24 protein-coding genes are annotated in these 46,357 nt (G+C 45.5%); 8 read left to right on the forward strand and 16 right to left on the reverse strand.

The annotated features are described in order from the left end of the window. The 3 genes from QUA42_RS21965 to ppsA form a co-directional block, all read right to left on the reverse strand. Positions 1-5,665: DUF4347 domain-containing protein (locus tag QUA42_RS21965; protein WP_333140047.1), on the reverse strand; the 5,665-nt coding region annotated here is incomplete at its 3' end. Between the two features lie 1,500 nt (positions 5,666-7,165). After that, the gene (locus QUA42_RS21970) at positions 7,166-7,486 is read right to left on the reverse strand and encodes a DUF6464 family protein (protein WP_333140049.1); all 321 of its coding nucleotides are present in this window, start codon (positions 7,484-7,486) and stop codon (positions 7,166-7,168) included. 425 nt (positions 7,487-7,911) lie between these two features. After that, positions 7,912-10,389 (reverse strand): phosphoenolpyruvate synthase, encoded by a 2,478-nt coding sequence (gene ppsA / locus QUA42_RS21975; RefSeq protein WP_333140051.1) that lies wholly within the window; start codon positions 10,387-10,389, stop codon positions 7,912-7,914. 262 nt (positions 10,390-10,651) lie between these two features. Between ppsA and QUA42_RS21980 the strand changes: the two genes are divergently transcribed. From QUA42_RS21980 to QUA42_RS21990, 3 genes are all read left to right on the forward strand, one after another. Further along, positions 10,652-10,783, forward strand: a complete 132-nt coding sequence (locus tag QUA42_RS21980) for a hypothetical protein (RefSeq protein WP_333140053.1) — start codon at positions 10,652-10,654, stop codon at positions 10,781-10,783. A gap of 498 nt (positions 10,784-11,281) precedes the next feature. Beyond that, positions 11,282-17,773: a PAS domain S-box protein gene (locus tag QUA42_RS21985; protein ID WP_333140055.1), complete on the forward strand. Its 6,492-nt coding sequence runs from the start codon at positions 11,282-11,284 to the stop codon at positions 17,771-17,773. Positions 17,774-18,024: 251 nt separating this feature from the next. Then, a complete protein-coding gene (locus QUA42_RS21990) occupies positions 18,025-19,245 on the forward strand; it encodes a hybrid sensor histidine kinase/response regulator (RefSeq protein ID WP_333140057.1) in 1,221 nt (406 codons plus the stop codon). A gap of 467 nt (positions 19,246-19,712) precedes the next feature. Here the strand turns inward: QUA42_RS21990 and QUA42_RS21995 are convergent, their stop codons facing one another. Further along, positions 19,713-19,865 carry a hypothetical protein gene (locus QUA42_RS21995; RefSeq protein ID WP_333140059.1) on the reverse strand — a complete coding sequence of 51 codons (153 nt, stop codon included), beginning with the start codon at positions 19,863-19,865 and terminating at the stop codon, positions 19,713-19,715. 197 nt (positions 19,866-20,062) lie between these two features. Here QUA42_RS21995 and QUA42_RS22000 point away from each other — a divergent pair, with 197 nt between their 5' ends. Continuing rightward, positions 20,063-25,084, forward strand: a complete 5,022-nt coding sequence (locus QUA42_RS22000) for a PAS domain S-box protein (protein WP_333140061.1) — start codon at positions 20,063-20,065, stop codon at positions 25,082-25,084. Between the two features lie 361 nt (positions 25,085-25,445). On the opposite strand, the gene QUA42_RS22005 is transcribed toward QUA42_RS22000, so the two are convergent. The 9 genes from QUA42_RS22005 to QUA42_RS22045 all read right to left on the reverse strand — a co-directional run bounded on the left by QUA42_RS22005 (position 25,446) and on the right by QUA42_RS22045 (position 38,958). Continuing rightward, positions 25,446-27,107 (reverse strand): diguanylate cyclase domain-containing protein, encoded by a 1,662-nt coding sequence (locus QUA42_RS22005; protein WP_333140063.1) that lies wholly within the window; start codon positions 27,105-27,107, stop codon positions 25,446-25,448. A gap of 128 nt (positions 27,108-27,235) precedes the next feature. Further along, positions 27,236-27,688: a response regulator gene (locus tag QUA42_RS22010; protein ID WP_333140065.1), complete on the reverse strand. Its 453-nt coding sequence runs from the start codon at positions 27,686-27,688 to the stop codon at positions 27,236-27,238. Then, positions 27,685-27,855 (reverse strand): hypothetical protein, encoded by a 171-nt coding sequence (locus tag QUA42_RS22015; protein ID WP_333140067.1) that lies wholly within the window; start codon positions 27,853-27,855, stop codon positions 27,685-27,687. The genes QUA42_RS22010 and QUA42_RS22015 overlap by 4 nt, the downstream gene beginning before the upstream one ends. Before the next feature lie 465 nt (positions 27,856-28,320). Continuing rightward, positions 28,321-30,228: a PAS domain S-box protein gene (locus QUA42_RS22020; protein WP_333140069.1), complete on the reverse strand. Its 1,908-nt coding sequence runs from the start codon at positions 30,226-30,228 to the stop codon at positions 28,321-28,323. Further along, the gene (locus QUA42_RS22025; RefSeq protein WP_333140071.1) at positions 30,229-32,169 is read right to left on the reverse strand and encodes a response regulator; all 1,941 of its coding nucleotides are present in this window, start codon (positions 32,167-32,169) and stop codon (positions 30,229-30,231) included. It lies immediately after the preceding gene. A gap of 289 nt (positions 32,170-32,458) precedes the next feature. Next, positions 32,459-35,614 (reverse strand): PAS domain S-box protein, encoded by a 3,156-nt coding sequence (locus QUA42_RS22030; protein WP_333140073.1) that lies wholly within the window; start codon positions 35,612-35,614, stop codon positions 32,459-32,461. After that, the gene (locus tag QUA42_RS22035) at positions 35,611-36,009 is read right to left on the reverse strand and encodes a response regulator (protein ID WP_333140075.1); all 399 of its coding nucleotides are present in this window, start codon (positions 36,007-36,009) and stop codon (positions 35,611-35,613) included. The genes QUA42_RS22030 and QUA42_RS22035 overlap by 4 nt, the downstream gene beginning before the upstream one ends. A 60-nt stretch (positions 36,010-36,069) precedes the next feature. Then, positions 36,070-38,613 carry a CBS domain-containing protein gene (locus QUA42_RS22040; protein ID WP_333140077.1) on the reverse strand — a complete coding sequence of 848 codons (2,544 nt, stop codon included), beginning with the start codon at positions 38,611-38,613 and terminating at the stop codon, positions 36,070-36,072. Between the two features lie 159 nt (positions 38,614-38,772). Continuing rightward, positions 38,773-38,958 (reverse strand): hypothetical protein, encoded by a 186-nt coding sequence (locus QUA42_RS22045; RefSeq protein ID WP_333140079.1) that lies wholly within the window; start codon positions 38,956-38,958, stop codon positions 38,773-38,775. A gap of 1,799 nt (positions 38,959-40,757) precedes the next feature. On the opposite strand from QUA42_RS22045, the gene sds reads away from it, so the two are divergent. Then, the gene (sds, locus tag QUA42_RS22050; protein WP_190658411.1) at positions 40,758-41,729 is read left to right on the forward strand and encodes a solanesyl diphosphate synthase; all 972 of its coding nucleotides are present in this window, start codon (positions 40,758-40,760) and stop codon (positions 41,727-41,729) included. 97 nt (positions 41,730-41,826) lie between these two features. Here the strand turns inward: sds and QUA42_RS22055 are convergent, their stop codons facing one another. Beyond that, positions 41,827-42,291, reverse strand: coding sequence for a hypothetical protein (locus QUA42_RS22055; RefSeq protein ID WP_333140081.1), 465 nt, complete (start codon positions 42,289-42,291; stop codon positions 41,827-41,829). Between the two features lie 673 nt (positions 42,292-42,964). Between QUA42_RS22055 and QUA42_RS22060 the strand changes: the two genes are divergently transcribed. The 3 genes from QUA42_RS22060 to QUA42_RS22070 all read left to right on the forward strand — a co-directional run bounded on the left by QUA42_RS22060 (position 42,965) and on the right by QUA42_RS22070 (position 45,427). Next, positions 42,965-43,315 (forward strand): hypothetical protein, encoded by a 351-nt coding sequence (locus QUA42_RS22060; RefSeq protein WP_333140083.1) that lies wholly within the window; start codon positions 42,965-42,967, stop codon positions 43,313-43,315. Positions 43,316-43,422: 107 nt separating this feature from the next. Further along, positions 43,423-44,943, forward strand: a complete 1,521-nt coding sequence (ycf46, locus tag QUA42_RS22065; protein WP_190658409.1) for a stress-responsive protein Ycf46 — start codon at positions 43,423-43,425, stop codon at positions 44,941-44,943. 130 nt (positions 44,944-45,073) lie between these two features. After that, positions 45,074-45,427: a DUF1257 domain-containing protein gene (locus QUA42_RS22070; protein ID WP_006635781.1), complete on the forward strand. Its 354-nt coding sequence runs from the start codon at positions 45,074-45,076 to the stop codon at positions 45,425-45,427. Between the two features lie 170 nt (positions 45,428-45,597). Here the strand turns inward: QUA42_RS22070 and QUA42_RS22075 are convergent, their stop codons facing one another. Together QUA42_RS22075 and QUA42_RS22080 are read right to left on the reverse strand one after the other, a co-directional pair. Beyond that, complete coding sequence (locus QUA42_RS22075) at positions 45,598-45,747, reverse strand: hypothetical protein (RefSeq protein ID WP_333140086.1); 150 nt, start codon at positions 45,745-45,747, stop codon at positions 45,598-45,600. Positions 45,748-45,816: 69 nt separating this feature from the next. Beyond that, positions 45,817-46,227: a hypothetical protein gene (locus QUA42_RS22080; RefSeq protein ID WP_333140088.1), complete on the reverse strand. Its 411-nt coding sequence runs from the start codon at positions 46,225-46,227 to the stop codon at positions 45,817-45,819. Between the last annotated feature and the right edge of the window lie 130 nt (positions 46,228-46,357).

Raw genomic sequence — 46,357 nt, forward strand, 5'->3', positions numbered from 1 at the left:
CTGCTGCGATCAAGTCTCGCTGTTGGTCGCCGAAAGCGATATCGCTGCCTGCTTCACCTAACACTGTGTCGTCGCCGTCTTGGGAAAGAAATAGTTGGTTGGTTTCGTTTCCTGTTAAGGAATCGTTTCCGCCAGTGCCGATGCTGGTGTTTTGGATGTCGATGAGTTGGGCGGCGTTTGAGTCGAAGTTAAGTATTTGCTCTGGCTGGGGTGGGATAAATGTGAGCGGGGGCAGCAAGGGCAAGGGGTCGCAACCGCAACTGGTATCGGGTTCGGGTACTGGGTTGAATATGGGGGTTGGTTCTGGCGCTGGTGTTGGTTCGGGGGCTGGTTTTGGCGCTGGTGTTGTTGGTGTTGGTGGTGTTGGAGTTGCAGTTGGTTCCGGTTCCGGCGTGGGTATGGGCGTCGGCGCGGGTATGGGCGTCGGGGCTGGTGCCGCTGCCGGTGTGGGTGTTGGTGCCGGTGCGGGTGTTGGTTCCGGCGCGAGTGTTGGAGTTGGTGTTAGCCCGGGTATGGGCACCGGGGCGGGTTCCGCTGCGGGTATGGGCGTCGGGGCGGGTGTTGGTGTGGGTGTTGGTTCCGGCGCAGGTGTTGGTTCCGCTGCGGGAGTTGGTGTTGGTGGTGTTGGTGTTGGTTCCGGCGCGGGAGTTGGTGTTGGCGTCGGCGCGGGTGTTGGTATCGGCGCGGGTGTCGGCGTCGGTATCGCTTCCTTAAGGGGAATGAGAGAAACAGTGGCGACTGCCGCACTGGTGGCGCCGAGGTTATCTGTAGCGCTGTAGGTGAAGTTTGCCCCTGTGAAATTACTGGACGCCTGGAAGAACAACTGGGTAATTTGCTCGGCTGTCAGGGTTTGACTTGCTGTGACCCGCACTCCCTGGCTGGGGTCGCCCAAGAACAGCGTGCCTTCATTGGCTGGTGGCAAGGTGTTTACGGTAAAGGAAACCACCGTGCCGTCGGGGTCGGTTCCTCCGAGTCCGGGGATGTTCACGGTTCTTCCCAGCAACACAGGGAGGCTGGAGTTGTTGGCGACGGGTGGCTGGTCGGTGGGAGGTAATAGTGCTAGCAGGGAGGCTGTAGCGGGGGCTGGACTAATGGCGCCGCGGCTGTCTGTGGCGCTGTAGGTAAAGTTGGTGGCTGCGAATTCGCTGGTTGCTTGGAAGAATAACTGGCTGATTTGAGTTGCGCTAAGTCTTTGGCCTGCCGTGATCCGGATTCCCTGGCTGGGGTCGCCCAAGAACAGGACGCCTTGAGTTGCCGCCGGCAGGGTGTTGATAGTGAAGAATTCGATCGAGTTGTCGGGGTCTTTTGCCGTGAGCCCTGTGAGGTTGACGGTGCTGTTTGACGCCAGTGTCTTGCTGATGTTTGTGGGTACCGGCGGGTAGTTGAATGCCAGGGACACCAGAGAAACGGTGGCGGCAGGACTGCTGTCACCGAGATTGTCCTTGCTGCTGTAGGTAAAATTAGCTCCTGTGAAATTGCCAGCCGACTCGAAGAATAACTGCGTCATTTGCTCGGCTGTCAGCGTTTGACCTGCCGTGACAGCGATTCCCCCTGTTGCGGGGTCGCCCAAGAACAGGACGCCTTGATTTGCCGGCGCCAGGGTGCTGATGGTGAATGTAACCACTGTGCCGTCTGAGTCTCTGCCTCCGAGCCCGCTAATTTGGACAACGCTGTTGGGCGCGATCGCCACATTGCTACTGTCGGCTGATGGAAGCTTGTTGGGTGTTGGCTGCGCGAGTAAAATGGCGGTGGTGACAGTGGCTCGGGACTCGGAACCGTTGTTATTGCTGGGTTCGGGGTCAAAAGTGGTCGCTCGACTCTGGGAAGTATTGCTAATGGTGCCCGTCGCTGGAACGACTACTGTTACCTCGCGGTTGATGTTGGTGCCCCTAGTCAAACTGGGAATTGTTGGGAAGGTGACAACCCCTGTCACTGGGTCGTAAGTGCCGTTATCGGAAGCGCTGACTCCCGTTAAACCGGGAATGATGCTGTCTGTAATCACTACGTTTTCAGCAGCATTCGGCCCATTGTTTGCGGTAGTTATAGTATAAGTCACGGAACTACCAGCAGGAGCAGATGTGAGACCGCTTTTGGACGTAACCAGGTCGGCTACAGCATCGATCGAGGTAATGACTCGCCCCCCCGCCTGACCGGGCAATGCGACTGTCGAGCCGTCGTTGTTGGTTAAGTCCGGGTCAAAAGTGGACGCTCGACTCAAGACAATGTTGGTGATGCTCGTCAGGGTAGGCGGCGGTACAAACATCAGGGTGCGGGTGACGCTGCTGCCGCTGGCTAAAGTCGCGATCGCTGGGAAATCGATCGCCCCTGTGTCAGGATTGTAGGTTCCGTCATCGGACACGCTGACATTAGTTAAGCCGGGAATCAGGCTGTCGATAATAACTACGTTGGTCGCGGGACTCGGGCCTAAGTTGGTAGTAGTAATTGTATAAAGTAGCGTGTCGCCCACCTGGATGCTGGCCGGAGCCGTTTTTTGGGTGACAACATCGGCCACAGCATCGATCGAGGTAATAACTTGCCCCCCCGCCTGACCGGGCAATGCGACTGTCGAGCCGTCGTTGTTGGTTAAGTCCGGGTCAAAAGTGGACGCTCGACTCAAGACAATGTTGGTGATGCTCGTCAGGGTAGGCGGCGGTACAAACATCAGGGTGCGGGTGACGCTGCTGCCGCTGGCTAAAGTCGCGATCGCTGGGAAATCGATCGCCCCTGTGTCAGGATTGTAGGTTCCGTCATCGGACACGCTGACATTAGTTAAGCCGGGAATCAGGCTGTCGATAATAACTACGTTGGTCGCGGGACTCGGGCCTAAGTTGGTAGTAGTAATTGTATAAAGTAGCGTGTCGCCCACCTGGATGCTGGCCGGAGCCGTTTTTTGGGTGGCAACATCGGCCACAGCATTGATCGAGGTGGTGACGGTGGCGTTGGGGTTTGTACCGTTGTTGTTGGCCGGAGTGGAGTCCGGAGTGATGGAGGTACTTCTGGCCGTGTTGCTAATGGAAGTTAGGGTGGGCGGTACTGTGAAGTCGATCGTCCGGGTGAGTGTCTCCGCGTTGGCGATTGCCACGGGCGCGAAGGTGACAATGCCTGTCACTGGATCGTAAACGCCACCGTTAGATGCCGTGACTCCGGTTAACCCCGGAACTATGCTGTCTGTGATGGTTACAGCTTCTGCAGGACTTGGACCTAAGTTGACTGTGGCGATCGTATAGCTGACCGAACTACCGGCCGTAGCACTCGTAGAGCCGGTTTTCGTGGTAACAAGATCCGCGTTGGGCGCAATACTTGTCGTAACCGTAGAGTTGGTGGGAGTGCCGTCTTTGTTGGTTGTCGAGCCGTTGTTGTTAGTGGCGATCGGATCGAAAGTCGCCGCGCTACTCCGGGCGGTGTTGCTGATGTCGGTACGGGTGGCTGGGGCAATGAAACTGATGGTGCGGGTCGCAGTAGCCGCATTTGCCAGCGCCGTCAGTGCTGGGAAGGTGACAATGCCCGAAACTGGGTCATAAGTGCCGCCGTCCGATACGCTGACTCCTGTTAAACCCGGAATAATGCTGTCAGTGATGGTCACATCGGCAGCGGGGTCTGGCCCGATGTTAGTCGTAGTCAATGTGTAGGCGACGCTTGACCCGGCGGAGGTAGTCACAGGGCCACTTTTGGTAGTAACTAAATCCGCGACTGTATCGACAACTGTGGTAAAAACTACACCAGGCCCCTCGATTTGCCCTGGCGCGACTATACCGCTGTTGTTGCTAAGGTCGGGGTCGAAAGTCGAGCTAGTGCTGAATGCAACGTTGGCAAAACTGCTACCGCTGGTTAAACCGGGCGGCAAATCAATAGTCAGGGTGTAAGTCAGAGTCTCACCCGCATTGAGAACGGGAATTAACGGCCAGGTGACTGCCTTCGTTTGGTTCACGTAAGTGCCGTTGTTGGACGCACTGAGAACCGGCGGCGATCCGCCCGGACGCAGCAGTTCTAAAGGTATTTCGTCTTGAATCAGAACATTTGTAGCAGGCGCTGGCCCCCGGTTTACAGTAGTAATCGTGTAGGTAATGCTGCTTCCGGGCTTGACGAACTGCGGGCCGGTCTTGATAGTGGCAACCTCAGCGGCGATACTGGGAGGATTGATAGTTTCAACTACCAGGTTTTGAAGTTCGTGAATGTTGTTGGCGCTTCCTGTGGAACTGCCAAAACCAAATTTGAAAATTGGCGGTACTCGGCCGTTTTCGGTTGCCAAGTTGGGGATATCGATCAATGTAGTTTCGTAGATGTCGTCGAAATTTTCATCGAAGGCAACGGTGAGGCGAGAGGGTTCCACCGGATCATTAGATGGATTCAGCGTAATTTGAACGGATCTTTTGGCTAAATTGCGATCGCTCGTGAACGTATTGCTGAAATTAAAACTGCCGCCGGCAATAGGGCCACTAAAGTCAATGCTCGTAGGAATGTTATCGATGCCGAAGGGAACGATCGCATTTGTTAAAAACTGATAACCGTCTGCTTGATTTCCTCTAACAGTTACTGAATCAGGTCTGAAAGAACCAATAGAGGAGCCGGGAATCCGAGGCGGCTCGGGGCCAGAGCGCCCTTCTGTGGATGTTGAAAAATTGCCAAACTCGTCAAGCCCAATGCCTAAATAACCTCCCTCAATACCGGGTATACCAGTTCGTGGAGCGTAAGCCACAGAACCGCCATAACCCCCAGTCCTTGTTGGACTAACAGTGCCGTCAATCAAGAAAAAACCCAGCCCGTCCCCTGGCTGAGGACTAATAAATTGTTGCGGAGCCTCAAATTGCCCGCTTGAACCGTAAGAATAAAAATCAAACTGGACTCTGAGACCGTCGGTTGAAGGAATGGGGTTGTTGTAGATGACGAAGGCTTCCCGAAGGTTTACTGCTGGAGTTAATAGCAGAGCGCCATCGCCGGGACTTGCACCGCCCAAAGCCGGAAGTACGCCGGATACTGTGCCTCCGGTAATGCCGGGGATAAGTTGATCGGCTGCTGGAAGGTTACTGCTGGGATCGAACAGTGCCCCGTCGTTTCCCCCGTAAATCCAAGGCCCCCTAACTGTGGAGTTTTTGAAGGTTTCGTTAACTAATGTGCCGAGGGGGTAAGGGTAAGCTTCGAGCACTTCTTTTTCAATGGCGATTCTCGCCTTTATTTCCCCGGTCGCAAATTTTAATTGCCAGTCGCCGCCGAGTGCCGCACTCCCCGTCAAGTTGTCGGAAGCTGCAATATCTGCACCGACAATCAAGCTCAGCCTCCGCACGAAGGCCTCGCCGTTTTCCCCCGCTGCGACGCTGCACCCGAATAACAAGATATCTCCTCTCTCGCTGAGGACTTTTCCCCACTGCTGTAACAAATGGCTGTAGGTTTGTAAGTTGTCGTTGCAGAGTTCGATCAACCCTAGCTGCACCCCCGCTTCTCGACCGTGAGAAACTATCTGAAGGCTGTCTAAATCGCTGTAATTAGCCAAAATTCTAGTAATTTGCTCGACTCCATCCCGCGTCGAGTCCAGTACAAATACCTCTGTATCGGCTGTTGCTCCTCTTGCCAAGCTGTCGCCGTTCTCTACTCTGGCATCTAGGAACAGTACATTTTTTATAGTCCGAGGCGGTAACCACAGGGGATTTTCCATTACGGTTGCTTGCAAAAATTCTCTGTGGGGATGCCCAATTCTCGTGTCCGCACGAAGTTTATGGGACAGGAAACACTCCTCTATTTTTACTTGTTTTATTGGTTTTTTATGATGATAAGTTGCTGTTGTTCGGGATTTGGCGCCCGCAATCCTTGCGGGGGATTCACATATTTTTGGGGTTAAAAAGATTGATTTGTTGCAGATGCTTTGCATGGTCAAATTGGCTCACGGATTGTAGATGATGTACCCATTTCCCGATGATAATTATCACCTATTGAAAAGGTTTAATTGCAGAGTAAGATGCTCTGCTGCTTGACTTGGATCAAGAGCAAAAAGCAAATTTTTCTCAGCACAAAGCAGTGCTATATAGATATTGGATAGCATTGCAAATATCGCCGGCAGAAGCGCTGAGGATTTGGGGTTGAAATCCCAATAATCTCTCTATCGGGTGATATTTTGCCTTCGGCTTTTTTCTTTTCTTTTAGGGAGTGTATCTGTTACACGCCTATCTCTTACATCGCGCAGTAGATAATAACACGAGTTCTCAAAAATTTAATTGATGAGGTTTTCTGTACATCGTCTAATGCACTTTATTTGCAGAGAAAATTCACTATTTCGGGACGTATAAACCTGGTTTGAGGGACTAAAAGACTTCTTGGTAGCCTTCGCTCCCGGTAAAAAACTCGGTTTCTTTGGTTTTGGCGCGCAAACCCTGTTCACAATAGCAACTAGACATTAATTAGGGAGTGATAGCCGTCACATAATTATGTCGGCTGTGCCCGAAGTGTCATTCAACTGAGATCTTTTACCATTCTCAATAACCCTTTTATGGGGGGGTTCTCCTGCCCAGCCGATAAGAAAATTCACTCTTTGTGGAACAGGCCAGAAAGCTTATTCTTGAAAATGGTGCAACATATGAGATTCAATTGAAATCGGCATACCCTGTATCGACGAAGCGTCTTAAAAATTCATGACTTGGAGTCTGGAGATAGCCATCTAGGTATGAGACTGTTTCGCGACGATCGCAAAAACAGATTCGTGCAGCCCACAACTAACTTCTCAAACTGTCAACTTAGAGTCTTCGAGCGAGTTTCTGTTTAAGATAAATGCTCGGGACAATGTTTCGTGCAGAATTTTTCATGATGTTTTGGAGAAACTGATTTGGAGATTTGCCCCTCAGCTACTTACGATTTTTATTGGCTAATTTTCTTAACTGCAGGAGTTACGACCAGGAGACTAGAAACCCAATTTATTCCTAGATTTCTCGCCGCCCAACCAAAATTTATCATCTAAACCTGGTTTCTGATCGTAAGTGGTCAACTAGAAAAACACCGATCGCAATCCGCCCGTTATGGCAACTGTAACCAAGCAATAATGCTCGATTAGGTTTTAATTGCTGAGTTGGGGCGTGGGTCGTCCAAAACAAGCTCCAACAATAATCCTTACACGTAAGTACATCTTAACTCATTGATTATTACATCCGCAAATAGGCGTAGATACAAGCACCAATATAAACTATATCTTTTCACCGCGAGCGTCAAGAGTTCTGGCTTGGTAGTACCGACAATCTTGACAGGGCCCAGAAGGATTGACAGCGCAGCGAAGGTAATTAGAGCGGGCGTTATACTCGCAAGTGATATCGCCGATCGAATAACCGAGGCTTTGTATGTAAGTGCGATCGGCAGTTGGTAGTTGAGTTCGCATAGGTCTATTCGCTACCGCAAGTCTGGCCGCTGCAATTCTGTCGCGGGCTTGGCTCTGGGCAGAGCGCATCACCCACAAAGACAGCAGCGACGGAGCTAAACCTATGAAAATAATCAGGAGAGCAGTTAGCACATTTTCAGAGCTTATGTGGAGAATATGTTTGTTGATTTAGGCGATGGCAACAGAAAATCCTCCCCTAAAAGACGGTTTTAAATAAGAAAAGTTCCCGCTCAATTCTCAAACTATGCCGCCCGTGTGTTAACCGTTAGCTGGCGGCTGAGGAGGGCGATCGCGCGCAGCGCCAGGGTTCAACCAAGCCAGAAGTGCTGATATGATGTGATATTATGTCAGGTCAATTATCAGCAATCAAATAGGTTTGTAGTGACGAATGCAAGTCCTGATAAAAATTAGAGGACTTGGATTCATCACTATAGACGGGAGAGCGATTATTTTACAGGAATACATCTGAGAAACCGAGTCGATTTCAAAAACAACCAAGCCAGAACATGGGGTAACTATTGTTTGAGAAACCCGGTTGATCTCCAAAACCAAAACGGTTAAACCTTAGCAATATCCCCCGCTAAATCCATCAACGAACCCGCGCCCTCCACCTTAGCCACATCTAACAAAGTCTTCAAAACCGAATCGGGATTCAAACTGATCGAATCAATTCCCAACTCAACCAAGAAACGAGCAAACTCCGGATAATCGCTGGGCGCTTGACCGCAAATCCCAATCTTGCGATCGTACTTCTTGGCAGCTTTAATCGCAATTGCTACCATTCGCTTGACAGCTTCATTCCGTTCGTCAAAAATGTGGGCGACTAAAGCAGAATCCCGGTCTAATCCTAATGTTAGCTGAGTTAAATCGTTAGAGCCGATGGAGAATCCGTCAAAAACTTGGGCAAATTCGTCAGCAAATATGACATTGCTCGGCAATTCGCACATCACATACACTTGCAAGCCGTTCTCGCCCTTAACTAAACCGTGTTTTGCCATCTCGGCTAACACTTTTCGCCCTTCATCTGGGGTGCGACAAAATGGAATCATCGGAATTACATTGGTCAAGCCCATTTCGTCGCGAACTCGCTTTAATGCTTTGCATTCCAAAGCGTAAGCTTCGCGGTAATTCGGGTCGTAATAACGAGAGGCGCCACGCCACCCGATCATTGGGTTTTCTTCCTTGGGTTCAAACTGCCGCCCTCCCAAAAGATTAGCATATTCATTGCTCTTGAAATCACTCATCCGCACGATAACTGGATTTGGATAAAATGCGGCGGCAATTGTGGCAATTCCGTAGGCTAGTTTGTCGGTGAAGAAATCGGGTTTGTGTTGGTAAAGTGCTGTGAGTTCTGCAATTTCTTCCTTGACTGATTCATCCACCAATTCGTCAAAGTGAATCAGTGCCAGCGGATGTGCTTTAATGTGATTGGCAATGATGAATTCTAGGCGCGCTAAGCCTACGCCGTCGCAAGGAATTGCTGATAAACCAAAGGCTTCTTCTGGGTTCCCGACATTCATTAAAATTTGAGTGCGGGTGCGGGGTAAATTCTCGATCGCAGTTTCCTGAATTTCAAAAGGAAGCAAACCGGAATAAACTTTGCCTTCGTCTCCTTCGGAACAAGAAACAGTGATTTCTTGATGATTTTTCAAGATTTGAGTGGCGTCGCCGGTGCCGACAATGGCGGGAATTCCCATTTCTCTGGCTATGATGGCGGCGTGACAAGTGCGGCCGCCGGAATTGGTGACGATCGCACTTGCTTTTTTCATAATCGGTTCCCAATCCGGGTCGGTTTTGTTGGTAACTAAAACTTCTCCTGATTGAAATTCAGCGATTCTGTGTACATCTAAAATTATGCGGGCTGGGCCTTGTCCGATTGATTCGCCAACGGCGCGTCCTTTTGCTAAAACTGCACTGCTACCTTGCAATTTGTAGTTTCGCAAAACTTTAGCAGACTTTTGAGATTGTACTGTTTCGGGTCGCGCTTGGACAATAAACAATTCGCCCGTATTGCCGTCTTTTGCCCACTCAATGTCCATCGGGGTATAAGTCCCGCGCACTTTAGAGTAGTGTTCTTCGATGACTACTGCCCATTTTGCTAGTTGCAGAATTTCATCATCTTGTATGGCAAATTTATTTTTTTCTGCTGCTATCACGGAGACGTTTTTGGTGTATTTAGAACCGCCGATGTCGTACACCATTTTGAGTGTTTTGCTGCCGAGGCGTTTGTCTAAAATCGGGCGAAAACCTTGTTTTAATGTTGGTTTAAAGACGAAGTATTCGTCGGGGTTGACGGTTCCTTGCACGACGTTTTCGCCTAATCCGTAGGCGGCGGTTACTAATACGGCGTTTTTGAATCCGGTTTCGGTGTCGATGCTGAACATGACGCCGGAGGATGCTAAGTCCGATCGCACCATTTTTTGGACGCCGACTGATAGGGCGACTTCAAAGTGGTCGAAACCCCGCTGTTGGCGGTAGGAAATCGCGCGATCGGTGAATATGGAAGCAAAGCATTTGTGACAGCATTCGAGGACGCCAGCGCAAGCTTGGACGTTGAGGTAGGTTTCTTGCTGTCCGGCGAAACTGGCGTCTGGTAAGTCTTCGGCGGTGGCGGAGGAACGCACTGCTACGTCTGTACTGTCGCCGTAGCGATCGCACAATTTTTCGTAAGCATCCGCGATCGCCGCTTGTAATTCTCGCGGAAATGGTGTGTCCAGAATCAGTGCCCGCGCTTGCTTGCCTTTTTGTCGCAGGTTCTGCAGATCTTCTACGTCTAAATCGGCAAAAATTTCGCGCAATTTAGCTTCTAAACCCGCTGACTGGATAAAGTACCGATAAGCGTGTGCTGTAGTTGCAAATCCGTTGGGAACTCTGACTCCTTGGGCGGTTAATTGTTGAATCATTTCGCCCAAAGAAGCATTTTTACCGCCTACTAATGGGATGTCGGCGATGCCGACTTCATCAAACAACAATACTAAGGCTTTTTCTTTGGGAATTAACCCGGCTTTTTGTTCAATTGCTAAATTGTCGAGCATTGCTTTTTACCTCTCAACTTCATCTCAGTTCTGTCCAGGAACAGAAAACAAAAAACAGCTTATTTTTAATTGTAATTTTGTTACCAAAATTCTCTGATTTTTTCCTAGGCTGTATCAACCGAGTTTTCGATTGCCTCTATTTCAAGATTATCACTTTTTGGCTAAATAGCAAGGCCTGTTGAGATATTTTATTTGATTGCAAAAAGTAAAGAAATCGCTGTAATGAGTTTATGTAAGGTATCATAAAAGAACTGGTAAAAAAATGAATAGCGAAGATAGTTCCCACCGCTTTTTTGGCGTTGAGCGCTCATTGGTGCGGGGATATCGCTCGGATTCTGTTGGTAGCGGAATCCAAGGGCAACAAAGGATGGGGTTCGATCGCGCGATCGGCTGAACCCGCCCAAAAACCGATACTTATTTTCCGACAGGAGTCGTGAGTCGCCCAAAATTTGAGATTCTAGTTCAACCTCCCCGATTCATCTGTGGAGTACATCTAAAATCTAAAATAGGGTCACAGAGGCGATCACCCAAAAAAAATACTAAGCAGCTTAGTTTCCTCCTGAAACCGAGCTTCTAAAAACCCTAAAAATTTTCCCTCTGATTGCGTTGACCTACTTAGAGGAAAAACACAGTGGCATAGATATCAGCAGATATTGCACGATTTTCAATAAGGCTTTTACGGGTAGATCAGAAGAAGCTCTCCCAAGAAAATTTATTCTTTGTGAAACGCGCTGGAAAGCCCATTTTTGAGAAGAGTCCAACTATGATATAGAGTGCATTGTAATTGTTGAACCAAAGAGTTTTTAACTGGGAACGGCGGGATTTGTGGCTATACAATTCTTTATATGCTATAATAGTTGGCTAAACTGCCTTATGACAAAAAACAAGGTATATGATATCAGTTTTGAGCCCACCCGCAAAGCGAAACGGCTTTAAAGTTCTTCTGGTCGAAGACAATCAAGCAGAAGCCGATCTGATTGAAGAATTATTATTACAAACAAACGTCAGTAGAGCCGAACCCCAGAGGCTATCAGTAAGTTGTACAGACCGTCTCAGCAAAGCACAGCAACTTTTGGTCAGCGAACATTTTGATGTGATTTTACTAGATCTTTCGCTGCCCGACAGCCAAGACTTAAATACAATTGTCAAAATACAAGAATATAGCCTAAATACTCCGATTGTCGTACTGACTGCCCGCAACGATGAAGAGCTTGCCGTGCAGTCAATCCAAGCCGGAGCTCAAGATTATCTAGTCAAGCGAAAAATTGACAGCGAAGTGTTAATTAGATCGCTTCGTTATGCAGTCGAGCGACAGCACAACCAAGAAGCTTTACGAAAAAGCGAAGAAAAATATCGCTCGGTAGTCGAGAATTCTCTCGTCGGCATTGCCATTCTGGCTCCTCCGAGTTGCCCCTCAGCACCAGAAAAATGCGAGTGGTTGGAAGTAAACGATGCTTTGTGCGATTTGCTGGGATACGATCGCCAGGATTTTTGGGATGAGAATTGGGAGAGGTGGATTTTTCCAGAAGACTTGCAGTCGAGTTTAGAGCAGTTAAATAAAATTTTGGCAGGGGACAGTGAAGGCTATGTTTTAGACCAAAGGTGGCGCCGAAAAGACGAAAAAACAGTTTATACTAGAGTTTCCCTGCGCTGTATTCGCGCCCAAGACGGCTCAATAGACCGCCTGATTAAAGTAGTCTTGGACGTGAGCGATCGCTACCGTTACGAAGCTCAATTAAAAGCATCAGAAGAGTTTTTAAATCACACGATTAATTCGACTCCTGACCCGATTTTTGTTAAAGATGAGCAGCACAGATGGATCGTATTAAACGATGCTTTTTGCAATTTGATAGGAAAAAGGCGATCGGAACTGATTGGCCAGTCAGGATACGATTTTTTACCCCCAGCACAAGCGGCTTTTTTTTGGCAACAAGACGAGCAAGTATTGCAAAGAAGTCTTTCTCAGGAAACAGAAGAAAATTTTACCGATAGCGGCGGGAAAGAACGCATTATATCTACCAAAAAAACAGTTTTTAACAAGGCCGATGGCCGTAAAATGTTGGTGGGTACAATGCGAGATGTGACCGAATACAAACGCCAGCAAATTGCGTTGCAGGAAAGCGAAGCTCGATTTCAAATAATGACCGACAACGTGCCGGGAATGATTTATCAATATCGGCTTTATGTAGATGGTAAAATATCTTTTACTTACGTTTCTTCCGGCAGTTGGCAGATATACAATTTAAAACCAGAACAAATAGAAGAAAATGCCACTTTGGCTTTTGCAACAGTTCACCCAGACGACATCTCAGGCTTGCAGCGCTCGATCGCAACTTCGGCGGCGACTCAGCAAGCTTGGCAACACCAGTGGCGGCAAGTTATGGGAGATCGAGTGAAATGGCTGCAAGGCGCGTCGAAGCCAGAAAGGCAAGCCAACGGTGATATAGTTTGGGACGGTTTGGTGATGGATGTTACCGAATTGAAACAAACCCAGCAAGACCGCGATCGATTTTTTAATCTCTCGCTGGATTTACTTTGCATTGCAGGTTTGGATGGGTATTTTAAACGCTTAAACCCCGCTTGGTCAAATGTATTAGGTTATAGCAGTGATGAAATCTTAGCCAAACCTTTGATAGAATTCGTCCACCCAGAAGACCTAGAAATTACTGTAGCGGAATTAGAAAAACTTAAAAAAAGCCACCCCGTTATTAGCTTAGAAAATCGCTATATTTGCCAAGATGGTACTTATAAATGGCTGTCGTGGACAGCATCGCCGTTTGCAGAAGAAGGTTTGATTTATGCAGTGGCCCGGGACGTTACATTTAGCAAGCAAGCTGAAGCTGAATTGCGTAAGAGCGAAGCCACTAACCGCGCTCTTTTAAATGCGATACCAGACATGATATTTCGCTGTCGGGCAGACGGCACTTTTGTAGACTTCAAGCCTGCAAAGGATTTCGAGAAAATCATCCCACAAAAAACACTAATTGGCAAAAAAGCACAAGACATATTGCCGGCGGCTTTTGCTGAAAAAATCTTGTCGGGCAATCAACAAGCGATCGCCACGGGCGAGATTCAAGTTGTAGAATATCAAATGCCCGTTAATGATGAACTCTACGATTTTGAAGCGAGAATTGTTTTCTGCACGGATGACGAAATTATCGCGATCGTCCGCGATATCACCAATCGCAAACGTTTTGAGTCAAAACTCAACAGGCAAGCAGCGGCAATGGCCCAAGCTTCCGAAGGTATCGCCATATTCAGTGCCGACAAAGAGGTGATTTATTGCAACGCAGCCCGAGTAAAAATCTACGGTTACGACTCTCTCGAAGAAATCTTAGGTAAAAGTTGGAAAACATTCTACCAAGGTGCAGAGCTGCAAAGGTTCGAGCAAGAAGTCCTGCCGACTTTAGTGCAGAAAGGTTCTTACAGCACCGAAGCAGTAGGATGCCGTCGCGACCGCTCGGAAGTCCCTATAGATGTCTCGCTGACAATGCTGCCCGACGGGGAAATCATTTGCATTGTTCGCGATATTTCCCAAAGGAAACAAGCAGAAGCAGCACTGCGAGAGAGCCAGCGATTCATTCAACAAATTGCTGGGGCAAGTCCTAATATTTTGTATGTTTGTGACTTAATTGAAAAAAAAAATATCTATGGAAACGCTTCTATATACCACATTCTTGGCTATACAGTAGAGGAGATTCAGGCAATGGAACCGTGGATGATGTCAACTTTAATCCACCCCCAAGATTCAATTAAAATGCCTGATTATTTACAGCAAGTTGAAACAGGCAGCGAAGGGGATATCTTTGAAATTGAATACCGAATTAGGCACAAGGATGGTTCTTGGCGCTGGATGGTCAGCCGAGATACTGTATTTGCGAAAACAGCAGACGGTAAGTTAAAACAAATTCTCGGCACGGCAACTGATATTACAGAAAGCAAGCAAGCAGAAGATGAAATAAAGCTGTTGCTGGCGGCAACTCAAGCTATTAGTCAGTCGGCAGATTTTCACAGCGCCCTCCCAGAGATTTTGCGGTTGCTGTGCAATGCGATCGGCTGGAATTTTGCGGAAGCTTGGATACCGACTGCTAACGGTACTTTTTTGGAACACAGCGAAACTTGGTACGCTAGCCATCGCGATTTAGATACGTTCGGCCGCGAAAGTAAAAAAATTAGATTCGCCGCCGGAGTGGCAGTACCTGGACGCATTTGGTCAACCAGAAAGGTAGAATGGATTGAAGATATTTCTCTAGCCAAAAATCATCTTTTTGCCCGATCGCAAATGGCGGCATCAGTCGGATTGAAAGCTTGTTTCGGAGTGCCAATTCACGCTAGCTCAGAGGTGCTGGCAGTTTTAGTATTCTGCAAGCGCGACCGCTCAATTATGGAACCGCGTATAGTAGAGTTGGTCAAGGCTGTAGCGACTCAATTGGGCGATCATATTCAGCGCAAACAAGCCGAAGAAGAATTGCGTAAAAGTGAAGAACGCTGGCAGTTAGTTCTCAAAGGCAATCAAGACGGAATTTGGGATCTGAATCTTCAAACAAATGAAGCTTTTCGATCGGCCCGCTGGCAAGAAATTATCGGTTACACAGACGGCGACATCGACAGCAACTACAGCGCATGGATGGATCGCATCCATCCAGACGATCGGTCACGAGTTCAAGCAGCGATCCAAGGTTATCTCGATCGCCAAACCCCCCATTACGCCGCCGAATACCGCTTGCTGTGTAAAGACGGTAGCTATAAGTGGGTGCTCGCCCGCGCTCAAGCCGTTTGGGATCAAGCCGGAAACCCTCTGCGGATGGTGGGTTCGATGACGGATATTAGCGATCGCAAAGCAGCAGAATTAGCTTTACTCAAGGTCACTCAAGCCGTCGAAAGTACCAGCGATGCGATCGTGATCGCCGACTTGAAAGGGCGGTCTATTTACCACAATCAAGCCTTCATTCAGCGCTACGGCTACACAGTGGAAGAACTCAATGATATTGGCGATATGACCGCGCTTTATGTCCGGCATAAAAATTACAAACAAATCTATAAAAGCCTTCGCCAAGGTCGCTCTTGGTCTGGCGAAGCTTCCCTGCACACTAAGAGCGGCGAAGCAGTAACTGCTCTGGTGCGAGCCGACAGTATTCAAGATATTAATGGAAATTACATCGGCTTAATTGCAGTGATTACCGATATCACAAAACGCAAAGAATCAGAGCTGATTTTGCGGCAAAAGTTAAAGCGCGAACAGTTGGCAGTAGCCATGCTGGAACGCATTAGATCTTCTCTCAATCTTGAAGAAATTCTTACCAAAAGTGTCGAAGAAGTGCGACATTTTTTGCAAGTAGACCGTACTATTATTTACCAATTTAATCCGGATTGGAGCGGCTTTATCGCTGTCGAGTCGGTTGCCGAAAATGTCCGACCAATTGTAGGAATGGAAATTTATGACCCCTGTTTCGGGTCAGCCTACGTTCCTCTTTACCAAGAGGGCAGAATTAGAGCCATAGAAGATGTTCAAAATGCCGGGCTGGCAGACTGCCACTTGGGTTTGTTGACTCGGCTCGATGTGAGAGCGAATCTGGTAGTGCCGATTTTGCAAGGCGAAAACTTGTGGGGGCTGTTAATTGCCCACCACTGCACGGCCCCGCGTCCCTGGCAGCAATTGGAGGGAGAGTGCCTAAAACAATTGGGGGTGCAGTTGGCGATCGCCATTCAGCAATCGATGCTCTTTGAACAAGCACAAACCGAAATTGCCGATCGCAAACTTGCAGAAGCCGCCCTGCAATTAGCTAAAGAAGCCGCCGAATCCGCCAACCGCGCTAAAAGCGACTTTCTCGCCAACATGAGCCACGAATTGCGGACGCCTTTGAACGGGATTTTGGGATACATTCAACTGCTCAAAGTCGATAAAAACTTTACCGCCGATCAACAGGAAAGTCTTAACAACATTCACCAGTGCGGTAACCACCTACTGATGCTGATTAATGATGTTTTAGACCTCTCAAAAATCGAAGCTAGTAAAATGGATCTGTCGCTGACAAAGGTGCATTTTTCCAGTTTTGTGAAAGGTATTATTGATTTGTTCCAGATGCGCTCTACTCAAAAAGGAATTGCTTTTAATTACGAGCAGGTTTCAGCGCTTCCAGACGGCATTTTGGCAGACGAAAAAAGGTTGCGTCAAGTTTTGATTAATTTGCTCAGCAATGCCGTTAAGTTTACGAACAGCGGCAGCGTTACATTCAAAGTCGGTTATGCAGAAAATTTCCCCGATAATTATCCTCAAACCAACGGCGAAAATTCTAGTTTGACAGCGGAAATTGCCCCTCAAATAATCAATTTAACCGCTAATTTAGACGCGCAGCAAATGTCGAGTCCGTCGCTAGGAACAACAAAAGCGCCCGAGGGGATAATAGCAGACAATATCGGCCGTACCCCTACCCCTAAAATTCGCTTTCAAATCGAAGATACGGGCATTGGCATCGGGCAGAATAAATTAGAAGAAATATTTTTGCCTTTTCATCAAGTGGGCGATCATAACAATTTCGTCGAAGGTACCGGACTGGGACTTTCCATCAGCCAAAAATTAGTCAAAATGATGGGCAGCCAAATTCGCGTCCAAAGTAGCTGCGGCAAAGGTAGCATATTTTGGTTGGATCTAGACTTGCCAGCAGTCGCCCAGTGTTCGGAACTCCCCTCCCGCCAAGAAAAAAGGCGGCTTGTAGGTTTTATCGGCTCCCAGCGGAAAGTGCTAATCGTGGACGATCACGAAGTAAATCGCGCCATGTTGCACAGGCTGCTTTTTCATTTAGGCTTTGAAATCGCAGAAGCTACAGACGGCGAAGACTGCTTGCACAAAGCACAGGAATTTCTACCGGATATAATTTTAATGGATTTGCTGATGCCGGTAATGAACGGTTGGGAAGCTACCAGGCGGCTGCGACAGTTGCCGGAATTAAAAGATACGGTTATCCTTGCTTTGTCCGCTAACGTTTACGAGACTACGAAGCAAGAGAGCATACTTGCAGGTTGCGATAATTTTCTCACCAAACCGATTCAAACTAATGAGCTTTTAGAATTATTGCGCCTGCATTTGAGACTAGAATGGGTTTACGAAGAAGGATCACAAACCAAAAAGCTGACAGATCAAACTGCAAAAGCATCTTCTGAGATTGCTGCTGCTGACTCAACGATGGTGTCTCCTGCCTCAGAGTCAGTCTTGGCGTTGTTAAGATTGGCTGCAATGGGCGATATTGAAGCTATTTTGGAAGAAACTGCTAAACTCGAACATTCTGAGCCGACATTAGGGCTTTTCGTTCATCACCTGCGCCAACTTGCTAAAGGATTTCAGCTCAAGCAAATTCGAGATTTTTTGAAGCAACATTTGTCCTAAAATTGACGGTAGCTAACAGACAACTCAAAATCAGTTAAATCTCGCGCCCAGAGTACCATTCTCCATTAGGTGTTCTGGCCTCCCGCGAAGCGACAACTTAATTTGCTTGGGCGACCCGGACTCGCAGCCGGCTCCTCAAAGGGTTATTGCAAATAGAAGCCTCTAGGAAGCAACCGGGTTTCTAGAGCCGCCAAAAATTCATTGAATCCCATTTAACCTCACAACCCACAACTCAAAAATCAAAAATTTGAATGTTTCCCTTGAATATGAACGATAAGAATTCCGAAAGAAGCATCATACTAATTGTCGATGACAACCAAACAAATCTTGACGTACTTTTCGAGTTGTTAAGGAATTACGGGTTTAAAGTATTAGTGGCTCTAGACGGCGAAAGTGCGATCGAGCAAATTGACTACATCCATCCAGACTTGATTCTTTTGGATATAATGATGCCAGGAATTGACGGTTTTGAAACTTGCCGACGTTTGAAAGCAGACTTGTCAACGCAAGATATTCCCATCATATTTATGAGCGCCCTTTCCGATACGCCGGATAAAGTAAAAGGCTTTCAGACAGGAGCCGTTGACTACATTACTAAGCCTTTCCAGCACGAAGAAGTTTTGAGCCGGATTCAAACCCACTTGACAATCCGCAGCTTGCAAAAAAAACTAGAAGAAAAAAACCTCGAACTTGCCCACCTCAACCAAAACCTGGAAAGACTTGTTGAACAAAAAACCAAGCAATTAATAAACCAGGAAAAAACAGCCATCATCGGACGTTTGACTCAGGGCATGGTTCACAATCTCAAAAGTCCGCTGCAAGTGATCCAGACTAGCGTCGATTTGATTGAAACAAAAGCCACACAAATTCAAGAAGACTCTCTGTTTAACTATACTAAATATATTTTTCAAGCAGTCACAAAAATCAATCAGATCATGGATACTCTGATGATGAAAAGCCGAAACGAGCAAAAGCAAGATTTGCACCCGGTGAATATCAACGATTTAGTGCAGCGAGAAATTCAGCTATTGGAAGGCAACCTGTATTTTAAAAATAAGATTAGAAAAAAATACTTTTATGACGAAGAAATTGTCAGTATTCCATTAATTTATTCCTATCTTTCTCAAGTATTTTATAATTTAATCAATAATGCAATGGATGCTATGTGGGAAAAGAAAAGCAGAGAAATAACTATCGTGACTCGGCAAGATGACTCGAACATATACATGGATATTGCAGATACGGGATGCGGCATATCATCTGACGATTTGCCAAAAGTTTTTGACCCTTTTTACACCTCCAAGCCGCCTAAAGGCGAGGAAAAAACCGAAAGCGAACCGACAGGAACAGGTCTAGGACTTTATACTTGTATAGAACTTTTAAAACCTTTTAACGGTGAGATTGCTATTAGCAGCAAGGTCGGTCAAGGCAGCGTGTTTACAGTTGTGCTGCCCAAACCGCAGAAAAATTGAGAGGAGCATCTCAGTTTTGCAGCTTGGCCCAAAATTGGAGTTAGGAGCCAGGAGCCAGGAGGAAAGAGTCACAAGGAAAAAAGAAGGAGCCAGAAGAAGTGTTTTTACAAATATGAGATGCTCGCAAATTGAGCGACTCAACTGAGTTAAATTGTGTCTGGTTAGACAACCGTAATTAAGTTGGTAATTAGGTTGGTAGCAAGGCATACAAGTCTTGCTTCCTCAATCAAGAGAGGACTTGCATTGCTCAATACAAATAGGCGCTAATTGCGGGTCATTAACCGAACACAATGTCAGAGCGTATTTTGTAAGTCAGCGGTAATTCTCGTAGCTTAGTAGTAATACCATTTAAATAAAAAATAATGCAACTTTAGACAAGCTTTAAACGGCTATTTAAAATCTAAAGTTTCAAAGGCTATCAGCAATGCAAATCTTGATTACCCCGCGCTCTTTTGACTTGCCTCTTGCTATTCCCCTGCCAAAGGTTGTAAATTAAAACAGAGTTGAGTTGCAATATTGGTAAGAGTATGATAGTTTTGGGCCACTAGGTTTGGGGCGAGGCGGAAAACTTGCACCGAACAACTCAATTCTACAAATAAATCTGCGGGGTCTGCAAGCACACAGCGCACTCTCAAGCGTGCGGTTCAATTTCCCCAATCATGAGCTAGGTAGCAGCATCGGCTGCTGAGATTTTATAATTACTAAAAAATAGCAAAAGGATAGCAGTTAAAAAAAATGCCACTCCACGCAAGAACCAAACTGCGATAGTCATCAGTCATTTCAAATCTCCAATCAAAAATATAAAATATAAAAGGGTATGACATCTGTTTTTGAGTCAACTTTAACGCCTGCTTGTTTAAAAATTCTTTTAGTAGAAGATTGTGCCGAAGATGCAGAGCTTATTCAAGAGCTGCTGTCTGAACCCCAACTAGGACAATCAATTGATCTGACCAATGTAGTTCGTCTCCGGGAAGCTATAGAAATTTTAAGCGACAAAATTTTTGATGTAATTTTATTAGATCTTTCGCTTCCTGACAGCCTAAAATTTAATACTTTTTTCCGACTTCAAGATTGCGGTATAAATACTCCGATCGTCATTCTGACAGCGGCCGATGACGAAGAACTGGCTGTCGAGTTAATTGCCGCCGGCGCCCAAGATTATCTGGTGAAAAGACAGGTAGACAGCCGGCTGCTGGTACGGACGCTCAGGTGCGCGATCGCCCGCCAGAAACGGCAAGCAGAATGGCAAAAAAGTCAAGAAAAATACCAGCAGGTTGTTGGCAATATCAAAGAAGTCATTTTTGAAACAAATACTGCTGGCAATTGGACTTTTCTCAATCCGGCTTGGACGGAAATTACCGGATTTACCGTTGATGAAAGCTTAGGAACGTCCTGTTTGAGTTACATTCATTCTGAGGATCAATACCAATATTTAAATTCGTTTAGAGGTCGAATGCCCAATCAAAAAATATCCTGTTGTTACCAAAGTCGATATGTTACCAAAAATGGGGAAATTCGGTGGGTAGAAGTGCAAGAATTTTTTATTTTTGGCGGGAATGGCGAGGCGCAGGGGACGACAGGAACTATCAATGATATTACCGATAAAATTTTAGCACTTTCCGAACTAGAAGCTAGTAAAAAATTTTTGAATTATACAATCGATGCAGTTGCAGACCCACTTTTTGTCAAGGATGAACAGCACCGTTGGATACTGTTAAATGATGCTTTTTGCAAGCTGGTTGGGAAGCAGCGCGAGGAACTGCTGGGCAAATCGGATTATGACTTTTTTCCAAAACAAGAAGCTGAGATTTTTTGGCATACTGACCAACAAGTGTTTAGGACGGGGAAACAAAACGAAAGCGAGGAAATATTTACGGACGCCAACGGTGCAAAGCACATTCTGTCTACTAAAAAAACTGTCTTTGAAAATACCGATGGCAGTAAAATTCTCGTGGGAATAATTAGAGATATCACTCAGGATAGGCGCAAACAATTAGCGCAGCAAGAAAGCGAAGCTAGACTGCGGCAACTTGCTGCCAACTTGCCGGGAATAATTTATCAATTTCGTCTCTCAACAGACGGCCAAAAAAGTTTTCCTTATATTTCTTCGGGCAGCCGCTATTTATTTGAATTGGAACCAGAAAATATTCAGCAGAATCCTCAACTACTTTTTAATTTAATTCATCAAGATGATCGTCAAAAATTTGAAGAATCTATTGCTGTGTCTGCGGCAAATATGCAGCCCTGGCAGCAGGAATGGCGCGCGATTGTACCGTCGGGAAAACTTAAGTGGATGCAAGCGGTTTCGAGGCCGGAACGAGTTAATTGTCCGACGGAAATAGGGCAGGAAGGGGATATAGTTTGGGAAGGCATGGTGCTGGATATTACTGATTTAAAACAGGCCGAGGCAGCTTTGCGGGAGAGTGAAGCCAGATTTCGATCGCTTGTTGAGAATATCCCAGGCGCTATCTGCCGCAGCTTGTATGATGCTGAGTGGACGATGGTATTTATTAGTGATGAAATTGAGGTCATTAGTGGGTATCCTGCTGGGGATTTTATTGGCAACACCGGCTTGAATTTTGCCAGCATTGTCCACGAGGCAGACCACGAAATGGTCGAGCGAAAAATCAGCGCAGCAGTAGAGTCAAAACAGCCGTACAATCTAGAATACCGGATTGTTCGCGCTGACGGGGCGGTGCGGTGGATGTCGGAAAGGGGTAGGCCAACTTACAATCTAGAAGGGTTTGTTTTGTGGCTCGACAGAGCGATTTTTGATATTACCGATCGCAAACAAGCCGAAATGACTCTGTGCCTGGTAACTCAAGCTGTAGACAGCGCTAGTGATGCGATCGCGATCGCAGATTTGGATGGTTATTCCGTTTATCATAATCAAGCATTTATTCAGCGCTACGGCTATACAGTTGAGGAACTAAATAATGCTGGTGGCCCAGCAGTAATGTATCCCAGATCTCAAGACTTGAGAAAGTTATTTAGGGTGCTGCGGAAAGGTTTTTCCTGGGAAAGTGAAATTGAAATTAAGAGTAAAAATGGCGCTATTATAGAAACTTTCTTGCGAGCTAACTGCATTAAAGATAGCGCTAGGCAACCGATAGGAATGATAGCTATTATTGCCGATCTCACAGAAATAAAACGCACCGAATCGGCATTAAAACTCAGTCAAGAGCGATTGCAGTTGGCAGTTTCAGGCAGCTCTTTGGGGCTGTGGGATTGGAATATAGCTACTGGCGAAACTTATTTCGATTTTTATTGGAAATCAATGCTAGGCTATGCAGAAACCGAAATTGAAAATAACCTCAAAGGTTGGGAAAGTTTGGTACATCCAGAAGACCGACTAAAGGTAATGGAATGTTTAAATTCCTATTTGGAAGGTGAGACTGATATCTATGAATTTGAATTTCGGATGCTCAACAAAGGGGGCAATTGGCAGTGGATTCTGGCGATGGGCAAGGTAGTCGAGTACGACGAATGGGGTGCGCCGTTGCGCATAACAGGCACTCACAAAGATATCAGTGCCCGCGTTGCAGCAGAAGCAGAAAAAACTCAGTTGATCGCATCTTTGCAACAACTTGCCGAACAGTTGCAAGCAGCGCAAAAAATAGCCCGCATCGGCAATTGGGAATTCGATAGGGAGGCAGGAGTTATTACTTGGTCGGAGGAACTGTTTCGAGTTTACGGTCGAGAATTGAATCTGCCACCGACAATGGAAGAACTTTTCGAGCAAATTCATTCCGATGACAAAGAAAGGTTTGCAGAAGTTGTAGAAAAAGCAGTGACTGAAGGGACAGCTTACGATATCGACCACCGCATCTATTTTCCATCAGGAGAAATCAGGCACGTCAACTGTAAAGGACAAGCTATTAAAAATGAGTTGGGTCAGGTGGTGCGGCTGTTTGGCACGGCAATGGACATTAGCCATCGCAAAAAAGCAGAAATTGCTTTACAAGAAAGCGAACAGCGATTTCGCGCTGTATTTGAACAAGCGGCAATTGGCATTGTTAAAGTGTGGCCAGACGGTCAGTTTTTGAATGCAAATCAAGGGTTTTGCAATATTGTCGGATACTCGGAATTGGAGCTGAAATCACGAAATGTTGGGGATATTTCTCACCCCGAAGATGTAGCAGCCGATGTCGAGTCGCGCGACAGACTGTTAGCTGGGAAAATTTTTAATTATTCCCTTGAAAAACGCTTTATTCGCAAAGACAGTTCATTTGTTTGGACTAATATGACTGTATCTTTAGTGCGGGATGGCTTTGGGGAACCTAGCTATGTAATTGGTGTGATTGAAGATATTAGCACTCGCAAACTTGCCGAGGCTATCTTGCGTCAGCAATTAAAGCGAGAACGCCTGGTAGTAGGAATGCTGGAACGCATTCGCTCTTCTCTCAATTTAGAAGAAATTTTGACAAAAACTGTTGCTGAAGTACGGCAATTTTTACAAACAGACCGGACAGTAATTTATCAGTTTAATCCCGATTGGAGCGGTTTTGTAAATGTCGAGTCAGTGGGCCAAAATTGGCTAGCTATTCAGGGGATAACTATTGACGATTCCTGCTTTGAAGACAGCTATGCTTCTGCTTACGAACACGGTCGTACTGTAGCTGTCGATGATATTTACCAAGCTGATCTTTCCGAGTGCTACATTAATTTATTAAGTCAATTTCAGGTGCGAGCTAATTTGGTAGTGCCAGTTTTGCAAGGCGAGAAGTTGTGGGGGCTATTGATTGCTCACGAGTGCGCGGGCCGCCGCCACTGGCAGGAAATTGAGGTCGAGTGTCTCAAACAAATTAGCGTGCAGTTGGCGATCGCGATCCAGCAATCAATGCTGTTTGAGCAAGCACAAAGTGAAATTGCCGATCGCAAACAAGCCGAGTCAGCTTTGCAGGAATCGGAAGTGCGAGAACGTTCAAAAGCGCTAGAGTTAGAAACCGCTATTAACAAACTGCGAACGACTCAAGCTCAGCTCGTTCAAAATGAAAAAATGGTGAGCTTGGGTCAGTTAGTTGCTGGTGTTGCTCACGAAATTAATAACCCTGTTAGCTTTATTCACGGCAATCTCAATCCGGCTCGCAATTACACTTTAGATTTGCTGGAATTGATTAAAGTTTACCAGCATTACTGTCCTCATCCTCCAGCCCAAGTCTTGGAGAAAATTGATGAAATAGACTTGGATTATATTGCTGAGGATTTCCCGAAATTGTTTAATTCAATGCAAGTAGGAACCGAGCGAATTGTCGAGATTGTGAAATCGTTGCGTAATTTTTCCCGATTGGACGAGTCCGCAGGGAAGTCCGTTAACATTCATGAGGGCATTGATAGCACTTTGATGATTTTGCAAAATCGGTTAAAATCTCACAGCAGCCATAGAGAAATTCAGATACTTAAAGATTACAAACTATTGCCACAAATTGAATGTTTTCCGGGAGAGTTGAATCAGGTATTTATGAATATTTTAATTAATGCGATCGATGCTTTGGAAGAACGGGACAAGCAGCGTTCGATCGAGGAGTGCGATCGACACCCAAGCACGATCGCTATTCGCAGTTATCAGGCGGCTGCCGACTTCGTAGCGGTATCTATTGCGGATAACGGGCGGGGGATGCCGGAGTCAGTGCGCTCCAGGCTGTTTGACCCGTTTTTCACGACTAAACCTGTGGGCAAGGGTACGGGTTTGGGATTGTCGATTTCTCACTCGATTGTCGTCGATCGCCACGGCGGCAGATTGAGCTGTATTTCGACACCGGGAGAGGGAGCGGAGTTTTTGATTGAAATTCCAGTCCGACCGAATTTAACAACTACAAATTCAAATTTGGGGCAATAAATTAGCAATTAGTAATTGAAATTGGGAAGCGGAAATGGGGAATATCTCACATTGGGCACCCTTCTCAAAAACAGGCAATATGCCTGTTACACATCGAGTAAATTTTCTTGTATAACAGGCATATTGCCTGTTCCTAAACAAGTAATTGAGAAGGCGACAACATCTCAGTAATATCAAATATCGTAATATCTGAATTATACCCTGCAAGTGAGCATTCTCCTTACTCCATGTCACTCGATTGCATCCCACGGGCAGTGCACTCAGAAAATAATTATTCTGATACAAAGGTCAACAATATGAGTTAGGAGTTGTGAATTAAAAATTAAACACGATATTACAAATTACAAATTACCTTCAACTTTTACATAAAAATCGGGGAAGATTCCGAGTTACTGCTGGCGTGACAAATGCGATTTTTGCCTTCGGTTTTGGCTTGAAAAAGGGCGCTGTCAGCGCTGCGAATTAGGATGTTGGGAGATTCCTGGGCAGAAGGAATCGCTGTCGCAATGCCGCAACTGAGGGTAACGTAGGGGCCGATCGACGATCGCGCGTGGGGCAGTTTCAAGCTGGCGATGCCGTCGCAAATTTTCCGGGCGACAGCGTTTGCCCCTTCGGCGCTAGTGTTGGGCAGCACTAGGGCAAATTCTTCGCCACCGTAGCGGGCAGTCAAATCCCCAGCCCGGTTGGTGGCGCTAGCGATCGCCCCGGCAACTTGGCGCAAACAATCGTCCCCGCCGAGGTGGCCATAAAACTCGTTGTAAAGTTTAAAAAAGTCGATGTCCAACATAATTAAAGACAGCGACAGTTTCTCTCTTGCCAATCTGCGCCACTCTAAGTTCAAAACCCGATCGAACTGGCGACGATTGGCAATGCCAGTCAGTCCGTCAGTAGTTGCCAGTTGCTGCAATTTTTGATTTGCTATTGCTAGCTTGCGGTAAAGTTGAGATTGTTCGATCGCGATCGCCACTTGATTTGCCAAGTGCTGTAAAAAATCTATTTCCCACTGCTGCCATTCCCTCACACCGCAGCAATTGTATGCTGTCAACATTCCCCACAAACTATTGCCATTTTCTGCGATCGAATCCGGCAAATTTTTACTGTGCGCCTGCGGTTTTCCACTCGCGTGGTGCCAGATATAATTTTCCGCTGCATCTTGATTGTTCTCGACTTCCCAAACAGTGGCTTCTGGTGTTTCTTTTGCCGTTTCCCAGTCGCCTGATTGCCAAATTGGTACGCTTATAACTGCTGCAATTTCACAATCTGTCAACAATTCTTTGCAACTGCCAGCCAAGGGGGCACTGCTGACATCTGCTATTGCTTGTACCGACTGGGATTCGACTAAAATAAAGCATGACACCGCCAAAGCAGCACTAATATTTTTGTTTTCAATATAACCTTCTGGCAAACCGTCACCTGCGACGATCGCACCTTTTTGCTCTTCCCCGTCCAATTGAGACACCCAATCCTGACAGCGATAAATTAAAACGCGGTCTGTTTGGAGAAATTGGCGCACTTCTGCAACGGTACTTTGGAGAATACTTGCCGGATCTATTGACGATCGAATATGTTCGATCATTTTGCCCAACAGCCGCTGTCGCAGAGCCTGCTGCCGCAATTGTTCTTCGATTTGCTGGCGTTCGATCGCGTAATGGATTGCCCGCACCAGCAGAGTTCTGTGAAATCTTCCCTTTACCAAACAATCTTGAGCGCCCCAGCGCAATACCGACCGGGCAATATTTTCATCGCTGATATCTGTCAGCACCACAATTGGCAATGTGGGCCATCGCCCTTTCAAAACTGCGATCGCCTCGCTTCCCCTCAAGCTGTCTGACACTGACAAATCTAATAGTACGGCGTCAAACTTTTCTACCTCCAGACACCCGACTCCTCTCTCCAGAGACGTAACAGTTTGGAGGAGAAATAGAGACTCGCTGAATGACCCTAGAAGGTCTTCGATCATTGTCGGAGCTCCGAGGTCATCCTCAACCAACAAAATTTTCAGACATTGGTGACGTGTTAACACAACTATAGCGTTCGGAGCGGGTCGAAGGCAACTTTTTTGTTTTGAGAGCGATACTTCCGATCGGCCAATATTTCGGCTTCTCAAATTCACTATACACTCAAACTAGGCATTTAGCGCTCCATTAATGCTTACATATCCGGCGGGAGTGAAACGATTTCAAACCAATACTCACATAAAGTCTTCATTACTTCAAGCAAGCCTTCAAAAGTGACTGGTTTGGATATGAAAGAATTGGCTCCCAAGCGGTAGCAGAGCAAGATATCTCCTCTGCGGTGGGAAGTTGTGAGCATTACAACTGGAATTTGTTGCAAATGTGGGTCAGATCTGATCGAAGTTAGTGTTTCTCGCCCGTCCAGCCTCGGCATATTCAGATCCAAAAGTATCAAGTCTGGCTGATGCCAATTGCTGATACCAAGATATTGACCGCGACGGTACAAGTAGTCTAGCACTTGTTCTCCATTTTCCACAAATTCGCTCGTAATTGCTAATCCAACTTCTCTCAGTGCTTCCTTCACCAAAAAGCGCGTGTCCTCGTCATCGTTTGCTATTAAAAGAGTAAATTTTTTCTTTTGATAATTCACGGCTTTGCCTCACTACCAAATTCTTTTGTGAGGTTGCGGGACTTTGAGCCGTGTCTGACTACCTGCAAAGAATCTCTTGCCATCATCCGGTAAATCTGGCTGATAACACTGAAATTGTGTTGCTGTAATTTACCGTTTTTCTCCATTTGCAAAGGTTTGCGAATCATGCTTGTTTCACTTGGCAGTCTGTCCGAGAACCGGCCAACTGCAAACACATCACAAATCCTTCTCCGCGAACTACTAGGGAAAGTATTGCATCCCAAAGCAAGATGCTCTGGATACAGTTGAAAAAAATTAACAAGTCTTGCGCGCACCGCTGATTTATAAGTTGTATAAGGATAGAGCTACTAGATTTATATTGATAGATTTATCCCTCGATGTCATCAGTGAATATGCTACACTTTATAAGCATTTTTGTAAAGAAAAGATAAAGCTATTTAAAGCTTAAGTAAAGGACGGGTGACAATCAAGCAATTTGGTGACAAGCGCCCGGATTCATCCGTGGATCGAGAAAAAAGCTCCCAATCCTCATCACAAGCCCCCGGATTTATCAGTAAGGTCGCTTTCTTCAATTCTAAAATCTAAATTCTAAAATCTAAAATTGATTTACTGCTTCAAGCGGACTGCTGACTTCACTTTGGTATAGGAATAGAAAAATAAAAAGTCGAGCCTCGATTGGGTTCTGATTCTACCCACAGGCTGCCACCGTGCCGATCGACAATTCTTTGACAAATCGCTAAACCGATACCAGTTCCCGAATACTGTTTTTGGGTGTGCAAGCGCTGAAAAATCTGAAAAATTCGCGGATGGTACTGTGAGGCAATCCCAATACCATTATCCTGCACTGAAAACACCCAGCTCTCCCCCTGATGCGAAGCGTCCACCTGCACCACCGGCGCCTCACTGCTGCGGTACTTAATGGCGTTACCAATTAAATTTTGAAACAGTTGCAGCAGTTGAAAAGAGTCACCTTTTATCCTTGGCAAATTCCCCCTAGTCACTGAAGCTTGATTCTCGCGGATGGCCAAATGCAAATTAGCACAAGCATCCTCAAAAACCCGATTGCAATCTATCATCTCAAAAGGTTTCTGACTGCGACCGACCCGCGAATACTCCAGCAAGTCATCAATCAGCGCCTGCATCCGCTCGCAAGAATGAACAATATTGCGGATAAATTTATTCCCTTGGGCATCAAGTTGGTTGGGAAAGCGTTTTTCTAATAGTTGAGCGTAGCCAGCAATCGTGCTCAAAGGCGCTTGCAAATCGTGAGAAGCCACGTAAGCAAACTGTTCTAGTTCGGCATTAGAACGAGTTAATTCTTGAGCGTAGCGGGTTTGAGTGTCTAAACTCTCTTGCAGTAATTCTTGTACCAGCTTGCGTTCGGAAATATCCTCGATCGCACAAATCAAATACTGCAGCGTCCCCTTGACATCGCGCATTGCCGAAACCGTAACATTTGCCCAGCGCACTGCCTCATCTTTGCATAGCAAACGCTTTTCCACAGAAAAAGTTTGAATCTTCCCGGATAACAGCGAGCGCAGGTATTCTCTGTCCGCTTCTCTGTCATCTGGGTGAGTAATTGCCTCCCAATTTTGCTGTAACAATTCGGATTGTCCATAACGGACAATTTGACAAAAGCCGGGATTTACCCGCATAAATTTACCACAAAGCGCGGTTTTAGCTATGCCGACCGCAGCTTGCTCAAATATCGCGCGGAAGCGTTCTTCGCTGTCTCGTAGGGCAATTTCTGCTCGTTTGCGCTCGGTAATGTTACGAAATGTTACTGCCAGACCATCATTTAATTTGACCGCCACAATGTGCAGCCAAACAATTGTATCACCCTCGTGTTCGTAATAAAATTCTTGGTCTACAGTTTCTCCTGTTTCTACTACAGAAACATACAAATCAAATAACCTTTTATTGCTAACCTGTGAAACTTTGGCTAACAAATTCTTGCCAACTATCTCATGTAATAGCAGACCATAAAATTTTTCAGCGGCAGGGTTGATTAAGAGCCACTGGAAATCTACAATATTTTCCTCACTGTTGCGGACAGCAGAATAAGCCACCACACAGTCTAAGGAACTATTTAATATGCTAGCCAGCAGCGACTGTGACTGTTGCAGTTGATAATTTTGTTCTTTTAACTGCTGTTGCAGTTTTTGCAATCGGACTTGCTTGTCGATGCGCGCTAAAACTTCTTCTACTTGAAATGGTTTAGTAATATAATCGGCGCCTCCTACTCGAAAAGCTTGTAGCTTATCGTTCATTTCATCTAATACGCTTAAAAAAATTACCGGAATTTGTTCAGTTTCTGGTGTCGCTTTCAGTCTCCGACAAACTTCATAACCGTTCATTTCCGGCATTCTAATGTCGAGCAAAATTAAATCTGGGCAATGGGTGAGCGCAACATTCAACGCCAGTTGACCGCAAATAGCTCGATAAACTTGATACCCCTGGGAGGTTAGCAGTTTGGATAAGAACCGCAGATTGCTTGGTTGGTCATCAACCACCAATACTTTAATTTCGCTATTATCCATTTATTTTAAACTCGATTGAGTTAAATCCATTATCTTGTCGAGTCGGTAATCGGCAAGCAAATCTTTTAAAGCCTCAGCTAAAGTTGGATGACTTTCCCAGATGCGATCGACAAGTTGAATCGCCAGCTCTTCATTAACATCATTAGCTGCGTCATAGAGTTCCTTCACCCAGCTTTGAGGCATCTGATCCAGCAGCCCTCCGAAAAATGAATCGGGTTTTTCGTTCACACAATAACGCCGTAAAGCCCCGATCGGGAGTCGGGGCAACTCTTGATAAAGATAGCGCACTCCCAAGTAGCAAGCCATCTTATCAAAAAGGATTTGTTCTTGAAAAGGTTTCCGCACAAAATCGTCGCAACCTGCGGCGATAATTTCGCCTTTTTTTTCCTCAAAAGTGCTAGCAGTCAGAGCAATAATTATAGTTCGCCACTGAGTTTGTTTCTCTTTCGCTCTAATTTTTCGGACAGCTTCAAAACCGTCCATTACTGGCATTCGCGTATCCAGCCAAATTAAATGAGGCTGCCAAGTTTCCCAAAGTTCAACCGCTTGGTAGCCATTTTCCGCTTCTCGGACTTCAAAACCAATTGGTTGCAACATTTTAACCAGCAGCAGCCGATTTTCTTGATTGTCGTCAACTGCTAAAATCCGGTAAACCGGTTGATCTGCTTCTAGTCCGATCACCCGCTGCAATGTCGCCATTGTTATTTCAGACGAAATAGCGGCAAATACTCGGATATTAAATTTAAAACTGGTTCCCTCACCTAAAACACTTTTCACCCAAATATCCCCACCCATTATCTGCACATATTTTTTAGTAATTGTCAAACCCAATCCCGTACCATCAGCAGCTTTTCTCCCGACTTGTGTTTGCACGAAAGCATCAAATAAAGTATCAATTTCTGCTGTTGCTATGCCAACACCCGTATCTTCAACTTCAAACAAAATTAACAACGGCTCGACTGAGGTAGAGTTAGGATGAATTTCCGATTCTGCAGGCTGTGGCTGGTTGCTTTCCACGCTCACGCGCAGCCAAATACGGCCCCCGTCGTGAGTGAATTTCATGGCATTTGCCAGCAGGTTAATTAAGCAAACGCGCAGCTTTTTTTCGTCAGTTTTTATATATTGGGGAACATTTGCCTGGACCGAAAATCTCAGTTGCATTTTTTTTGTTTCAGCTTTGATTTGAAACATTTCTTCGAGAGTGTCGAGGAGTTGATAGAGGTCAAAGCTGCGTTGATCTAAGCCAATTATCCCTGCTTCTATTTTCGACAAGTCTAAAACATCGTTAATTAGTTCCAGCAAATGTTGACCGCTGCGATTAATAATTCGGAGATTTTCGAGATTTTCGTGGCTGAGCAAAGAGTCGCGGCTCATGACTTGGGTAAAACCCAAGATGGCGTTCAGGGGAGTCCGCAATTCGTGGCTCATGTTGGCAACGAATTGACTTTTTGCTAGCGAAGCAGCGGCCGCTTCTTCTTCGGCTTTTTTGCGTTCAATTATTTCTTCTTGCAGTTCTTTATTGCGATCGAGCAATTGTTTTTTCAGTCTCTGGATAGTCAGTTGGTGTTCGATTCGCGCTAAAACTTCTGCTACATGAAACGGTTTTGTGACATAATCAACCCCTCCCACTTGAAAGGCGGTTAGTTTGTCCCATACTTCATCTAAAGCGCTGATAAAAATAACGGGAATGTCGGATGTCTTCGGATCTTCCTTGAGCTGTGTGCACACTTCGTAGCCGTCCATTTCGGGCATTTTGATGTCGAGCAAAATCAAATCGGGAGAACCAGATCGCGCGGCCCTGATTGCCATTTTGCCGTTAATTACGCCGCGGACTTTGTAGCCTCGATCAGACAGCGTTGCTGATAAAACTTGCAAATTTTCTGGAGTATCGTCAACAATTAATATGTTGCCTTTATTTTCTTCTATTTGATTGTTGGTCATCGAGCGCTATTTTTTGTTAATTTAAGAAGTGGTGAAATTATGAAAACTGGTTAAATAATCATTATAGCACTCTCTCCTCAATCAACTCCTTTTATATTTACAGAACTTATCCTAGTTAAAATTGGAGATTTGACCTTAAAGAATGGGGAATGACTGATGATTACCAGGGTGTGGATCTGGCCTACAAGTAAATTAGTCTATCGGCCGCAGGCTAGTTTACAAATAGGCGATCGACCTACATCATCAATAATCCGGAACCTGCCCCTATTATCCCTTGTTATTTCATCCTTCAACAATTTCTAAACTCGTCAATCAAATCGAGAATCCGATCGCACCGGAAGTTATTCGCCAAATCGGCGATCGCGCTGCGGAAACTCGCATTAATAGGAGGAATCGACAACAGCCGAAAAATCTCCTCGTTATCAACCGCATCCGCTGCAGAATACAATTCATCAACCCATTCAGCAGGCATAGCTTCCAAAAATGAAGTATTGAGCGTAAAAGCCAAATCAGCCGTTTCAGTTGCCGTGGAAACCTCGGCGGACACCGCAGCATCAGAACTTAGCCAAGCTTCTCGATCATAAACATAGCGGACTCCCAGATACTTAGCTATCTTTTCCAGAATCACTTGCTCCCGAAAAGGCTTCGCTACAAAATCATCGCAACCAGCAGACAAAATCAGCGATCTCTCCTCATCAAAAGCACTTGCAGTCAGAGCAATAATCACCGTTGCTTGACCTTTCAAATGCGCTTTAATCTGTTTAGTAGCTTCGTAACCGTCCATCACCGGCATCCGCATATCCATCCAAATCAAATGAGGTTCCCAACTCGACCACATTTCCACAGCTTGAACGCCATTTTCAGCTTCCTGCACCGCAAAGCCTAGCGATGTCAGCATTCTGACCAACAGCAAGCGGCTTTCGAGGCGATCGTCAACAGCTAAAATCCGGTATTCTGGCTGTCCGGGTTCCAGACCCACCACTCGGCGAGCTGTTTGAGCCACCTGAATTTCCACTGCATTAGGGAGCCAAACTTTAACATCAAACCTAAAAATGCTGCCGCGACCGAGGGTGCTTGTTACCGTCATCTTCCCTCCCATTAACTTAACGAACTGCTTGCTGATTGGCAAGCCCAAACCTGTTCCTTCTTGAGCTTTTTTACCGCTTTCTGTTTGCGCGAAAGGTTTAAACAAATTCTCCATTTCTTCCGCAGAAATTCCTGAACCAGTGTCTTCCACTTCAAATAGCAAACAGCAACTTTCATTTGGCGAAAACTCTGAGGAATTTTTGTTACTGAGAAGCTCATGTTTGAGTCTCAAATTAACACCCCCTTCCGCAGTAAATTTAATAGCATTTCCTACAACATTGATCAAGACTTGTCGCAATTTGCTTTCGTCAGTTTCTATATATTGAGGTAGATCTGGGGGGCAATCAAAAATTAACTGCAACCCTTTTTTCTCGGCTTGCAGCTTCAGCATATTTTCAGTATTTTTTAGCATTTTGTGCAAGTCGAAGGTGCTGTTATTAAGTGTCACCAGCCCGACTTCAATTTTTGACATTTGCAGAATATTGTTGATCAAAACGAGCAAATGTTCCCCGCTCTGGGTAATAATTCCTAAGTATTGCTGTTGGTCGGCATCGAGGTCTGGGTCGCGGGCTAGCAGTTGGCTAAAACCGAGAATTGCGTTGAGGGGAGTTCGCAATTCGTGGCTCATATTCGAGAGAAATTCGCTTTTTGCCCTGTTCGCTCTGTCGGCTTCTTCTTTGGCTTTTTGCAGGACTATTTCAGCTTGTTTGCGTTCGGTAATATCGCTAGCAGTGCCTGTGGTGCCGATGATGTTTCCTTCAGCGTCCATGCGCGCGATCGCCTTGGTATTTACATCAATCTTTCTGCCGTCTTTTCCTAATACTATATTTTCGTACTGAAACACAGTTTTTCCCGTCAGCAAGCGCTGCTGAAGTTCCCATTTCCAGTCTATTTCTCCTGGGGCTAAGAAATCGCTAAAAGAACACCCGAGCATTTCTTCAGGCTCGTAACCGTATATTTGTTTAACTGCTTGGTTGACAAAAGTAATGTGTCCTTGAGCATTGCAAGACCAGATAATATCTTGGGAAGTTTCAACTAAATGACGGTATTTTTCTTCGCTCTCTGCAAGGGCTATTTCTGCCAGCTTGCGTGGGGTAATGTCCATCAAAGTTGTGAAGAGTTTTGTCACTTGACCTTGTTGGTTGATAACTACTTCTCCTCTGGCTTCAATGTAGCGGATGAAGCCGGCTTCACTTATTTGTGACGGGCAATTATCTGCAGCAATTTTCGGTTCCGGGCGCAGAATTCGATATTCCAAACTGTAAGATTGCCCGCTAGCAATAGCAGTGTCGATCGTTGTTTGCCACTTTTGTCGATCCTCGGGATGCACGTATTGCGAAAACTCAGTTAGTGTTGGCGCAGGCTGGGTTGGATCGAGCCCAAAAATCCGAGATAATTCTTCCGACCAAGTAGTTGTGTTGGCCGATAAATCGCATTCCCAATTACCGACACGGGCGATTCTTTGCGCTGCTGCTAAAGAAGCCGCTACAGCTCGGAGTTTTTCTTCGGCTAATTTGCGATCGCTAATATCTTGAATCACAGAAATCACGCAGGTTTCGCCATGAATGTCAATGATTTCTGCTGACAGCAGCCCGGTTCGGATTTCCCCTGTTTTAGTGCGAAAATCAAATTCGTAGTTGAGAATAATTTGTTTTTCATCTAACATTTTAAACAACTCGGCGCGGGCTTGTATATTTTCCCAAAGATTCAAATCAAGCGCCGTGCGATTGATAATTTCTGCCGCCGAATAACCTATTTTCTGGCAAAAAGCCTCATTAATTTCTAAATAACGACCGTCATTAAATCTGGTAATAGTAATCGGGTTGGGAGAAGAACGAAAAGCTTTAGCAAACTTTTCCTCAGACAATCGCAGTTGTGCAGTCCGCTCCTCGACTAAAGTTTCCAGTTCTTGATTTAGCTTTTGGAGTTGAGCATTTTGTTGCGCTAATTGCTTCTCCCTAAAATAGCTGTTAATCGCTTCTTTTACCGTCAACTTCAAATCTTCTGACTGCCAAGGCTTCGATATATATCGGTACAATTTAGCATATTTAATAGTATTCGCCACTGCTTCTAGGTCTGCTTGCCCCGTCAACATAATTTTGATAGTTTTTGGCGAAATTATGTGAATCTGCTTGAGCAATTCGTCCCCTTTGATATTCGGCATCAGATAGTCGGAAATCACTGCTACGATTTCGCAGCCCTCTGCCAGTAATTCCTCGATTAACTCTAAAGCATCTTCGCCGCCTTCAGCGGTTTCTAATAAGTGTTCTTCCCCCAGGGTTTTTTTTAACTCAATTTTCAAACTTTCAAGAATTATTGGTTCGTCATCCACACAAATAATCACAGGTTTATGGTTCATATTTTTGTCAAACCAGATTTTATAGTTTCTACTAATTCTTTGCGTTCCCATGGCTTGTACAAACAACGGTGCAAGTTTGCTTGCTCTTTCACCCGTGCTATTGCTACTTCGTCTGCTTGCCCAGTCAGCATAACTTTCACAATTTTAGGATATTTTTGGTGAACCATAATCAAAAAATCATCTCCTTTAATCCCTGGCATTAACCAGTCAGACACTATGACTAAAATATCACTTTCATCTTCTTTTTGAATTTCCTCGATAATTTCCAGAGCTTCCTCTGCATTTTCTGCTACTTCATAAAGGTAAGCATCCCCAAATTCTTTTTTAAGTTGAATTTTTAAACTATTTAAGACCACAACTTCATCGTCAACGCACAAAATTACTGGTTTAGCCATAAACCTTTACTGCTATTAAATTTTAAAATTTGGGGCATTTCCCTCTTTTTTTTATTGCTATCAAGGGATTCCGACGGGCAAGGATATAGTAAATTTTGTTTGGCCAGGCACGCTTTCTACTTGCACTTCACCTTGGTGTTTTTCCAGAATTTTTTGAACTATATCTAATCCCAAACCGCTGCCTTCCCCTGGAGGTTTAGTTGTGAAAAACGGCTCAAAAATTCTCGGCATAATCTCTGGAGGAATGCCGGGACCACTGTCGGTAATACTGACTGATATTGCGTTCGCTTGGTGTTTGACATCAATTTTTAACACGCCTTTGTTGCCCATCGCTTGTAAAGCATTGTGAACCAAATTTGTCCAAACTTGATTGAGTTCATCAGGATAGCATAGCATAGAGGGCAAATTAGTACCATAGTTTCTGACTACTTCCACACCGTGTTTGATTTGGTAGTGGTAAAGCGTTAAAACAGTATCAATACCGTCGGTAATATTAGCGATTACTTTGGAACCCGACTGGTCGTAACGAGAGTAGCTTTTTAAAGCAAAAACGATTTTGGCTGCCCTATCTGTAGCAGTTGCAATATTTTTAGTGCTTTTTTGTACCGTAGCAAATTGGTAAGCGGTTTGTACAATGTTTCGACTTTGGTTGTCTTTCAATAAAGGTAAAAAAGGTTCTATATTATTACCGATGCCGATATCTAATAAAGTACAGGCAAGACTGGCGGCGTCGTCAATTTTTTCGGATTCTAATTGCCCCTGCAAAAGTTTTTTTAACTGACGTTTTTCTTTACTAGATAATGTATCTGTTTCTTGGCTGGACTTGTGTAGCAAAGCAAAGAAATCCTGCCGCCGTTCCGGGGATAGTTGTTGAAAAAATATCGGCAACTGCTGCAACTGTTCCGTCCAGAAATCGGCGATGTTCTGCACAGAAGAGCGAATCGCCCCTAAAGGAGAATTGATTTCATGAGCAACTCCGGCAATTAACTGTCCGAGGGCTGCCATTTTTTCTGATTGAATAAGTTCTTTTTGAGTCCGCTTCAGTTCTTCTAATGTATGAGATAACTCTGCATTTTTTTGGCAGAGGGCTGACTCGGCTATTTTGCGGGCGTTGATGTTGCGGGCAACCCAAATGACTGCATCTTTTGAGAATAGAGAAATGCAGGCAGAAAACCAAATTTCGCGATCACAAACTGTTAAGCTGTAGTCAAAATTTATAGTTTGTTGGGTTTCTAAAACTTGCTGAACTAACACCCACCAATCATCCGGGTTGTTATCGTCAAGAAAATGTTCTATAGTCAAGCTGACTATATCGCAATCAGGCTCAGACACCGCTGCCACATTCGTTGGCAAAATTTCTATGTTCCGCTGAATGTCTAGCACGAGAACTATGTCGGTCATTGCTTCAAAAACGGCGCGGACTTTCCTTTCAGAAAAGTGCAATTTTTCTTCGAGGAGTTTTCGACCGCTAATTTGTTGCTGCAATTCTTCGTTACTGGCTGCTAGTTGAACTGTGCGGTCTAGAACTCGCTGTTCGAGTTCAGTGTTGAGGCGGCGAACTTCAGCTTCAGCCGTGGTGCGGTCTTGTATTTCCTTTTTTAACTGACTGTTGGCATTAATTAATTCTAAAGTTCGCTGTTTTATTTGTTCTTCCAAATTGTCATTTAAAATTCGCAATTTTTCTTCGACTTCTGTTCTCCGCAACGCTTCTTTTTGCAATTCTTCGTTCATTTTGTTCAACTCCTGAATTTTGTCGGCAACTGTTTCCTGCAAAAGCTCGACATTTGCGTGCATTTCTACCGGATCTAAAGCCTGCAGCAGGCTAATTTCAGTCACAATTCCGGCTAAATATCCTTCCTCGTCCACCACCACTAAGCGCCGGATGCTGTGCTGCTGCATTAACTGGTGAGCCTGCCACAAGGTGGCTTTTACCTGCAACGGTATCAGCGGAAAACTCATCCTGGCGGTGATGGGAGTACGTGCGAAATCTAGTCCAGAAGCTTGGAATTTAACAATGTCGCGTTCTGTAATTATGCCCACAGGTTTCTGATTTTTGTTGTCGCTGTCAGTGCAAATGACTATGCAGCTTTTCCGCTGGCTTCTCATCTGTTTTGCGACTTCTAAAACTGAGGCGCTGCTTGAGGTAACTATTACTTGTGTGGTCATAATTTCTTCGGCCCGCCACATTTTCAGCAAGTCGGCCGGTTTGAGGATTTGACGGATGCTTTCGCAGGTGATAGCGCCTAGCAACTTGCCACCTTCGTCTAGGAGGGGTAAATGTCGGATTCTTTTCGATCGCAATATGCTCAATACCTTGAAGATATTTCCCGCTTGATCGAGGGAAATAGCGATCGGATTTTCAGTCATCACCTCAGAAATTGCCACCCCTGCTAGCGGTATTTCGCTAGCAGTTATTTTCACAACATCGCGTTCTGTAAAAATTCCCAGCAATTGCTGCTCAAACGCGATTAAAATGCAACTGGCACTCGCCTGAGTCATGGCAGCAATTGCGACTTTCAAGGGTGTGTCTGGAGGTAGCACCGGTGGTTTGGGGTCGATCGCCTGTTCTAGCAATCTTTGGGTATCAGAAACTGTTGTTGACATTGGCAAATCAAGGGGGATAGATGCAGGCGGAACCGGCACTTAATACCATTTTAGATTTCAGATTGTACACTCGCAGTACGCTAACCGCAATCGAGATTTGACATCGGTCTAAAGTTGCATTTTTAGTCGCACCTTGGTATGATTTTTAGTGCGATCCTGCTAAACGGCGATCGGAATTAACACCATACACGTCCTTTGACCGATAACTGATGTTACTTCTATTTTACCCGAATGTTTTTCCACACTTTTTTTAACAATCTCCCGTCCCCAGCCGCTGCCTTCGTCGGCGGGTTTTGTGATAAAGAACGTAGCACATATTTGTGGCCAAATTCCCGGGTAATTCACTTGCCACTGACGAGCAGGCGCTGATTTTCTGCTCTAACCTCTACTTTTAAAAGTCGGCAATTCTCTATCGCTTATAAACCAATACTCCGGACAGTTTTTGGAACGATACTACAAGCCTTACAGGGCAAGCATCATAAAAAAGTCGAATTAAATGCAAGTCACTGGTATAGGTGACATTGATTTAATTATCCACGCTCGCCTCAAAGTCAAGCGAGAATAAGCCATTGGGCCATAGAAAAAGTGTCCGGACTATTGATAAACCATTCTGCATCATATTTAAGGAAACTTGTTTGAGTTCGTCGGGATTACACAACAATTTAGGCAGTGTAGCTTGAGAATTTCTGACAACTTATACTCGGGTTTTTAGTTTTTTTAATCAAAAGTTAATAGATTTTTAATGGGGGTCATTAATAGTGGCACTTACTTTTATACCATACAGTTATATCGGAAAAAAATTGAAATTCAAAATTACTTGTGGGTCTCTCCCTAGCAAATTATTTTATTGATAACCTGTGAATAAATGACAGAGACTATCTGCCTGAATCAGCCATTTAAGCACCCTTTGATGAAATGGCTGATGGTCGTGCAATTTTCTGTATTCCTTCTGTTGAGAAAGCAGGTTGATCACTTCAGAAAATTCGCGTTTTATTTCTGTAAGTTCTTGCCCTACAAAATAGGAATATTGAGATTTTTGGCACAATAACCGACAACTTCAAACTCAGCATTTTTGAGAGCACTTTAATAGCTTTCTCGGAACATGGGCCTGCTTTCCCTGAGATGAAACTTGCTGTGAGCGATACAAGCTGCTACTAAATATAATATCCTGCCTCAGAGACTGTTGGCATTGAACATCGATAACTGTAGCTATGTGTTGCAGTAACTAGCAGCCCAGAAAATCACAGTGCCCGCAATTGTAAATAATAACCCTGCCTTTGCGCGCAAGCATTCAAGGCAGGGTTATTATTGAGTATTCCGAGTTCTCAAGGGTGAAGCGAGAGCGCTGCTGCCTACTTCGGCTGCCCAGCAATGCACTACTCGCCCAATCGAGTGATTTTAGCGCTGCGTTCGGCCAACATCAGCACTACATAAATAGTCATTACATAGCCGGCGGCCAGAATGGGAATAATTAGAGGAATATCACGATAAATCATAGTTAGAACCAAAAGTCAAGGACGAGGAGGAGCAGGACAAGTTCAAGACCTACTACATTAAGTCAGCACGCAAGACCATGCCTTGGTTCTGAAGGCTGTTTTTTCATATCAAGCCTACGGGAACATTTAGGCGTTCCCGGTCATCAATAATGATTTACTGCTTTACAGATGCTTAAACAGCCTAAAACCATCCACTTTAGCTGCTTTGAGCTACCGTGCACATAAGATGCGCTACTCTTAACTTCTGAAAACTTTTAGCCGCGAGGAACTAAAAATCTGTCCCAGAAATTTTGGCTGCGATCGACTAGCAAGGCTGGCTCTACGAAACTTTTACAGGCACCTAAAAGCTACCTGCCAGTCTGGCTGTACTTAATGTATAGAATTGTTTAAATCCTTAATACCCATAATAACACAGGGTTTCTGGGATTTAGAGATTTTTTGGCAGTGTCCTTAACAATTCGATACAATAGGGGCAACCCCTCTGACAGCAGGCGACTCGCCCCTGGCAGGCGGGTGACTCCCATCGGCTGGCAGATGACAAATAACTGCCGATCGCATAGATTTTTCTTTTCTATTGCAGAGAATTACCTTAAAATAAAGATATGATATGTAAAATTTTGTTAATTTACGGCTTGAGTCGGCGTATCCATGATCTCTAGCACTCTCCTATTTTCCTCGGTTGAAGAAGACCTGCGACTGTTGACAGAAAACTTAAAACAGTTAGTGGGTGCCCGTCATCCCATCTTGTACGCGGCTGCAGAATACTTATTCGGCACAAAGGGAAAACGAGTGAGACCCGCAATTGTTCTGTTGATGGCCAAGGCGACTATGCCCGATCGGGAAATCACGGAAAAACACCGCCGGCTCGCTGAAATCACGGAAATGATCCATACAGCTAGTCTCGTACACGACGACGTGGTGGACGAGTCGGATCTGCGGCGGGGAGTGCCGACGGTTCACAGTCGGTTTAACAACCGAGTGGCAGTATTGGCGGGAGATTTTCTGTTTGCTCAATCTTCCTGGCATTTGGCAAATCTAGACAACCTGCCAGTAGTCAAACTGCTTTCAGAAGTGATTATGGATTTAGCTGAGGGGGAAATTCAACAGGGACTCAATGGATTTGACACCAGCTTGTCGATCGAAGCGTACCTCGAAAAAAGTTATTACAAAACAGCGTCTTTAATTGCCAACAGTTCCAAAGCAGCGGGCTGTTTGAGCGAAGTTTCAGCGGAAATAGCAGACGATTTGTACAACTACGGTCGCAACATTGGTTTGGCATTCCAAATAGTAGATGATATATTAGATTTCACCGCTTCAACGGAAACTTTGGGGAAACCTGCAGGCTCGGATCTCAGAAGCGGTAATCTGACAGCACCAGCACTATTTGCCCTAGAAGAAAAACCTTACTTGGAAGTTCTCATAGAACGCGAATTTGCCCAAGAAGGAGATATAGAGCAGGCCCTGGCACTGGTAGAAGATTCTAAAGGCATAGAGCGATCGCGAGAACTAGCCACAAATCACGCACAGAAAGCCGTCGAATACTTAGCTGCGCTGCCTCATTCAGAGTCCCGTCAAGCTTTGATTGATTTGGCTGAATACGTTTTGAGTAGACTTTATTAGAGGTTAAAAAGTTACATTTTATTGGTAATAGGGAATTGGTAATGGGTAATTCCCCATTCCTAATGCCCTGTTACCAATTAATAGAAAATTGAGTTGTTTAGGCAATATCCGGCGGTGGAGCCGATCGATACTGTTGCAAGTAAACGTTAATTAAACTCTGTACTTGCTCGCGAGGAATTTCCGTCCCGACTTCCTGATTCCCGGGACTTTCAAAAAAAACAATGCTGTCAAGACCTTCAAGAGCTATCATCTGAAATAAAATGTGAGTGACAGGCAAAAGCACCGGTCTGAGGCGATCGCCCCCAGCAGCCGCAGCCTGCGACGCATCTTTAATACTATTCCAAGCATAAATCACCCTCTTCTCCCGTCCCGGTTGCTTGAGATTGCTCAAAACCACGATCGCCCAACTTTGGTCTACCGCTTGCAGGATCGAGTATTCGAGGTGCTGTAGCTGTTGGGCAATTAACACCAGTGCCGGGGCGATCGCCTTTAAGATTTGTGGCGTAGAACCGTCGGGCGGAGCTTTTTCGATCAATGCTTGAATCTGTTGGTCTAAATCCATCAGTCAGTTCTTTGATATCTAAAATTAAAAATTTCAGGTTAGCAGGTCCGCATCCAAGTATATATTACCCAGCACTGCCCTATTAAAGATAAGCTGACACCCATCTAATTTTAATATTTAGCAGCCTAGAGTCCTTGTTGCGAGCATGGGGGCAAAAAAATTAATTGCGTAACAGCTTACACAATGTCATCCAAAAAGTCTAACCATAGGGTGCTGAGCGCTAGCGCTGTCAAGGTGTGTTAAATCTGAGCCCGATAAAAACCCGAAAACGGTTATTTCACGTTCGGATTTTGCACACTTAAAGCTATAAAAACTGTTTGGGGGAGTTTGGTTTCAAAATCAAAACGCCCAAAGTTAGTAACCTCATGAGCGGGCTGAGTGCTGATGGCGCACCTTACCCCAGATGGTGGCTCAAAGGATTTGTTGGCCCTACTCCTATATATCTATTGTTCATATCTATAGTTGGTCGATCGTCCTTGACGCTACCCCTGCCTGCCGCTGCACATCGGCCTCATCAGCTACACACCCAGCTTTTTCGTTGTTAACAGCCCCAGAGTTACCTCTAATGTAACGAAATATTACAAGATGACGCTAAAGCAGCATAGAGGCTTGACAGCAAAGAATTAAGCGGCTAATCTGATATACATACCCGGGTAAGTCAATTCACTGTCATATGCAAGAAAAGCAAAAAGTTACATTGTATCTTCCACCAGAACTGCATCGCCAGCTCAAAATCCGAGCCGCAGTCGAAACTGAACCGATGTCATCAATTGCAGAAAGGGCAATTGTCTTCTACCTAGGAAATCCCGAACTGGTTGACGAAGTAGAAGCCTCCTACGGACAAACCCATCGGGTATACAACTGTCCAGAATGCACGAGTTCAGTAGTAATGCGAGATGGAGAACTGGCATCCGTAACAAGTCAGCCGAGCGTATTGGCTGAACAGGATCTTCCAGTAAAGCAGGTGTCGGGCGTCGGCGCGAGCACGGCCAAACCGGGAGAGGAAGAATTGGTTCCCTGCTAAGAATGCCTTGCTTCCCCAAAAAGCTAAAACTGAAATTTTCAGTAATAGGGCGAAGGGCAGCATTGAGATTCAGCAAAGATAGCACCGTCTCTAGTGGGTCGAGGACTATGCAAGAAGAGATCAGTATTCTAATCCAAGCTCAATATCCTCTGATCTACCTCGTGACATCCGAGGAAGAGCGGTGTGAGCAAGCAATTTCGACAATAGCTCAAGCAAAACCACAGCGACGAGTATTTATCTGGACTGTAACTCACGGCATTGTGGAGTATGGTCAACCCCGCACCACCACCCAGCACAACACCGTCTCGCCAGAGGCAGCAATTGAATGGGTGATCAGGCAGCGAGAACCCAACACTAACGCTAGCATCTACATTTTCAAAGATTTGCATCCTTTTATAGATTCTCCTCCGGTAACGAGGTGGTTGCGCGATGCGATCGCCAACTTCAAAGGAACGCAAAAGACAATTATACTGATGTCTCCTTTGCAGCAAATTCCGATCGAGCTAGAAAAGGAAGTAGTGGTATTAGACTTCGCGTTGCCAGACATGAAGGAACTAAACCAAGTATTGTCTGGTCAGTTGGAGCAAACGAAATCGCGACGCATTACCACAGAAGCGCGAGAAAAACTTTTAAAAGCAGCCTTGGGATTGACCAAGGACGAAGCTGAAAAAGTTTATCGCAAAGCCCAAGTTTCGACGGGGCGCCTCACAGAAGAAGAAGTAGACATAGTTCTTTCGGAGAAAAAGCAATTAATTCGGCGCAACGGCATTCTAGAGTTCATTGAAGAAGACGAAACCCTGGATGCAGTCGGCGGTTTAGAAGAGCTGAAGCGGTGGCTGAGACAGCGTTCCAACGCCTTTACAGAAAGGGCGAGAGAATACGGTCTGCCCCAACCAAAAGGGATGTTAATTCTCGGGGTACCGGGATGCGGAAAATCGCTGATTGCCAAGACCACCTCCCGCCTCTGGGGACTGCCCCTGCTGAGGCTAGATATGGGTAGAGTCTACGACGGCTCGATGGTGGGTCGATCGGAAGCCAACCTCCGCAATGCGCTCAAAACCGCAGAATCCATCTCTCCAGCCCTCCTGTTCATCGACGAGCTAGACAAAGCCTTTGCAGGGGGCACTGGTTCCGCCGACTCAGACGGAGGCACCTCCAGCCGGATTTTCGGTTCCTTCCTCACTTGGATGCAAGAAAAGACTTCCCCAGTCTTCGTAATGGCAACAGCCAACCGAATCGAGCGGTTGCCGGGAGAATTCTTGAGGAAAGGCCGATTCGACGAACTCTTCTTTGTTGATCTGCCTACAAAAGAAGAACGCCAAGATATATTTAAGATTCACCTGTCAAAGCGGCGTCGGGAAATTACTCGCTTCGATTTAGAGCAACTTTCCAATGTTTCCGAGGGCTTTTCAGGTGCAGAGATTGAGCAAGCGCTAGTAGCCGCAATGTACGAAGCCTTCGCTCAAGATCGAGAGTTTACGCAGCTAGACATCATCGCGGCCATTAAATCTACAATGCCACTGTCTAAAACAATGACCGAACAGGTCACCGCCCTTCGAGATTGGGCTAGACAGCGTGCACGGCCCGCTGCGTCTTCCGTCGCTGAATACCAGCGAATGGAATTCTAAAAGCTTTCTCCTGGTCCAAACAGGAGCAAAGGCTAGCAACAGCTAGCAGTTCGATTCAAGAGCCGCCCAGCGGCACCGTTAAATCCAGACCGTTGTTGTTTCTCTCTCAGTTTTATTAGGAGGAAATCCAATGTCTCACTTTAGCACACTGCGTACCAAAATCACCGATGCCGAAATCCTGAAAGCTTCTCTGCGCGACTTGGGCATTTCAGTCAAGTCAGAAGCTGATGTTCGTGGCTATAACGGTCAGCGCGTTCGCTCCGACATCGTGGCGATTCTCGAAGGCGAATATGACCTAGGTTGGTCTCGCAATAGCGATGGTTCCTTTGACCTGATTGCCGACCTCTGGGGCGTCGCCAAAAAACACAATCAAACTGAGTTAATCAACTCCATCAACCAGAAGTACGCCGTTAACAAGACCTTGGCCGCAGTCAAGCAGCGCGGTTTGCAAAATGCCAACGTTAAGCTGGTAGTGCAAAACTAATTGAACTGCAGGTTTCCAAGCTCGCGGGTTAACCACACAAACGGGTTAACCCGTTTTTTGATCGCTAGGATGTAGAGGGGGGTCTTTGGGCCGCCACATACTTTTTTAGCACCCCCAAGCAGCAGCTTTCAGGTTGAAAACTGCTGCTTTATGCTTTAATGGTCGGCTACCTAATGCTTCGGGCAATCGTCGATCGTTTGTTGATAAATTTCAAGTATTCGATCGACTTTCCGTTCCCAATCAAAATGCTGCCGAACTCGTTCCCGTCCCGCACAACCCATACTATGCAGCAATTCTGGTGAAGGAGCGAGCTTGAGCATCGCATCTGTCGATCCCTTGACAAATCCTTATTTAGGGTTTGCTGAATAAGCGATCGCAAACTAGCCCTGTCAAGGTGACTGCCGAGCCTGGTCTAAAAGCCTTGCTGTAGAAAGATGACGATGACGTGAGTTCACAATCAAAGGGGGTTTCTTCTTTTTGGGGGAGCGTGGCTGCTTCAGGAAATACTTCAAATTCACTCGGGCAGCAAAATCCAACAAAAAATCAGCTAATTGAGATAGAGACCAAGCCTGGATAAATGACCAATTATCAGGTTCACAGGCTATAGTCATTCCTCGATAAGTGCCTTGAATTTCATCAACCAAGTATAATTCTGAAAGACTCGACTGAATTTTACCGACACCATGTACACTGCCGAGAGTTCTTCGGACAACAGCTAAAATATTGTAAGAAACTTTCTTCGAGGCAAAAAGAAAATAAAGCAGCTTTCGGATAACCCAAGGTTTGAATTTCGCCCTCAAAGTTCTTAGTTACGACTTAAAATAGAGTTTCAACACTCCAACGTCCTCGATATATATAGCAATCCTAAATCATTATCATGAGTACGGTACAATTATATGCAATACTTGATTATGACAAAAAAAATGAATA

It is taken from the genome of Microcoleus sp. Pol11C2 (genome assembly GCF_036701505.1).
Classification (GTDB): Bacteria; Cyanobacteriota; Cyanobacteriia; order Cyanobacteriales; family Microcoleaceae; genus Microcoleus.

Coding starts and splice junctions, on each gene's coding strand:
- QUA42_RS21980 (WP_333140053.1), top strand. CDS start 10,652: ATGAATAGCGAAGATAGTTCCCACCGCTTTTTTGGCGTTGAGCGCTCA.
- QUA42_RS22055 (WP_333140081.1), bottom strand. CDS start 42,291: ATGGATTTAGACCAACAGATTCAAGCATTGATCGAAAAAGCTCCGCCC.
- QUA42_RS22075 (WP_333140086.1), bottom strand. CDS start 45,747: ATGCTCAAGCTCGCTCCTTCACCAGAATTGCTGCATAGTATGGGTTGT.
- ycf46 (WP_190658409.1), top strand. CDS start 43,423: ATGCAAGAAGAGATCAGTATTCTAATCCAAGCTCAATATCCTCTGATC.
- QUA42_RS21985 (WP_333140055.1), top strand. CDS start 11,282: ATGATATCAGTTTTGAGCCCACCCGCAAAGCGAAACGGCTTTAAAGTT.
- QUA42_RS22040 (WP_333140077.1), bottom strand. CDS start 38,613: ATGTCAACAACAGTTTCTGATACCCAAAGATTGCTAGAACAGGCGATC.
- sds (WP_190658411.1), top strand. CDS start 40,758: ATGATCTCTAGCACTCTCCTATTTTCCTCGGTTGAAGAAGACCTGCGA.
- QUA42_RS22015 (WP_333140067.1), bottom strand. CDS start 27,855: ATGATTCGCAAACCTTTGCAAATGGAGAAAAACGGTAAATTACAGCAA.
- QUA42_RS22030 (WP_333140073.1), bottom strand. CDS start 35,614: ATGAACCATAAACCTGTGATTATTTGTGTGGATGACGAACCAATAATT.
- QUA42_RS22025 (WP_333140071.1), bottom strand. CDS start 32,169: ATGACCAACAATCAAATAGAAGAAAATAAAGGCAACATATTAATTGTT.
- QUA42_RS22060 (WP_333140083.1), top strand. CDS start 42,965: ATGCAAGAAAAGCAAAAAGTTACATTGTATCTTCCACCAGAACTGCAT.
- QUA42_RS21990 (WP_333140057.1), top strand. CDS start 18,025: ATGTTTCCCTTGAATATGAACGATAAGAATTCCGAAAGAAGCATCATA.
- QUA42_RS22020 (WP_333140069.1), bottom strand. CDS start 30,228: ATGGATAATAGCGAAATTAAAGTATTGGTGGTTGATGACCAACCAAGC.
- QUA42_RS22035 (WP_333140075.1), bottom strand. CDS start 36,009: ATGGCTAAACCAGTAATTTTGTGCGTTGACGATGAAGTTGTGGTCTTA.
- QUA42_RS22000 (WP_333140061.1), top strand. CDS start 20,063: ATGACATCTGTTTTTGAGTCAACTTTAACGCCTGCTTGTTTAAAAATT.
- QUA42_RS22070 (WP_006635781.1), top strand. CDS start 45,074: ATGTCTCACTTTAGCACACTGCGTACCAAAATCACCGATGCCGAAATC.
- ppsA (WP_333140051.1), bottom strand. CDS start 10,389: ATGCTCGACAATTTAGCAATTGAACAAAAAGCCGGGTTAATTCCCAAA.